The organism is Lactobacillus sp. YT155 (assembly GCF_030504545.1).
Lineage (GTDB): Bacteria > Bacillota > Bacilli > Lactobacillales > Lactobacillaceae > BQUT01.
On sequence record NZ_JAUKWP010000005.1, the window covers coordinates 115,344 to 168,452 of the forward strand.

Here is a 53,109-nt window from a genome sequence, read left to right on the forward strand (position 1 = left end):
ATTTTTTAGTAAACTTTCTGATTGTGGTAAAATCAATATATTGACAATTGGAGGTCTATATATAATGGTAAAACAATTAAGTGCCTGTACCACAATGTTGGTCGGCAAAAAAGCTTCGATGGATGGCTCAACAATGATTGCCAGAAATGATGACACATTTTTCGCAGTTGCACCACATAATTTCGACTTTCATCCAGCTGAAACAGGAAAAAAGGGACGTGTAGTAAAATCTTGGCTTAACGGCTTTGAAGAAGAAATTCCTGAAGATAATTATAGTTGGCAAGGTGTTCCTAATGTTGACTACAAAAATAAAGGTTATTATGACGAAAGTGGTATCAATGGTAAGAACGTTGCCATGAGTGGTACCGAAAGTACTTATGGTAACGAACGGGCTCTAGCTTACGACCCTTTGGTAAAAGATGGACTAGATGAAGACTGTATCGTTCGTATGGTATTGCCTTTCATCGATTCAGCTCAAGCTGGTGTTCAACGCTTAGGTGAACTCATCAAAAAACATGGTTCACCTGCTGGAAACTCAGTATTGTTCTCTGACAAAGATGATATCTGGTATATGGAAATCGTTACTGGACATCACTGGGTTGCTCAAAGAATTCCGGACGATAGCTACGCTATAACTGGAAACCGTGTTGCTATTACACAAGTTGACTTCAATGATCCTAAGAATTTCATGTGGTCTGAAGGCATTCAAGAATTTGTTGAACAATATCACTTGAACACCGATCAAACCGGTTTTAACTTCCGTCACATCTTTGGAACAAGCAACTTAAAAGATCGTCATTACAACACACCTAGACAATGGTATGGTCAAAAACTATTTAATCCAGAATTAGATCAAGATCCCGAAGATACTGAATTACCTTTCGTTATGAAAACTGACCACAAGTTCAGCGTTGATGATATCGAAGAATTCTTAGGTTCACATTATAATGAAACGGAATTTGACCCATTGGGACATGGCTCAGAAGCTGACAAGAAGAGATATCGTCCAATTGGTTTGAATAGAACTCAAAATGCTCACGTACTACAAATCAGAAACGATGTTCCCGAAGAATATGCTGCCATTATGTGGTTGTGTATCGGTTATCCAACTTTCACACCGTTCATTCCTTTCTATACTAATATGAATGATACCGAAGAAAGCTTTAAGAACTTAACTACTGAATTTGATATGAATAAAGCCTACTGGATGTACAAAGCATTAAGTGTACAAGTAGAATCAAACTACTCAGCTTACATTCAAGACAACATTGACTACTTAATTTCATGTCGTCAAGAACTTCGTGCTAGCGTTGCCAAAACAGATTCTGAAGCTAAGAATTATTCAGGTGACGAGCTAACTGAATTCTTAACCAAACAAAACCAAGCACTAGTTGCTTCAATGAGAACTAAGGCTATGAAATTCATGGATTCACTTTACGTTAAAGGTATCGGACTTTCTAAGTTAACCTTTAATATGGATGAAAACTTGTAATACAAATGAAGACCTGCATTCTGCAGGTCTTTTTTTATACTCAAATTTTGAGTACAAAAAAACAACTCCGATGGAGTTGTTTTTAATTTCATATTTATTATCTTTATGGACGTACAGCGAATTGTGGCATGTAGTATTGCATACTTCCAACTTTAACGTTTTGTCCTGGTTGTGGAGCATGGATGTATTGTCCACCACCGATGTAGATAGCTACGTGATATGAAGCACCACGTGAACCCCAGAATAGAAGGTCACCAGGTTGTAATGCGTTCAATGAAACTGATCTACCAGCACTTTCTTGTGCTACTGTGTATCCACCAACACTTGAACCGTATGCGTAGTATACAAGACCTGAACAGTCGAATGCGTTAGGACCTTTAGCACCCCATACATATGGTTTACCAATTTGAGCTCTAGCAATGCTGATAGCTTGTGCAGCACTACGACGGCCAGGTACTGATGAACCATTTGAAGCACCTTGTGATGCGTTATTGTTTGATTGTGCAGGTGCTTGTGCTGCTGGACGTTGAGCAGCTGGTTGTTGTGTTTGAGTTTGTGCTGCTGGTTGTTGAGCAGCTGGTTGTTGTGTTTGAGTTTGTGTAGCAGCTTGTGCTGATGTTCCGTTTGTTGAAACAAACTCTGCAGAAACCCATCCACCGTCAACTTGGTACCATGTTGAACCGTTTACTGATTTTGTTGATTTAACAGCTTTTGATTGGCCGTTAAACATATATTTACCAGTAGCAACACCTGAGTTAGCGTCTGTCCAAATAGTGATAGCACCATTTGCATATTTACCAGTAACTGTTTGTGATGTTGCAGCTGTTGAAGCAGCAGGTGCTGCAGCTGAATTTGTTGAAACATATTTAGCAGCAACCCAGCTATCGTTACCTAAGTTGTACCATTTTTCACCAAATACTTGTTTTTCAGCAGTAATGTTAACTTTTTGGTTTTGAGCTAAGTATGACTTAACTTTTTGACCTTTGTCAGTGCTATTCCAAACTGTTGTAGCACCTTCTTTATAGCTAACAGTTCCTTGTGTTGCAGCTGATACTTCGTTAGCAGCAACTGATAACAAAGCTAAACCTGAAACACCAATGATACTTTTCTTTAAGATATTCTTTTTCAATATTCAATCCCCTTACAAAGAGTTTTTTATTTAAATTATTTTATTAACCTACGCTGAATAGCATACCAATCACACTGCTCGAAAACCATTAATAAACAATTAATATAACTTTACAATCATGTTACAGAGGCAAACCTTGATATATCAACGTTCAACGAGTTTCTTCAGTGATTATTTCTTCAACTTTGCTTAACATTTTATTAAAATTATTATTTTTCACTTCATATACTCGACCTTGCAAGTAATTTGGCACTTCTAAATCACGCTTTAATTCATCACTTTTTAGACGTTGTTCAATTTTCTGAGGGTCATCACCACGCTTAATTAACCGCTTTTTTAGTTCTTCAATTGAGTCGACCGCTAAATAAATGGCAATTACTTGATCTTTAAAGGTATCGAGATAAGTTTTTGCACCCTGAGTTTCCACAACAATTGATACTATATCGTTATGTTCCCAAGCTTTTTCCAATCCTTCTTTTGAAGATCCGTAGCGATAGTTTCCATACTTAACGTTTTCAACTAAATGGTTCTTAAAAAAAGTCTCTTCGGTTTCAAAATAATAATCTTTTCCATCTTGCTCATAGCTTCGAGGCGGTCTAGTGGTATGAGTGATAATTGGTTTTATTCCTAAATCTTCAGCAAGTTTTTGAGCCAATGTTGATTTTCCAGAACCTGATGCTCCGGTAATAACAACAACTTTTTTCTTCGTCGACATACTTCATTCCTCGTTTGTAATATCTATTCATACTATCATTTTGAAGACAAATAAAGAAGCTGATTTCTCAGCTTCTTTTTACTTTTGATGAATAAACTGTCATTACAAATGTTGAAAGAATTATTACAAAAAACATAATTCCTGGGGTCAATCCCAAACTAAAACCAAGTTGCCTTAATCTAGAAGTTTCATAATAAATAAAAATTAGTGAAGACGTGTAGATAGCAAATAGTAAAAAGCTAAGTAACGTTCTCATAAAGCGTCCACCTAAGAAGGTTAGGGCAATTACTAAGATTGGTATTAAGATTAGAATGTAAAATCCAATTAGTAACAGTCCTTGTAAGTCAAATTGTAACCCCAAGGCATTAGTTAATTTCGCAGCTACTCCACCAAGATTTAAAGCATCGTACATTGTCATCGGTGTTGCCGTGTCAAAGTTGGTTGTTGATGCATCAATTCGGATAAAGTTTCCCACAAAACTTGCACCTAAAGTCACTAACGAACTAATCATTAAAACTACCACATTGGATAATCTTAAAAATCTTGGTTTTCTAGCTACTTGTTGAACTTCGCCATTCTCATCAACGACAGTACTTTTTTTACCTGCACTGCTAATTCTAGTCTCTAGACTTTCTTTGCCACCATTAGTTGCACCCGCACGAAGATAGTACATCAATACAAATAACGCAAAAGCAATTCCGCCAACGACTAGTTTCCACCAACTCAATAGTCCTACGATAATAATTCCTAAGAGTAATAACAGTGGATTATTCTTTGCATAGTTTGAATACACATTAATTGTTTGTTTTTGTGGTGAGGATTCTTCTTGTCTTCTTCTAGTTCTAGATTGTTGTTGATCAGCGGGTTCGTTATATATTTTGAACCCACAGTTTGGACAAAATTTTTGTCCCGGTTCAATCGGTTGTTGACAATTTGGGCAAACCATTTACATACTCCTTTTGCTTCCATTGTTTCTATATATTATAGTTAATTTTTGTTAAATTGGTGAGAAACTTAATAAATTGTAAATATCTTAAATATATAGTAGTATTATCGTTATTATTTCACTCAAGAAATAGGAGTTGTTGAAGATGAAAATTGAAGATTTAAAAGTTGGCGATTTCGTTGAAGGAAAAGTCGAAGAAGATATGGAAAAATCTTTCATGGGCAAAATCGAAAAGGTTTATGAAAATTCTGCTTTACTAGAAATTGTCAGTAACGATCCCGATGATGATCCTAACGTGGCTGAATTAAACCACAAAATCATCGTCAATATTAACAATATGAAAATTGCCAAATAAAAAAGACTCGTTTGAGTCTTTTTTATTTTTCTTTCACGAAATTACTTGCTGGAATTTTAATCACCCAATATTCATTGGCTTTTTTTCCAGCATGCATTCCTAACCCGTTCAAGAAATTATTCTTATATGTACCCTTCATCTTTGCCACAAAAGCACCTTGGTTATCTTTGTTGGCTTTTAGCAAGGCTTTTTTATCCCAAGGGTAATTATTAATAGTAGTTTTTAAATCTTTTTCATCATCAATAACTACAGCATTTTTACTACTTACTTTATATTTAGCATTTGTCTGCCAGAAAGTATATTCATCAAATGATGCTTTATCAAAAGCTTTCTTTTGAACAAAATAACCGGTGTATCCATTAGTTTGAACAACTAACGGTTTGTAACTATATGAAATCTCTACTCGTTGACTATCATTTACATCAACTCGATTAAAGAATGTCACTGTTACCATAAAGATAAAACCAGCTAGCAAAACCGCAATTTCGGCAATATCAATTATTGCACCACTCCAAGAAAACTTCTTCTTGTCGACGACAATCATTTTCAAGTGACGTTTTCTAACGTTTTGTACAATAAAGACAAACCAGCCGATTAAAATAATCCATGCAATTATTCCGATAACGTTCCAAATTGATCCCATAATTAACTCCTTGTAAAACTTATTTTAAATTTTAACATATCTCTTCCTAAATTCATCCGATATGTCTCTTCTTTTTGACTATTTTTATGAAAGTTTTTTTAACAATTTAAACAAATTCTCTAGTATCAATCGTTTTTTACAACCACTATATCTTGTGTTTCAACACCTTCCTAACAGTTAAAGAATTCTTAATATTTTGATTAAACCTTACAGCCACTAAGTCCGAACAATCCCTTATGATGTATTTACAAAAAAAAGTAACACAATATATTGTGTTTTTTTGCTAAAGCCGTATACTAGTCATATAAATTAATTAAAAAAATTACAAACGAATTTGGGAAGAAAAGATTATGGATAATATAGTTGTATATAGTAAAAATAATTGCATGCAATGCAAAATGACAAAAAGATATTTATCAGAACACAATGTGAACTTTCAAGAAATCAATGTCAGCAACGAACCTGAATATATTGATTATCTAAAAGGACTAGGTTATCAAAGCGTACCCGTCGTTATGCAAAATGATAACAATCCAATTGTTGGATTCCGTCCAGATGCTTTGAAGGGTCTCGTTGATTAAGTATGCCTAATATTGCTTACTACACAGTAACCGGACAAACCAGAAGGTTTATTAAAAAAACCGGTTTAGAAGCATATGAAATAAATGACGCCGATCCTTTCTACGAAATGGGTCGGCCTTTTATTTTGGTTGTTCCATCATATGACGACGATATGATGGACCCTGTAATTGATTTTCTTGGATACAAATCTAATCGTAAAAACATTGTGGGAGTTGTCGGTAGCGGAAATCGTAACTTTAATGAACTATTCAATCACACAGGTAAAGACATTGCCAAAGGTCTAAACATCCCTGTTCTATATGAATATGAATTTAATGGTACTGACCGAGATGTTGAAGAATTTAAGAAGGTAGTGAATACAATTGGGATTAAATAGTTTAGACGTAAAAGACGTTACATATTTTGAGTTAAATAATGAAATCAACCGTCCTGTTGACGGAAAAATTCCTTTGAATAAGGATAAAGAAGCTATTGATGCTTTCTTTAAAGAAAACGTTGAGCCAAATACCAAAAAATTTGACTCATTTTCTGATCACATCAAGTACTTGATTGATAATGATTATATTGAAGAAGAAGTTGTGAATGAATATCAACTTTCTTTCATTGAGGATTTGTACAATCACCTCAAAGATCAACACTTCCAATTTCAATCATTTATGGCCGCATACAAACTTTATAATCAATATATTCTCAAGACTAACGACCGTGAATATTATCTAGAAGATTATGAAATGCGTATTCTATTTAATGCGCTTATGTACGCTAAAGGTGATGAAACTCAAGCTAAAATCATCGCCGAAGAAATGATTTCTCAACGCTATCAACCAGCAACTCCAACATTTTTGAATGCTGGTCGTAAACGTCGTGGAGAGTTTGTTTCTTGTTTCTTAATTCAAATCACCGATGATATGAACAGTATTGGTCGTGCAATCAACTCTGCACTTCAACTATCACGTATCGGTGGTGGTGTCGGTATTACCCTATCTAACTTGCGTGAAGCTGGTTCTCCTATTAAAGGAATTAAAGGTGCTTCTAGTGGTGTAATCCCAGTTATGAAGTTACTTGAAGACAGTTTTAGTTACAGTAACCAACTTGGTCAAAGACAAGGTGCTGGTGCCGTTTATTTGAACGTTTTCCATCCGGATATTATTCAATTCTTGTCAGCCAAGAAAGAAAATGCCGACGAAAAAATCCGTGTTAAGACACTTTCATTAGGTGTTATCGTACCTGATAAGTACTATGAATTAATCCGTGAAGATAAAGACATGTACTTATTCAGTCCATACGATGTTGAGAGAATCTACGGAACTCCTTTCTCATACGTTGATATTACTGAAGAATATGACAAAATGGTTGCTAACAACGATATCAAGAAATATAAGATTCGTGCTCGCGATCTTGAAAACGAAATCAGTAAGCTCCAACAAGAATCAGGTTATCCATATATTCTGAATATTGATACCGTTAACCGTGCTAACCCAGTTGATGGAAAAATCATCATGAGTAACTTGTGTTCTGAAATTCAACAAGTTCAAATTCCATCATTCCTAAATGATGCTCAAGAATATGAACAACTAGGAACTGACGTTAGTTGTAACCTAGGGTCAACCAATATCTTGAATATGATGGAAAGTCCTGATTTTGGTAAATCAGTAGCTGCAATGACTCGTGCTTTAACTTATGTTTCTGATGCTTCAAACATCGAAGCTGTACCTTCAATTAGATACGGTAACGAATTAAGTCATTCAATTGGTCTTGGTGCTATGGGTCTTCATACTTACCTTGCTAAACACCATATCGAATACGGTTCAGAAGAAGCAATTGAGTTTATCGGAACTTACTTCCTACTACTTAACTACTGGACATTAGTTGAAAGTAACAACATTGCTCGCACACGTGGCGAATCATTCCATAATTTTGAGAAATCAAAATACGCTGATGGAACTTACTTTGACACTTATACTTCAAATGACTTTGCTCCAAAGACAAAACGTGTACAAGAATTGTTTGATGGAATCTTCATCCCTACTCCTAGTGATTGGGAAGAATTGAAGCAAAAAGTTCAAAAAGATGGACTATATAACCAAAACCGTTTAGCTGTAGCTCCTACTGGTTCAATTTCTTACATCAATAATACCAGTGCTAGTCTACAACCTATCACTCGTTTAGTTGAAGAAAGACAAGAAAAGAAAAACGGTAAATTATATTTCCCAGCTCCATTCTTAGATAACGAAACCATCAAGTACTACAAATCTGCTTATGATACTGACATGCGTAAAGTTATTGATATTTACGCCGCAGCACAACAACATATTGATCAAGGAATGAGTTTGACACTCTTCATCAGATCAACAATTCCAGAAGGAATTTACGACTGGAAGACTGACGAAAAACAATCAACTCGTGACCTAAATATTCTTAGAAACTATGCCTTCTACAAAGGTATCAAATCACTATATTACGTCCGTACATTTACAGATGATGATAATGAAGTTGGAAGTAACGACTGCGAAAGCTGTATTATATAAAAAAGAGCGTGACAAGAAGTGTTTAAAGATTGAGCATTAACGAAATTTAATTAAATTACTTCGTAAGAAGTGGTTTGATTAAATAAATTAGGTGAAATCTTTGCTTCTTGGAACGCGTTTAAAAATGAGAGCGTGACAAGTAACGGGAGGAATCGAGTACTAAGATGATTTTGAATAATTTCGCAAGAAGTTACTTTAAAATTAACTTAGGCAGAGATTTCTGTTACTTAAAACGCGTTTAAAAGGAGATTTTTCATGGCAGAAATGTATTATGAAGCGATTAACTGGAACCAAATCGAAGATGCAATCGATAAAGCAACCTGGGAAAAACTAACTGAGCAATTCTGGTTAGATACCCGTATTCCGCTATCAAATGACTTGGATGATTGGCGTGAATTAAGCAAAGAAGAACAAGATCTTGTAGGTCACGTTTTCGGTGGACTTACTTTACTTGATACTTTGCAATCACAAGATGGTATTGACCAACTAAGACATGACATCAGAACTCAAGAAGAAACTGCTGTTTTAAACAACATTCAATTCATGGAATCTGTTCATGCCAAAAGTTATTCTTCAATCTTTAGTACTTTAAACACTGCTGAAGAAATTGATGAAATCTTTGACTGGACTAACCACAATGAATACCTACAAAAGAAAGCTGAAATTATTAACGGTATTTATCAAACAGGTACTCCATTAGAAAAGAAAGTTGCTAGTGTTTTCCTAGAAACATTCCTATTCTACTCAGGATTCTATACTCCACTTTATTACCTGGGTAATAATAAATTAGCTAACGTTGCTGAAATCATTAAATTAATCATTCGTGATGAATCAGTTCACGGAACTTACATTGGCTACAAATTCCAATTAGGTTTCAACGAATTATCTGAAGAAGAACAAGAAAAATTCCAAGAATGGATGTATGACCTTCTTTACAAACTTTACGATAACGAAGAAAAATACACTGAAACCTTGTACGACGGTATCGGCTGGACAGAGCAAGTTAAGACATTCTTGAGATATAACGCTAATAAAGCCTTGATGAACCTTGGACAAAACCCATTATTCCCAGATACTGCTGAAGACGTTAACCCAATTGTTATGAACGGTATTTCAACCGGAACTAACAACCACGACTTCTTCTCACAAGTTGGTAATGGTTACCTTCTAGGAAACGTTGAAGCTATGAAAAACGATGACTACGATATTGGTAGATAATAAAAAAAGAAGATGAGATTCATCTTCTTTTTTTATTGCTTAAATTATTTAACTATAGATGATTTCAAGACCACTTAATGACATGTTTCCTTTGATTGTCAGTTGATGATTGAATTCACCATCGAAGAAAATATCTTCGCGCGAAATTCCACTCATAAACCGATCCACGTCCACAATTACGTTCCAATCACGAGGAACATAAACTTTTACACTACTCATTGACGCATCAACATTTAATACTGGATTTGAAGTAATCCTTTGATTAAAGTATAAGGAAACTCCTGACATTGAAGTACTTAAATTAACATTCTGTAGGTTTTCAGAATCTAGATAACGAATGTCATTGGCATATCTTGAACCAATATTAACTACTGTGGCGTCGTCATTTTGAATGCCTCTATTATTTGTGCCTGTCTTTCTATACCCATGAGGAAAAATGAAAGATACTCCGATAGAAAGAAGTACTGCAGCACCTAAAACTGACCAAGAACTAATTCTTTCCAATCCAAAATACTTAGCATATATAATAAACAGAAAAGCTACCATGAAAATAAATCCTGTGTAAGACCGATACATCAAACTTTTAATTCCAAAGGCCACAATTATTACTGTTAATAAAATTGTCCAAAATCCAATTTGAGGTAATACGATTCCTATTCCTAATTGATTGAGAATCAAGAATATTGCGCTAAATATAAAAAATATTCCCCAAAACCATCTGTGTTTCATATTAATTCTCCTTTTTTTCTAACTTATTTTTTAATTGCCGATAATATTTTCTAGAGACATACTGTTGTTTAACCGAATTTTGAAACCCGATTACTGTCCCCGTTATTGATTTGCTAATAGAGTATATTTTTCGAGTATTAACAATCGAAGATTTTGATGACCTTACAAAATAGTTCGGAAGAATTTCTTCTAATTCCATCAATTTCTTTCTAGTAATAAAGGATTCAGCTTCAGTATGAACATAATTTTTACGGTCGGAAATTTCAAAAAATAAAATTTCATCAATCGATAACTGATATTCTTTATCATTTCCAATTACTAAAAGTTGTTGGTCAGTCTTTATGAGTTCTTTAATTTGTTTCTTTAATTCTGTTACTTTTTCAGTATTCTCAGCTGATTTGATAATAATTTCTGTATCATTTATATTTTGATCAATTTCAACTTTAATTTTCAAAATTTCCTCCTTTCAGCACCCTTATATAATCATATTTACAATGTAAAATAAATTCAATTTGTCTAAGTGGTTATTTTTATGTACTAAGTAGTTATTATTACTCTAAATATACCATTTTCCGTTGCATCTACTTCTTCCCTCAGGTAAACTTAGTCTAATAATTCTTTTAACTCCAGTCCTGTGAGGCTGGCAAGGGAGCGACTTAACTCAAATTTGCCTTTAGCAAATCGCTCTTTTTAGAGCGATTTTTTATTTTGGTTAATTCCTTCTCTAGAAATGGAGAGCATATGAATTTCAAAAAACGTAACGTTATCACTAGTGAACAAAGATCAATGAGTAATTGGGACATGTTAGCTACTTGGATTGGTGCCAACGCCAATAACGGAACTTGGTACATTGGTGGTGTCATTGCCGCTTGTGGCTTTGTTACTTCATCAACTTTATTAATTGTGGTCGGTTGTTTAGCCTATGTCTTGTTGGCGTTGACTTCACTCATGGGCTACGAAACGGGCTTAAATACCATGTCATTAACTCGTGGATCTTTTGGTGTGAAAGGTTCGATTCTGCCTTCAGCTATCAATATCGTCCAATTTATTGGTTGGGCTGCAGTTAATACTTACATTGCTGCAATCTCAGTTGAGTTCATCCTCCGTGATATTTTTCGGTGGTCAATTAATAATCAAGCAATGAACCGCGTTGGCCTTTTTGCCGGCATTATTATCATGTCGTGTCTACACTTATTAAGTATTTCTCTAGGCGAAAAATCAGTTCGTTTGATTGAAAGATTCGGAATTATTTTAGTAACTATTTTTGTTATTTGGGAATCAATTGTTGTCTTAAAAACTGTCCCTCTATCAGAAATCATTCATTGGCAACCTCACACTAAATCCTTCTTACCAGCAGGTTCAGCCATTGATATTTTAGCCGCCTTTAACTTAGCCTGGGTAACAGCAGCTGCCGACTTTAGTCGCTTCTCCAAGACCAAAAAGGCCGCCACAGTCTCATCATTTATTGGCGCTAACCTAGGATTAATCTGGTTTGCTTTGATGGGCTTAATAGCCACCATCGCCACTGCAATTACGCTCCATACTTATGATCCTAACAATTCCGATCCTAGTACCATCGCCACAAAACTTGGATTGGGCGCATTAGCTTTAGTAGTAATTATGTTAACTAGTACCACCGCCAATGCGGTCAATCTGATGGCAGCTGGCTCTGCCGTAACTAATATTTTCTCCAAAGTGAAATTAAAAACCGCTCTCTGGATTGTTACGATTGTCGCAACCTTTGTCACCTTTATTCCAGCTTATGTAGCAACTTTCTTAGAAACCTTCCAGTTATTCTTAGACGGAATCGGCATGTTCCTCGGTCCTGAAATTGCGGTCTTCTTAACTGATTATTTTATTGTTCGCAAAAGAAGTTATCAAATAGATGAATTTGATTCAAAAACTGGTCAATATTGGTACTTTAAGGGTATTAACTTGATTGCCTTTGCTTCCTGGATAATTGGCGTTATTTCCTACTTTGCCTTAAAGAAGCTCGACTTCTTAACACAAACTATCGGCGCAACTTTTGTATCGATTATCATCACCGCAATTGTTTATTACATTTTGACCAAAATAAAAGAAGCTCAACATTAAGTTGAGCTTCTTTTTTTTAATTTCTTTTTAAAGTGTTTACGATTAAACTGGCAACAATTACCAAGACTACTGCTCCAATAATTGATGGAAAAATTGCCATTCCTGCAAGATGTGGTTCCCAACTTCCGAGGAACATTTCACCGAAGTAGGAACCGGCAAGTCCGGCCACAATGTTCAAAATCCATCCTAATGATGTCTTTGTAACGGCACCGGCTAGTGCCCCGATAATTGCCCCAATGATTAAAACCCAAATTAAATGCATAATAAACTCCTTTTCTAAGCTTTGATTCGTCGATTAATTCCTTTTGAAAGTAGCGATAATCCATAACATACCACAAAGTACATTACTGACATTGCCACAAACATTGGAATGATAAAGTTAGCATTTTGTCCATAAATAATTTGCGCATGTTGCATCAATTCTGGCACCACGATAATGGTTGCTAACGACGTGTCTTTGATTAAAGAAATGAATTGACTAACAATCGCTGGAATCATTTTTTTATAAGCTTGTGGCAAGATAATATACCACATTGCCTGTAAATAAGTCATTCCTGTCGATCGCGATCCTTCCATCTGTCCCTTAGGAACTGCCAGAATACCGGAACGAACAATTTCTGCAATCATAGCCGATTCAAATACCGTCATAGCTAAAATCGCTGCTGGAATTGTGTCCGGTTTGAATCCTAAATTTGGCAATCCAAAATATGTAAAGAAGATGATTAAAAGTAACGGCAAGTTTCTCATGATATCAATGATGAAACCAACAATTTTTGAAAGATATTTGATTTCGGTGTAACGAATTATTCCTAATATTGAACCTAAAATAAAACTCAATATTACGGATACCACCGAGATAAATACCGTTACTCCTAGACCCATCAGAAGGAAGCGCAAATTGATAAATGAGTAAGCATCAATAAAGTTTTGCATAATATCTTCCTCCTAAGCCATTTTCTTTTCTAGATGTTGCATGTAATAACTCATTGGTAGAGTGATTACTAAGTACAACAAACCAACGATTAAATAACTGTTGATTGTATCAAAGGTCGTTGATGCCAACATATTCCCCTGATACATTAGGTCAAATCCAGCAACAAAAGCTAACACGGATGAATTCTTCACCAGGTTAACAAATTGATTTCCCAATGGTGGAATAACAATCTTGAAAGCTTGTGGCAAGATAATATAACGCATACTTTGCCAATAAGTCATTCCCGTTGATCGCGCACCTTCCATTTGGCCAATATCAATTGACTGAATTCCTGAACGAACAGTCTCCGCAATAAACGCCGAAGTATAGATGGTCAAACCAATTGTTCCAGCGGTGAAGCCATTGATTTTGACCACATACATTGGGATTACCAAGTAGAAGAACATGGTAATAACAAGTAACGGAATGTTACGGAATATTTCCACATAGATTTGCCCGATAACTCGAGCTGTTTTGCTAGGGAGAACTTCCATGATAGCGAAGAATGATCCAATAATTAGACTAAAGAATAGCGCCAGAATACTGGATAATAGTGTCCATCCTAATCCATTTAGAAGCTCTTCCCAATGATTCGATATAATATTTATCATTAGCGATACAACTCCTTATAGTTAAATTTTGGAACATCCCCGAACCACTTCTTAATTAGTTCATTGTATTCACCACTAGCTTCAATTTCTTTGATTGCCTTATTAGCAGCTTTGACAAAATCTCTTTGATCTTTATTTACTGCGATACTATAAGGCTCTTTGGTAAATGTTCCACCGACAACTTTGAATCCTTTATTTTGCACAGCCATACCATACAAAATACCATTATCAGTCGTTAAAGCATCACCTTGTCCCGACTTCAAAGCTGACATTGCTTGCGCATAATCTTGTAATTGTAAGACTTTAGCATCAGGGGCAACTTTTTTAATATTTTCAACCGAGTTAGAACCAACTACTCCAAGAACAGTTTTGTTCTTCAAGTCAGCTGTTGTCTTGATTGGCGAATTATCTGGTACCAGTAGTGATTGCCCAGCATCAAAATATGAATTAGAAAAATCAACAATCTTTGAACGTTCTGGTGTATTTGTCATTGTGGCAATGATGGCATCAATATTTCCATTTTTTAAAAGGGGAATTCTTGATTGCGAAGTAACTGTGACAAACTTAGCCTTGCCATCTTTTCCGAGGATTTTCTTGGTGATTAGTTTGGCCATATCAACGTCAAATCCTTTTTGTTGACCATCTCTTACATCAGTTAGCCCAAATAATTTGGTGTCGGCTTTGACACCCCAAGTAATAGTTTTTGATTCTTTCGCATTTTCTAAAACCGATTGCTCGGCCACACTACCGTTAGAACAGCCAGCAATTAAGAGGATAATCAATAAGAAAGGCATCAAAAAAAGCTTCTTGTTTTTCATTTTTGACCTCCTACTAGTGAGAAATAATCTTGCTCAAGAATTTTTTAGCTCGTTCATTTTGTGGGTTAGCAAAGAATGACTTCGTATCTGAGTCTTCAAGAATTTGACCGTCATCCATAAAAATAACTCGATCAGCGACTTCTTTAGCGAAGCCCATCTCGTGAGTTACGATTAGAGAAGTCATGTCACCACGTGAGGCAACTTCTTTGATAACTTGTAACACATCATCAATCATTTCTGGATCTAAAGCACTGGTTGGTTCATCAAATAACATACACTTAGGTTTCATTGCTAATGATCTAGCAATAGCTACACGTTGTGCTTGTCCACCTGAGATTTGTGAAGGCATGTTCTCTGCCTTGTCTTCTAATCCAACCATTTTTAACATTTCAATAGCACGTTGTTTATTTTCTTCTTCACTTAACTTCAAGACAATTCTTGGAGCTAACATGACATTTTCTAATACATTTTTATTCTGATAGAGATTAAAATGTTGGAATACCATTCCAACATCTTTTCTTAAAAGATTAATATTTGTCTTGGGATTAGAGAGGTCGCGACCATTCACGATTAGCTTACCATCTTGAATATCTTCCAAACCATTAACTGTTCTAGCTAGTGTACTCTTACCAGAACCTGATGGCCCGATTAACACTACAGTTTCCCCTTTATCAATTGTTAAATTAATGTCTTTTAACGCATGAAACTTTCCATAATACTTCTGAACATCGTGAAATTCGATCATTGACATTCGTAGCACCTCCGTATTTTGCGTGTGTACATTAGAAATATTTTAATTCAAAAACATACTTCAACGCAAGAAAAAAACCTCATTATCTGAGATTTTTTTATTTTATTATTTGATTTTTTTTAATACTATTTGTTTATAAAGAGTAACTGTAACAAAATAATAGACAATGTACAAGCAGAAAAAGATGCTAAATGGTAAGAGAATATTTGCGTAAGGATGAATAACGAAGACTCTAAACATTTGGAGTCCGAATAGCACGTGGACAATTCCCATTACCCCAGGAATCAAGAATAAAGTTGCAATTTCTTTGTTGACTGAAGTTCTCAATAAGTTATTTCTAGTTCCCATTTTATGAAGCATTTCGTAGCGTTTAATATCACTGGCAGCTCCAGATAAAATCTTGAACATTAAACAACTTGCTAGCATTGCTAGAAAAGCAATTCCAAGGAAAATTCCCATAAATTCTAATCCTGAGAAGAACGAATTAATCATCATATAGTTTTGATATTTTTGATCAATCAGAGTTGGATATTTTTCTTTATCCTTAACAGCTACTTTCTTTATGGCTGCCAAGTTTTGATGAAAGCCACTCGATTTAATGAAAGTCATACTTCGTTCTTTACCGCCAGCTTTTTGATATTCAGAAGTATTCACAAAATTAGGAACATAGCTAGCATCAGATGGACTTACTTGGGTGAACAAATCAGTCATTGGCGCTTTTGATTGTTGTTTTTTATTACTGAAACCATAATATTCAACTGGTGGTGTCTTCATCTCATCTTGTTTCGTATAATCAACCATCTTGTAGTTAGCAAATTTATGATTCTTGAACTGTTCGAGATTGAAATAAAGCTGATTACCTTTGATTTTGTAATTATAAGTTACTTGATCTTTGACATCGATTTTTTTAATGTTGGCACGTTGCTGATCATCAATATTATGAACCACTGCATCGTAGTAGTTGTTAGAACCAACCACGAAATCTGAGACAGATTTTAGTTGTCCACCAACTGTAATAGCACCTAATGCTAAAGCAAATAACATGGCTACCATTGATAAAATTCTAGTGTAATCAGAAATTCTAAAACCAAGTTGTGAAAGTGTGAAGTTATTCAGCTTCTTCAAGGAGAAACGACGATTACTTTTTAATAGTCTGATAATCCACGAGAATAACGAATTAATAACCAGATAGGTTCCTAACACAATGGTGATTAAAGCTACTGGCAATAAAATCATTGCTCCCTTACCCAACAAAATCATTGAGTAATAACCAGCTGCCAGTAAGCCAACACCGATAATTGCCAAAATAAGTTTTCCAAAACCAGCTTTTTTAATTCTTACTGGTTGTTGGTCCATATGAAGCAGTTTCAATACGTTGGTTTTTCTTAGACGTAAACTATTTCTTATTGCTGCCAAGGCAAAAATAACGATAAAGAAAATAAAGGTGAAGCCAATTGCTGGAAGATAGATAGGATTAAAGGATTTTATCGTTAAATCCATACTGTCAATCAACCATTGACTTAAAGCTCCAGTTAATCCAATTCCTAGAACAATCCCAACCACTGTCGAAATCATTCCGATTATTACTGTTTCCAGAAAAATCATGCGACCGATTTTGCTTCCGCGAGCACCAAGCATCATGAACATTCCATATTCTTTTTGCCGCATACTCATTAAAAACCCGTTCGCATAAACCAAATATACTAAAGTGATGATAGCTAACAAAATAATTCCAAAACCAAAAATTATTGGAGTTGCGTCAACCGGTGTACTGGTTTTAAGAAATGACTGGTTAGTTGCTAAAGTCATGAACATATAAAACACCGCACTAGAAATTACCAGTCCAGAGAAAAGAACAGCATAGTCACGAATTCGGTGTTTAATTCCACTAATAGCTAATTTGTTTAACATGTTTTTTCTCCTTTCTATTCCGCAAATGTACCTAATGAATCTAAAATTTCTTGATAAAATTCTCTTCTAGTTGAGTTGTTTCGTTTCAATTCTTGACCGATTTCACCGTCTTTAATAAAGAGAATTCTCTTACAATAACTTGCTGAGAAAGGATCGTGAGTCACTAGTAAAATCGAAGTGTTGTCATCACGATTAATCTTGGTCATGGTCTCCATCAAAGCACGAGCACTCTTTGAATCCAATGCTCCTGTTGGTTCGTCACCAAACAAAATCGATGGATCATGAACGATGGCACGAGCGGCAGCCACACGTTGCTTCTGTCCACCCGATAACTCAGTCGGATAGTGATCGAGAATATCATCTAATCCGAGTTTCTGGGCAATTTTACCAACCGAATTATTAATAACTTCCGCATTTTTATTTTGAAGTGATAAAGGTAAGGCAATATTTTCATAAGCTGTTAGATTTTCCAAAAGATTGAAGTCTTGGAAAATAAATCCAATTTGTTCAGCACGAAAATCTGCCATTTGATTACCTTTTAATTTAGTAACGTCATTTCCGTTAATTAATATTTCTCCACTTGTCGGTTTGTCTAGAGTTGATAAAATATTCAACAAAGTGGTTTTACCAGAACCTGAAGCTCCCATGATTCCTACAAATTCTCCTGGTTCAACTTTGAAACTAACGTTAGATAAAGCTTTATACTTCTTTTCATTTTTAGAACCATAAATCTTTTCTACGTCTTTTACGTTTACTACGTCTGTCATCTTCATATCCTCCTGTTGATGATTCCATCTTAGTGGATATGAGATGACAACCAAATTGATTTTCCTTACAGATTTACAACTTGGTCTTACAGTTCTGTAAGAAATAAAAAACACCTCCTAAGAGGTGTTTTTTTCTATCCTATTGTTTCGATAGCTTGTTCTAAAACTTTTTCGCCATTCATCATTCCGTAATCTTGCATATTAATTGAGACAACTGGAACATCTACTCGTTCTTGGAAGTCTTGTTCTAAGTACTTCACTTGAGGTCCCAGCATCAAAATATCTGGATGTCTTTCTTCAATTGGTCCATTTGCATCTGAAGCCGCAGTTGCAAAAATATCAAAATCTAATCCTTTTTCTTCAGCTGCTTTTTGCATTTTCGTAACCAATAGACTAGTTGACATACCAGCTGAGCAAACTAACATAATAGTTTTTTCTGCCATTTTATATTCCTTCTTTTCTAAAAAATAGTTCCACCATATACCAAGCAACCTTTGATTCCTGCATCATTTCCTAATTGTGCCGGAACTATATATTCATCAATATTGTCTACCTGAATATAGTCATTCATATATGTTTCAAAGTATTGTCTGATTAATGGAAATAGTTGTTTCTGTTGCGAAACACTTCCACCAAATATCAATTTATCTGGAGATAGGGTCAACGTATAGTTCACGCAGGCCTTGGCAATATATCGAGCTAAAAGGTCCCAAATTGGATCATCTTCTTCTAGTTCAAAACCTTCTTTTCCTAAACGTTTTAGAATCGAAGGTCCAGCAGCTAACCCTTCAAAGCAGCCATCGTGATAAGGACATACACCTTTGAAGTCTGCATCTTCTGGTTCTTTAGCTAATAAGATATGTCCTGATTCAAGATGAGAGTTACCAATAAATAATTCTCCATCTTTGACATATCCACCACCGATACCAGTACCGATAGTTGAATAGAAAACATTCTTATAGCCAATGCCACTGCCTAGTTTGTATTCACCAAAAGCAGCGACATTAACATCAGTAGTGATTTCGATTGGACATTTAATTGCTTTTTTTAGATATGAAATTACATCAAAATTCTTCCAAGCAAGTTTTGGTGTATCTTTGATAAAACCATAATCAGCTTTATCTTTGTTGATACCAACAGGTCCAAAAGAACCAATGACTAATCCTTTGATATCTTTATCTTTAAAGAACTCAATTACTTGATCAAGTGTTTGTTCTGGAGTCGTGGTGGGAAACTTGGTTGTTTCTTTAATTTCCCCATCTACTTCTCCTACTGAACAAACAAACTTGGTTCCTCCTGCTTCGATTGCTCCTATCATAAAACAATAACCTTCTTATTTTTCTTCTTTTCCAAAGTTAGCAGTAACTTTTTCGTCAATCTTCAAGAATGGTAGGTAAATAAATACGGTTGCGGCAATAATTAAAACTTGTAATACTGCAGCACGCCAATCACCACCGGTTGCTAAAAATCCAGAAATTACTGGCGGTGTTGTCCATGGAATTTGAACAACAACATGATTAATTAGTCCGACTGCAGTTGCAAAATAAGCAACTGTTAGAGAGAAGATTGGTGCTAGCACAAATGGAATAATCAAACTAATGTTAAAGACAATTGGCAATCCGAAAATAATTGGTTCACTAATATTGAAAATCGCTGGTGTTACTGATAATTTAGCAAAATCCTTATAATCCTTACGTCTACTGAAGATAAAAATTGCAATTAACAAGGCAATTGTATTTCCTGATCCACCCATAACAGCAAATGTATCTTTGAATGACATGTTAATGATATGAGGAATCGCAGTTCCGTTTGCATAAGCTGTCATATTTTCTTGCATATTTTGAAGCAAGAATGGATCTAATAATGACCCTGAAATAACAGCTTGATGAATACCAAAGCCAAAGAATAAGTTGGCTATTGAAGTAATTAATAAGAAACCAGGAAGTCCTGTAGTTACTTTACTCAATGGACCAGTAATCATTGTGGTAATCAAACCATTCACATCCATGTGGAATAATTGGTTAACTGCAAATGAAAGAATTGCAAATACTGTAACAGTGATCATAACTGGAATCAAAACATTGAAAGATTTGAAAACTGCAGGTGGAATATTACCTGAAATTTCAATTTGTAGTTTCTTATTATTCGACAACTTAATAAATAATTCAGTTGCTAACAAACCAACAAATATTCCAACGAACATTCCTGAAGCTCCTGTATGTGTTACCGGGATAATGCCAGTGACTTCAATAGCTTTTTTTGCACCTTCAGGTGTAAACATAGTAGTCATTGGTGTCAAAACCACAAAAGTTGAAATAGAAACTAGAATTGCAGCAATTGGATTTGAATAATTTCTATTAACACACATGTGGTAAGAGACCGCTGCCACCACTAATAAGGTAGTAATGTTTAAAGTACCATTAGCGATTGAAATACCAATCTCTTGAATGGTAGTTAATGTTTTGGGATTAATAATTTTTCCCATGAATCCTGTTGGTTCTAAAATAACGTAATTAATTAATGTAACAAAACCTGCTAGCATCATAAATGGCATGAATGTAGCAAACGCATCACGTAAAGTTCTTAAATGGATTTGGTTTCCTAATTTAGTAGCAACCATTCCGAACTTTTCCATAATGATATCTTTTTTATTCTTCTTTGATGAATCCATTGATTTCCTCCTCGTTTTGAAATCGTTTTCTACCATGGCTCGATTCATATAATATATTATCTTATCTAAAAAGTAAATAACTTTATTCAAATATATATACTTTTTATAAAAAGACTAAAAAAATAAAGCATTTCTGCTTTAATTTTCAACAAAGACTGCTTCAAAAGCAAAATCCTTATACATATGTCGAGTTTTAGAATATTCAAACGGTTCTCCAGAAGCTAATGAAACAACTTTATCTACTTCTATTAAAAACTCTCCAGTATCAACGCCTAAAATGTTAGCATCAAACTCACCAGCTACTACACCTTTTATCCAGATATGTGATGATTGAATTTCCAACTTTAATTCATCAGTAATATATTCATAAACCGATTTCTTCAGGTGTTTAGGCTCTAGTCCTGGGATTATCGATAAGGGCATGTATGTCTGTTCTAAAGAATATGGTTGATGATCAACAAACCTACTTCTAACAATTTTATAGACATAGTCTTTCATATCTATATTTAATTTTTCTGCAACAGTCTTACTAGGTAGCTCAATTGAAAAGGTATGTATTTTTGAATCAACATGTTCTTCACCAATTACCTTTAAAAGTCCGTCACTTGGGCCAAAGACCTTAGAATTATTGATTGGCTTTCTCAGAACTTCAGTTCCAAAACCACTGCGACTTCTTAATACACCTTCAGAAACCAACATGTCAGTTCCTTTTTTAACTGTCAATTTGCTTGTGTTAAATTCTTCAGCTAATTCTTCTCCTGTAGGGAGTTTAGAACCAATTTTATATTGATCGTCTGTAATTCTGGATTTGATAGTGGCGTAGACTTCCATATACTTAGGCATCTTCTTCATTATCCGCAAGTCTCCTTAAAGTTATATACTAATGTATACTTTATCATAAATTAATATAAAAAAATACCGCTTCCTACAAAAGTATATATTTTAAATAAAACATATTTACTTTTTAAGAAGAAAGATGTTACACTCTATCCAGAAAGAGAATTATTTAATTAGGAGATAAGTTATGAGTAAAACAAAAATCACTTTCCCAAAAGACTTCTGGTGGGGTTCTGCTTGGTCTGCTGAACAAGCTGAAGGACGTGGTGAAACTGGTAAAGCTGAAACAATATGGGAACGTTGGTACAAAGAAGAACCTTACAGATTCTATAAAGGCATTAGTTCCGAAGTAGCCACTGATCATATTCACCGATATAAAGATGATGTTCAATTAATGAAACAAACTGGCCACAACTCTTTTAGAGTATCTATTTCTTGGGCTAGAATGTTTCCTAATGATGGTGTCGGCCAAGTGAATCCTAAGGCCATCGAGTTTTATAGAGATTTATTCACTGAAATGAATAATAACGGCATCAAAGTATTCGCTAATCTATATCACTTTGATATGCCTGCTGCCTTGCAAGATCTTGGTGGCTGGGAGTCTCGTGAAGTAGTAGATGCCTACGTTAACTATGCAGATACTTGTTTCAAAGAATTTGGAGATTTAGTCTACAATTGGTTTACTTTTAATGAACCTCTTGGTCCAATTCTAGGAACATATCTGGAAGGATTCCATTATCCAAATTTAATTGACTTTAAACGTGGAGCCCAAGCAACATTTTTCACAGTTTTGGCACACGCAAGAGCTATTCAAGCTTTCAAAAAATATAACTATGACAGTAAAATTGGTACTATCTTAAACCTAAGTCCAACATTCCCAAGAAGTCAAAATCCCGCAGACGTTAAAGCAGCGGAAATTGCTGATCTTTTCTATACTCGTAGTTTTCTTGATCCGATGGTTAAAGGAGTCTTTCCAGCTAAGTTAGTTGCCTTGTTAAAAGAATATGACCAAATGCCAGTAGATTTTAATCAAGATGATTTAGCAATTATTAAAGACAATACTTGCCAAATTCTTGGACTTAACTACTATGAGCCAAGACGTGTAAAAGCTAGATTAACAGCCATCAATCCTGATGGTCCATTCTTACCTGAATGGTTCTTCGAAAACTACACAATGCCAGGTAGAAGAATGAATGAATATCGTGGTTGGGAAATTTATGAAAAAGGTATTCATGATCTCTGCATGGATATCAAAGACAACTACGGAAATATCGAAGCCTTTATCTCCGAAAACGGGATGGGTGTTGCTGACGAAGAAAGATTCATGGACGAGAATGGTCAAGTAATTGATGACTATCGAATTGAATTTATTCAAGACCACTTGGCATATCTCTGGAAGGCAATTCAAGATGGCTGCAATATTAAAGGATATCATCTCTGGACTTTCATTGATTGTTGGTCATGGATTAACTCTTATAAAAATAGATATGGATTAGTTTCACTAGATCTCAAGACACAAAAACGTACAATTAAAAAAAGCGGTGAGTTCTATAAAAAACTAAGTGAAGACAATGGTTTTTCATACGATGTTGATAAACTTATCTAAATAAAAAAACACCTCCTAAGAGGTGTTTTTTATTTAACCTATTTTTCTTAATGCATCGTAAACTAAATCCCAGAATTTTTGTTTATCTAGGCTAACTCCGACATAAGTTACACAGTCACTAGCCACGATGTGATTAAAGTCAACAACTGTCATTCCACGTGTTAATTCCCCGTGTAATTCAATGTCAATTGGTGCCTTAACTACTTCCATTACAGAAGGATCAATCAAGTAAGCTACTGTAACTGGATCATGTACTGGTGGGTAATCGAAGTCTTGGCTTTCTTTGTACATTTTTTGGAAGAAAGTCATCAATTCTTTAACCTTAATTGATGGTACAGTATTGATTTTTTCCATCTCTTCCAAAACGTCAGGTGTTGCCAAAGCCTTGTGAGTAACATCTAATCCAACCATTGTTAGCTTCCAACCAGCGTTGAAAACAACACGTGCAGCTTCAGGATCAACAAAGATATTGAATTCAGCAGCTGCAGAATAGTTAGATTCTAAGTATCCGCCACCCATTAAAACAACTTCTTTTACACGATCAACAATCTTAGGTTCTCTTCTAGCAGCCATGGCAATGTTTGTCAAAGCTCCTGTAGGTACCAAAGTAATTGTCTTTTCGGGACTATTCATGATTGTCTCAATAATTAAGTCAACCGCATGAATGTCTTGCAAAGGAACTTCTGGTTTTGGTAATTCAGTTCCATCAATTCCAGAGTCACCGTGAATTTCATCGGCAACATTAATTTCATTAACTAACGGACGATCACATCCCGCAGCAATCGGAACATCTTTCATACCAATTAATGTAGCAATCGAACGAGCATTATTAGTTACCTTTGTTAAAGTTTGATTTCCTGCCACTGTTGTTACTGCAACTAAATCAATTTCTGGATTGGCGTATGCTAACATCAATGCAATTGCGTCGTCATGTCCAGGATCACAATCTAAAATAATTTTTTTAGCCATAATAATTCTCCCTTTCTTAATGCAAATTAATTAATTAAAAGAATAAACCTACCATTGTTGCTGTTAATAGTGATGCCATTGTTGCACCTAATAGTAACTTAAGTGAGTACTTAGCAACTAACTTACCTTGTTTTGCATCAATAGCTTTGATTGATCCAGAAACAATTCCTAGAGTTCCAAAGTTAGCAAAACTGATTAAGTATGTTGAAATCATAGCCACACCTTTTGGCGTTAATGATTTAACAACGTTGGCAAGCTCACCCATAGCAACGAACTCGTTAGTAATTAACTTGGTTGCCATTAAACTTCCGACTTTAACAATATCTTCTTGAGGAACACCAATCATGAAGGCGATTGGAGCGAAAACATATCCAAGAAGGTGTGTGAAACTGAAATCGAAGAAGTAAACGAAAACGTTGTTTAAGAATGTTACCAAGGCAACAAATCCGATTAACATAGCAGCAACAGTAATTGCTAAGTGGAATCCGTCTAAAATATATTCTCCAAGAACTTGGAAGAATGGTTCTTTTTCTTTATCCTTTTCTTCCTTCTTCACATCATCCATTGTAATACCGTCTTTAACTGGATCATATGGATTAACCACACATGAAATAATTAAAGCTGAGAAGATGTTCAAGAATACTGCTACCACAACAAACTTACCATCAACCATTGACATGTATGAAGCTAACATTGCAGCACTAACAGCTGACATTGATGAAGCACAGATTGTATATAGTTGCTTAGCAGACAACTTAGGAATTTCTTCTTTAATAGTTAAGAATACTTCTGGTTGTCCTAGAACTGCTGTTGAAATAGAGAAGTAACTTTCTAATTCACCCATTCCTGTAATCTTGTTAATTCCTTTTCCTAGCCATTTGATAACAAATGGTAGAACTTTAATGTAGTTCAAAATTCCTACTAATGCAGAAATGAACACGATTGGCATTAACACGTTGAAGAAGAAGACTGATGAACCTTTGGTGATAGCAATTCCACCAAAGACGAAGTTCACTCCGCCTTCAGCTTGTGACATTAACCAACTAAAGAAGTTAGAAATCCCACCTAAAACTTGTTCTCCACCGGACGTATGTAAACATAAGAACGAAATAATTAATTGTAGAACCAACATAATGCTTAATTGCTTATATCTGATTTTCTTTCTGTTAGAACTTACTAAAAATCCAAGTGCAAAAATGAATAGTAATCCAACAATTCCTCTAACTACGCTCATAATTTTTCTCCTAACCGAACATCTCTAATAAAATACCCGCTAATTTATCATCAATTTCCATTGGTGCATTGCCAGCAAATCTTTCATTGACAACTTTTGAAACATTGGTCATTAAATCATCATGATCTACTTCTAGATCAGCAAAAGGTCTTAATCCTAATACATTATCTCGAAAATCTTTGAATTTTTCAGCTGTTACTTGACCAATTTCTAAGTCTGTAGCATCTTCTGGAAAACTTGCTCCCAAGATATATCCGATTTCACGGATTTTCTTAGGTTTAACTGGTGCTGTGTATTCCAAAGTTCCTGGCATTGCATATGCACAAGCCATTCCATGAGGAATCTTGTAGATAGGACCAAGTACATGGGCCTGTGAGTGACCTACGTGAGTACCTGAGTTATTCAATACCCAACCACCAAGAGCTGCAGCAACCATCATTTCTTGACGTGCTTCTAAGTCTTCACCATTAGCAACTGCCTTTGGTAAATACTTAACTACTAAGTACATAATCTTTTCACAAATTGCATCAAGTACTGGTGTTGAAAGATTAGATGTATATCCTTCAGCCGCATGAGCAAAAGTATCTAATCCAGTAGCAATTGTCATTGATTGAGGTAATGTTGCTACCAAAACTGGATCTAAAATTGCAAATTCACTAACCGCATTATTTGATAAAATTGCTAGTTTTTCATGTGTTGTTTCATCACTAACAATCAAGGCGTTTGATAATTCACTACCAGTACCTGAAGTTGTTGGTACGGCAATCAAACCAGGACATCTCTCAGTAATTTCTTTTCCATTAGCATAATCACTGATCTTGCCACCGAAAGTTCTAACAATATTGATTCCTCTAGCTGAATCGATTGAACTTCCTCCACCGATACCAATCACACAATCACAATTATTGTCGTTAAAGATTTGCGCACCGTGATCAACCACACTGGTTGGAGGATCAGGAACAACTTCATCATGAATGACGAAATCAATTTTTTGTGCTTCTAAACTTGCTAATAATTTCTTGATTTCTGGTGTTTCTAAGAGAAACTTATCAATAACAATCAAAGGTTTGGCATATTTTCTATCAGCCAAGATTTCTAAAATTGACTTTGATAATTCCCTTGAAACTACTACCTTAACTTTTTGTTCTAATCTATATTCCAACTTAATATCTCCCTGTTATTTTTCTGAATAAAAAATCTTTTTAAATTTTCCACTTAAGAATTGAATAGCTGGTCCAGTGGTTAACGCCGTCACAATGGTAATTAATCCGAAGGCTCCCCCCAAGGCAAACCCCGCAGCGGTTAATACTACGTCCATCGTGATTTTTGAACGGCGAATACTCCAGCCAGTGAAGTCGCGAATTGTTAACATGAAGCCATTGAATGGATCAACCCCAATTTCGCTAGCTACAAAAATACTTATTCCTAAATAATAAAATGAAGTTCCAACTAGTCCTGCGATTAATCTAGTTACCAACTGATCGTTGGTAAAAATTATTGGGTACAAGTAACTTCCAATTGAAATGAAAGTTCCGTAAGGAATTAAATAGAGGAAAGTTCCAATATTTAAATACTTGCGACCAAAGAAGTACAAGAAAGCAATTAAAACAACATTTATGAAGTTGGAAACAAAACCTAACTGCATTCGACTTAAGTGAAAGAATGCTCTCACACCATCGTAGACAATTCCCACCGGGTCATTACCTAGCAAGGTGTTGTTGTTAAACGCTAAGCCAATACAGACTACAAAGATCCCTACTAGCGAGAGCGTAACTTTTTTTACTGTAATAGTACTTTTCTTTTCCATCATTAATAGTTCAATTCACTATAGGCTTCATCAGCATTCTTACAGAATTCGATAACCTTAGGAATGTCTTTTTCCATAACTCCATCTTCATATTTGAAACTAGTCTTAGTTAATGAGTCAACTCCGAAAGGTTTAACTTCTCTAACACAGGCAGCCACGTTTTCAGCTCCTAATCCCCCAGCGACAATAACGGGAATATCAACAGAAGAAACAATTTCAGCATCGATTGCCCAGTCATGAGTTTGTCCACTTGCACCAATTCCTGTATCAGCAGCTAGTCCTGAATCAGTTAAGATATAGTCAACATACTCGGCATATTTCTTAGCGCGATCAACAGCTGAACGATCATCAACTAGAACAGCTTGCATCAATTCAACACCAGGACATTCTTTATGTAGTCTGTCAGCAAAGGCTTTGTCAGCTGTATATTCCATACCTGCAATGTGTAAGATATCTGGTTTTACACGTTTAGCAATAAAGATCATTTCGTCTACATCTTTATTCAACATGATTGCGACACATTTAACACCACGTCTTTTGGCTTCATCAAAGATTCGATCAACTACATCTAAAGGTACTCGATGAGCTGGAACTCCTCCACTTTGCATTGGAACTAATCCAATATGATCAGCTCCGGCGTCCATTGTTTGAACACTTTCGTTGTAATTAACTAATGAATATATTTGTTTTTTAATCATTCTTATACCACTTCCATAAATTTTTTAGCTCTATTAATAACATTTTTGATACTTAACTCAGGTGAAACAGCTTTTTCAGATTCTAAAGTAAGACTTGCAGCTGCTTGTGTAAGTTGTCCAACATCTTTAAGTGGCAATGCATTTTTGTAATAAAATGCTGCCCAAGTAATAGTAGCCATACTACAATCGCCGGCACCATTAGCACTGATAATCTTTTCAGCAATAGTTGGCACAATATCCACTTCACCGTTTCGAGAACAAAGAATTCCTTGCGCTCCCATTGAAATAAAGACGTTCTTAACACCTTTTTCATTTAATTTTTGAGCTGCTAAAATTGCGCTATCTTTATCAACTATTTCCACACCAGTAAGTAACTGGGCTTCTAATTCGTTAGGTTTGAAAGTATCTAACTTATCTAACACATTCTCGAAACGATCAGCTTTAGCAATTGAAACAGGATCAACAAAGATTGGCACGGTACAGTTATTAGCTAACCATTCGATTGATTCGCGTGAGATGTTTCCATCAATCACACAGATTGAAGCATTATTAATGAAATCTATTCTCTTAGCCAAGAATTCGGGTGTAATATTGTTTACTATCTTCATATCATTGATAGCGGTAACCATATCACCCTTTTCATTGGTAACGTACAAGTAAGTTGAGCTTGCATGTCCTGGTAATTCTTCAGCATATTCAAGATTGATGTTTTCTTTCTTACACTCTTCGGCCAAGATTTTTCCAAAATGATCATCACCATAGACTGTAATAAGATAAGTTGGAACATCTAGTCTAGTAAGATTTTGAGCAATGTTTTGACCGACACCTCCAACATTAATTTTGATATCACCAATGTTGGAATCTTTTTCACGGTAGACACTGCCACATAATCCAGCTAAATCAAGATTTAATCCACCTACAACAGCAACATAATCTGTTTGCATTACATTTCCTCCTTTGTTATTTGTCCAAATTATAAAACGCTTACATTAACCGTTGCAAACAATTATTTATATTCTAAACATACGTTTACTAAACTAGGTGAATAGTTATATAATAATGACAATTAATCAAAAAACCTAAACATTTATATAGGAGAAATGTATGACCACTCGTGAAGATGAAATTCTCAAATTAATTAAAGAAAATCCTTTAATTACCCAAAACGAATTAGCCGATAAGCTCCATATAACTCGACCAGGTGTAGCAACTCATATTCATAACCTGACTAAAAAAGGTCTTATCAAAGGCCGTGGTTATTTATTAGATGAAGAACAATTCGTTGCTGTCATCGGTGGAATTAACATGGATATTCTGGGAATCCCCAATGATGAATTGATTTCTCAAAACTCCAATCCCGGAAGAATCATTCAGAACCTCGGTGGTGCGGGTAGAAATATTGCTCTAGCTCTAACCAAGATGAACATCCCTAATGATTTCATTTCAGTTTACGGCGACGATTTGAATGGGGATAAATTCGTCAACAACGCCCGCGAAGCCAATATGAACTTAAAATATTGCCAGCGAATTGCCGGAAGTCACACTTCTTCTTTCCTATATATATTGGATGCTAGTGGAAAAAAGAATATTGGAATTGATGATATGCAGATTTATCAAGAAATCACACCGCAATTCTTGGAAAAGCATATTGATCATATTAACCAAGCTCGACTTTGTATTATTGATACCAATATCAAAAAACCAGCCATTGAGTATATTTATAAGAATTGTAAAGTTCCCATCATCGCCAAGACTGTTTCGCAAAATAAGAATCGTCGACTCCTTGATGGAATCGAAAATCTCGATACATTAGTAACTACTGAAGTTGAATTATTCCAAATGCTAGCCAGTTATCAACCTCGAGAATTCAAAGATGTTAAACACGCTGCCAAAATCTTAATTAAGAAAGGCGTTAAACGAGTTATTGTTTTTGACATCAAGAGCGGACTTTATTCTTTCAGTAAAGAAAAAGACTACTATATTAAAAGAATTGAAGCTTCTACTATTAACAACAACGGAAGTAACGCTTCACTAACTGCCGCCTTAACTTACGGAATTATGCAAGGATTCACTTGGAAGAACACTCTCAAATATTCCTATGCTGCTTCACTGATTAATTCCCAATCGAATGAAGCCATTAATCCTGATTTATCAGTTGAAACCATTGATGAAGAAACCGCAAAATTATTTAAATAATTTTGCGGTTTTTATTGTATAATTTTAACGTTGTATTTTTAATTATTGTTATATAGATAAAAGGGGCTTTTTTATGTCAAAAAAGGAAGAAGTTTTCGAACTTGGTTCACAAAAGAAATATATTAGCTGGCCAGTAATAGCTTTAATGGACTTCGTTACAGTTATCGGCTTTGATGATATTATTTATAATTTCCAAAACCAAGGTTTAGGTACCATTACTACTTGGATTTTAATGCTATTTTTATTTGTTATCCCTTACGAAATGATGGTTGGTCATTTAGGATCTGTCTTCAATAAAGAAGGTGGCGGGCTTTCTTCTTGGGTTCGTGGAACTTGGGGCGACACCTGGGGTTATATTGCCGCTTGGACGTATTGGGTTGTCGGTTTGCCTTATGTTGTCGACGTTGCCAATTCAATGGTTGTCTCCTTTGGCTGGTTAGTCAACGGTAATGCCTCCATGCAAGATCGAATGAGTAACAGTTTATTTGCTTTACTTACAGCACTTATTTTTACATTATTTATTTTCATTCAACATCGCTTGCGTAATTCTCTACAATGGCTAGGAATTCTTGGTGGTGGAGCAATGTTCATCATGACTGTTCTCTATGTCATCATGACTTTTGCTTATCTTGGAAAAGGCGGTGCTCCACATTCACAACCATTCACTCTTAAATCAATCATTCCTAATTTTGATTTCAAATATTTCACCACGTTAGGACTTTTCATCTTCGCTATGAATGGTTCGGAGTACATTGCGCCTTACGTTAACGAAATGAAAAATGGTGGGCGTGATTTTTCTAAAGCTATGTGGATGCTCGCTATCATGACCGGATTCTTGACAGTTCTCGGTTCATTCTCATTAGGAATTTTCTTCAACGCTCATGACTTACCTCATGACTTGAAAATGAATGGTTCTTATTATGCCTTCCAATATATGGGTAATGAATTCGGTGTCGGTCAGCTCTTCATGTACATCTTCTCAGTAACTCAAGCTATTTATATGATGGCTCAATTAGCAGTCTTAATTGATGCCGGAACTAGAATGTTCCTATCAGATACCGCTAAGAAGTATCTTCCTGAAGGCTTAACCAAAACCGATAAAAGAAACCTTCCTATTAATGGTTACTGGATGACTACCGGAATTTGTACTTTGATTTTAGTTCTAAGTGCCACCTTACCAAATATGAATTCTATTTTTAATCAACTATTGAACTTGAATGGAATTGTTTCACCATTTGCAACTTGTTTCCTATTTACTTCATTTATCACTGTTAGAATGAGACAAAAAGAATTCCCATCAGAATTCGTCTTCATTAAGAATAGAAAATTCTCATTGGTTGTCGGTTGGTGGTGTTTGCTATTCACCTTCTCATTTGCTTGTTTGTCAGTTTTCCAAATTGATGAACCATTTGGTTCACCAGCATATTGGCACGTTATCATGTTAAACATCATCGAACCATTAATCATGTTGGCAATCGGAATATTGCTTCCATATATTGCCCACTATGAACGCAATCATAGTAAAGCAACCAACAGACGTAACCTAGGTATCTCATATTTAGTTGGAGCCGCATTAATTTTAGGAACAGTCTTTCCTATCTTAAGTGTTTCTCACAACAACAAATTGAACTCACCACTTGTTAACACGATTGAATTAATTGTTGAACTTGTAATTATCATCTCGATTGCAATCGTTGGTTTCGTTCTTGGTTACCGAGCTTTAAAACAAAGTAAAAAATTAGCTTAAATAAAAAAGAACTGCTTTTCAGCAGTTCTTTTTTACTATTCCATATGACCTGAAATTGAACGATCTTTTACAGGGCTGATTGAAGTATCAATTCCAACTGCTTCAGATAATTTAGCAGATAATATTTGGAAAGGAACAACGCATGGAATTACAGAGAGAATTCCAGATGTTTTTACACTAAATTTAAGATCTCTACTTGTTACATCGATGTCTTGGTTAGTTACGACAAATACATGCTCGGTGTAAGCTCGACGATAATAAGCAGCTATATCCTTCATTCTTTCAAATTCAGGACCGTCGTTTCCACCAATTAGAAAAATGAAGTTTTTATCATTATATGCACGAATTGGTCCATGTAATTGTTCCTCTTGCTCGTATGCAGTACTTGGTCTTCCAAACGTTTCGAAAAACTTCAAACGCCCTTCTTGTGCAGTTGGAAAATTATAACTATAACCAGCTATTGATGATTTAGTCATCTGAATGAGCTCATCAGCGTTCTTTTCATACCAATCATTACTCTCCGCAATAATCTTATCAAAATTCTCAATCAATTTTTTTGCGTCGGAGTCTAATTTTTCATACTCTACTTGATTAATTATTCCCTTCTTTTTTGCCACTTCAATTGCAAGAATATAGAATTGCATTAAAGTTTCGGTATATCCACGAGTCTCAGGACCAATTTGTTCCTTCTCACAAACTAAATGTAAGTATTGATCAGCCAATTTTTCAATAGGTGAGCCTAATTGTTCCGAAACACCAACAGTAGCACATCCCTCTTCGGCAGCTTTTTTAATTGCTTCGCATGTTGAAAGACTATCTCCATGTTGTGATAAGCCGATAACCAAAATCTGACTAGATTGATAAATTCCTGTAGGGTTTACATCTTCTAAATTTGTGAAAATTGTAGGTTCAATCGCAATAGCCTCGACTTTTAATATTTCGGCAAACATATTTCGAACTACGCGCATTGCATTATAAGATGTTCCAGATCCAGTGAAGTATATTTTTTTAAAGTCTCCTTTACTTAGAAACTCGATAAAATCTTTTCCATACTCCATTCTTTCATCATATGCTCTAGAAAGAACACGACCCGTGTCTAATATATGATCTAACATGTTCATTTTTCCCATTTAAAATTCCTCCGCTTTATTTATTTGCTTGATTTGATTTTTTGAAATAATTTTAAGTTGATTTAAATATGTATTCGCTTGATGTTTTTCACCCATCAATTCACAAATCTTAGTTAATCGATATAGAATTATCATTTTTTCTTCTGGATTAATTACATTTTCAAGTTCTATCTTCAATTCACTCTTAAGATTTGGATCTTTATTAATATACAGTCTGTGCAGTAATTTTATTTCTTTATTAACAGAATCGTACTTCTCATTTTTACAAGCTGGTATAAGCACTTTTTCAATTTTTAACGCTTCGTCAAATTGATTATTTTCTAAATAAAAATTAAAAATCTTCATCATAGTAATTATGAAATTACGATTCCTTTTTCCATATTTAATTAGCTCTTGTGATTCCTCATCGATTTTTTCAGTTTTGCCAAATGCTAAAAAGAAATTAAGTCTCATAATTATTCGAGTAGTTCTGTCAAAGAAGAATTTTGCCATTGGGGACTCCACTGTTTTAAGATATTCAGCTTCTTCTCCAAATTGTTGGAGCTTTAACAGTTTCTGCATCATTTTTTTTTTGCCAAATTTTCAGACAAAAAACTGATTACTATTCCGACAAATATCAAGATAAATACAGTGATTTTCATACATCCTCCGATTATTTATATGGTTTATAACAATCCTAATGCAACAGCAATAATTCCTAAGACAATAAGACCTAACAGAATGACTGTTCCATTGACATGCTTCTTCAACAATCCATAGCACCCAAATGTAAGTAACAGCGGCAATAAATTAGGCATAAGAGAGTCTAAAGTTTTTTGAATACTTACCTTAGTTCCTCCTAACTTAAGTACCGTTGGAACATCTATAATTACTAAAGAAGCAATCATCGCTCCAATAACTACTAAACCTAAAATTTTGGCAGCTTCAGTTAGTTTTTGTAAAGTACCATCTTCCTGAATTTTCGTTAAAAATTTACTTCCGCCTTCATAAGTTAACTTAAATCCGTACCAACGTAATAATTCACTCGGAATAACATTTATCAAGAAATAAAGAATAGGTCCAAGAATACTACCTTTAATTGCCAAAGGTGCTCCTACCCCGACTCCAATAACTCTTAATGTACCCCAGAATAATGAATCACCAATTCCAGCGAGCGGTCCCATCAAAGCTGTTTTAACTGCGTTGATAGAAGCATCATCAAAATTATCAGTGTTAGCGTTCTGTTCTTCCATTGCGCAACTGATTCCTAAAATTAAAGGTGATGTTGACGTAGAACAGTTAAAGAATTCAAGATGTCTCTTATATCCTTCTTTTAAATCAGATTCATTGTCTCCATATAATCTTTGCAAAACCGGAGTCATCGACCATGCATACCCTATCGACATCTGTCGTTCATAATTAAATGATCCTAGTAATTGATAGTGGCGCCACATCACTCGCCGAAGATCCTTTTTGGTTAGTTTTTTTTCAACTGGTTTATCCATTATAAGACCTCCTCACTTTGTTCTGGTTTAAATTGGAAATAAATATAAGCAATAATTCCACCAATCATGGCAGCTCCAATCATTGGAACTTTTAAGAAAGTAACTAGTGCAAATCCAAGAAATAGGAATGGCGCATATTTTTTGTCATAAGTTAATAACATTAACATAGCAATACCAAGTGCCGGCAACAGATTGCCAGATTGTGCTAAACCATCTTGAATAACTTTTGGAATTACTTTAACAATTGCCTTAACTGTTGGTGCACCAACTGCGTATCCAACAATTATTGGGACAAATTTGGACAAAAACATGATGGCTGCTCCTGACCAGTGTGCAATTGGTATTCCTTTCCAATTATTTTTTTCAATTTGTGCATCAGCATAATGTGCAAAAAATGCGTTAAAACTTCCCGCAGCAATAGCAATCATCTGTGCAATTAGCGCAATTGGAACTGCTAGTGTAAGTGTTGTTTGCCAATCAGCACCGGTTTTAATTGCTAAAGCCGTAGCTAAAGCTGATCCGACAACAACATCTGGTGGAGTCGTTGTTCCAATTCCAACCAATCCCATCCAAACAAGCTCTAACTCTCCACCTAATATAAGGCCAGTTTGAAAGTCACCCATTACTAACCCAACTAATGGAGCTATGATAATAGGACGATCTAGCATATGCTGACCACCAAGGCGGCTTTCCATATAAATTAACGATCCAATAAGTGCTACTAAAAATCCTTGAAGCATCTTACTCACCTTCCTCTCTAATTATTTTCAAACGCTTTTTTTATTCCTGAAAAATTAACTTTTTCTTGTGAAGGGGCTGTCTCAGCAAAAACCTCTGCTCCCATCTCATTAAGTTTCTTAGCAAAATCAAACTCTTCTCGAGTCATTTTTACACCTGCGACTATATTCACCACTCCATCACCTTGATAGTGAATTCCAGCGGTTCCAACATTAACTCTATTAATATCTGGTACTTCTTGCGTTATTGCATAAACATCTTTTAAGTTTTCAGTTACCACAAATATTTTTCTTTGAGAATATTTGGGATTATTTAGAATTTTTATGGCATCTGAAATAGATTTAATAGCCATAGTAACCCCTGCTGGTTTTGCCATTTTCATTGTTGTTTGTGTCATTGGATCTCCAGCAGCGGCATCATTTGCAACAAGCAAAATACTAGGTTGAATTTCGTTGGTCCACGAAACAGCGACTAAACCATGGACTAATCTATCATCTGCTCTAATTAACTCAATCATTTAATTCCTCCTCTTCATTGTCATTCTCAAATGCGGAGTTCATATATATAAGTTGTTGTTGCCCAGTCAATATTGCATTCTCAATATCGTTATCAGCAATTTCCTTAGTTTTCAAAACTAACTCCAACATTAATGGTAAGTTAACCCCTGAAATTACTTTTAGCTTCTTTTGTTCCATATACTGACAAACAATCCTATTAACACTTCCTCCAGGAAGATCAGTAAAGACAATAATATTTTCTTGGTCTATTTCTTCTAATAAGTTCACAAATTTTTCTTCAAAATCAGTTGCCCCATCTACATAGGCATTTAAATAGTGTAAATTACTAGAGTTATCAAAAAATTCCACAGCTAGTGCCAGGCCTTCGGCAAGCTTGCTATGTGTCGCGACAATAAAATGATTCATTACTACGCTCCTTCCTATTAGTCTTTCCTATGAAAACGCATTCATATTACCGTAATAATATCACAGTATATACATTTGTCAATAAGGTTGTAATATTCCTCCAATATGGTATATTTTAGGATGTACTTATTAACCGTTTTATCAAAGATTTTACTAAATAAAAATAAAATACAGTATATATAATTGTGGTGAAAAATAATGAATTCTAAATATAAACAAATTGAAGATCACTTTATAAGCCTCATAAAAAGTGGGGATTTGGAAATCGGCGATCAGTTGCCACCCGAAACCGAAATTACCAAAAAAAGTGGATTCAGTCGCATGACCATCAACAAAGCCCTTAATCATATGGAGCAACAGGGTTATATAACAAGGGTTGCTGGAAGAGGTTCCTTCGTACGCTCAAAAAGCATGACTCGTATGTTAACTGAGAGAATGGGTATCTCAGAATATATTCATAGTATGGGTATGGTCCCAGCTTCACGTTTACTATCTTATGAACTAATGAATCTTGAGCATGATGCGCACCACCAACAAAAATTGGATCTTGATGATATAAAGGAAGTACATCACTTCATTCGTCTTCGTTCTGGGGATGAGACTCCAATTGCTATTACTGAAGACTACCTTTCCGCTGAAGATGTTCCCAATATCGATACCGATATTCTTAATAGTTCACTTTATGAATATCTTGATCGTCTAAAAGTTGGTGTAATTGCTAATTACGTAGAAATAAAAGCCGTAAAAGCTACCGAAGAACAACAACGGCTTTTAAAGCTAGAAGATGACTTTGTTCTTCAAACTATCGAAAATGTTGATACCGTTTCAAAAGAAAAGGGACGACATAGACTAGGAAGATTCTCTTCATATTACAATCCAAAAATGTTTACTTATCGCTTTAAATATCCAAATCAAGAATAGCTTAAATAAAAAGAATGCTTCCTTAATAGAAGCATTCTTTTTTCGCTTTCAGAGCCATTTTCATTCATTAGATTAGAATTATTATTTTATAAAAACCTTGATTTGACAATGTCTTTTGTTACATTTTGATTAAAGATTAGAATTTCTTTAATTTTTTAATTTACATTTAATCTTATTTGCTTTATCATATTAAACATATCACTTGGAGGTAAATGATATGAAAAAACTGACGAAAGTACTATCAAGTATTACAGCACTTATTGTGTTTGTTCTTGTACTTGCAGCCTGTGGTAATGGCTCAAAAGAGAACAAAGATACCATTTCGTTCCAATCAAAAGACGTGATTGCAACAATGGACTCTTCATTAAATACCGATATTATTGGTGCGCAACATCTTACCAATACCATGGATGGTCTTTACCGTTTTGAAGGTAAAAAACTTGTCCCAGGTGTTGCTAAGAAAATTGTTAAACCAACTGATGATGGTTTGAAATATACTATTCCATTGAAGAAAACAAAATGGAGTAACGGCGACCCTGTTACTGCTAACGATTTCGTTTTCGCATGGCGTAGAACTGTTGATCCAAAGACTGGATCACAATATGCTTACATTTTTGAAGGAATCAAGAATGCCAAAGAAATCAGTGAAGGTAAAAAACCTGTTGATTCATTAGGTATCAAGGCAGTTGACAAGTATACTCTTGAAGTTACTTTAGACACACCAATTCCTTACTTCGATAAGTTAGTATCTAGCTCAACTTTCTTCCCACAAAATGAAAAAGTGGTTAAAAAAGCTGGTAGCAAATACGGAACTAACTCAAAAACTCTTGTTTTCAATGGACCATTCAAGTTAGTTGACTGGAAAGGTACTGATGACAAGTGGAAAGAAGTTAAGAACTCAAGTTACTGGAATGCCAAAGAAGTTAAACTTAAAACAGTTAAGTACCAAGTTGTTAAAGACTCAAACACTGTTTTGAACTTGTTCCAAAGTAAGAAAATTGATAATGGTGAAATTACAGGTGATACATCAAAAGAAATGCAAAAAGATTCATCATTTGTTAAATGGCCACAAAACTCAACTTTCTATCTTGAATTAAACAGAACTAAGAATGCTTTCTTCAAGAATCCTAAGTTTGCACAAGCAATTTCTCTAGCAATTAACCAAAAAGAATTTGCTAAAGTTCTTGGACCTGGTAGTGCAGAAAACAATTCATTTGTTCCATCTAAGATGGCTAAAGGTCCAGATGGAGAAGACTTCACTCAAGGTGAAATTTCTAAGAAAGCTTCTGATGATGCAACAGAATACAACCCAACAAAAGCTAAGAAATTATGGAAAGAAGCCCTTGCTGAAGAAGGTGTAAAGACACCTCTACAACTTGAATTACTTAGTGACGATACAGAAGGTGCTAAGAAGTCTGTTGAATATCTACAAGGAACTCTAGAAAAGAATCTTCCTGGTGTGAAAATTAATCCTTCAAACGTTCCATTTAAGACACGTCTTTCAAGATCTGTTGATGGTAAGTTTGACTTAGTTATTACTGCTTGGAACGCTGACTTCCCAGATCCAATTAACTTCTTAGAATTAATTGGAACTGACAATTCATACAACAACGGACGTTGGAGCAATGCTGAATTTGATAACTATATCAAGAAGAGCAAAACAACTGACGCTACCGATGAAAAAGCACGTTGGAACGACTTACAAGAAGCACAAAAAATTATTAGTGAAGAACAAGGGGTTATCCCTCTATACCAAAACCAAATTACTACATTAACTAACAAATCAATTAAGGATCTTAAATTTACACCAACCGCCCTATTTGATTTAGTTGGTACTCATAAGTAATTTAACTAATTTAATTGTGTTTTGAATAATTGAATTAAGTCGGGTGTTTGATTAATCAAACACCCGATTTGCATTAGAAGACAAAAAAGGAGTGACTTTTATGGTCAAATATCTAGCAAAAAGAATATCCTTTTTAGTTCTGACGTTGTTTCTTGTCGCATCAATCACCTTCTTCTTAATGAAACTGATGCCAGGTACACCCTTTAGTAATCAAGCAAAACTCAGCCCAGAACAATTGGATATTTTAAACAAACAATACGGTCTTGATAAGCCGGTATTCATTCAGTATCTAAGTTACTTATGGAATATGGTTCAAGGAAATCTTGGAACATCCTTCCAATTCAATAATCAAGCAGTTACTAGCATTATTCTCGAACGTATGGGTCCTTCATTACAACTTGGATCTCAAGCAATGCTCTTTGGTTCATTCTTCGGAATTATCCTTGGTGCCATTGCCGCTATTAAAAAGAACACATGGGTTGATAGTGTAGCTACTTTCTTCTCAATTCTAGGAATTTCCATTCCCAGTTTCGTGTTGGCGGTACTCTTACAGTACTTCCTAGCCTTTAAGTTAAATCTTTTCCCAGTTGCTTTGTGGGATGGTTGGAATTCTTCAATCTTGCCATCACTAGCTTTAGCCGTAGCACCACTAGCTAACGTTGCTCGTTTCATGAGAACTGAGATGGTTGACGTCTTGAGTAGCGATTACATTACCCTTTCTAAATCAAAAGGTAATTCTAAGTGGCAAACAGTTGCCAAACACGCACTTAGAAACTCATTAATTCCAGCTGTTACCATCATCGGACCAATGACAGTTAACTTAATGACTGGATCACTTGTTGTAGAAAACATCTTCACCGTTCCTGGAATTGGTGAACAATTCGTTAAGTCAATTATGACTAACGACTACCCAACTATCATGGGTCTAACAATTTTCTACTCATTCTTATTAACAGTAGTTATTTTAATCGTCGACATTCTCTATGGAATTATCGACCCAAGAATCAGATTAAACGAAGGAGGAAAGTAAAGTGGAGATTAGTAAAGATAAATTCAAATTAGCTAAAAAAGATACTCATCTAGAACAAGAAAAAATTAGCACTCCATCTTTGACCTTCTTCCAAGATGCTGTCAGACGTCTCAAGAAAAATAAAGTGGCAATGTTTGCTTTGGGATTATTAGTTTTAATTATTGCGCTAGCAGTTACTGCCCCAATAATTTCACCTCAAGATCCAAATGCACAAAACATTAAATATGCTAACTTACCTCCAAAAATCGGTTCAGGGAACATCCCTGGTTTTTCAGGTGAATTAACTTCTCAAAGCGGTGCTAAATATGATGCATACGCAGGTTTACCTAGCGATAAAACTTTCATCTTAGGAACTGATTACCTAGGACGTGATCTCTTATCACGTGTGCTTCATGGAACTAGACTTTCTCTATTAATTGCTTTATTAGCGACTCTGGTCGATCTGCTGATTGGTGTTCCATACGGAATAGTCTCCGGATGGAAAGGCGGCGTCCTCGATACCGTCATGCAGCGTATTATTGAAGTTATTTCTTCAGTACCTACTCTAGTTGTTGTTGTTTTAATGTTACTGGTTCTAAAACCAGGACTACTATCCATTGTTCTGGCCATCTCGTTTACGGGATGGGTCACGATGGCCCGGCTGGTCAGGGCGCAAACACTGCAGCTAAAGGAATTAGAATTTGTCATGGCCGCGCAAACCTTAGGTGAGTCATCATTTAAGATAGCTATGAAACATTTAATTCCTAACCTATCGTCAGTTATTATCATTCAAACAATGTTCACCATTCCAACTGCTATTTTCTTCGAAGCTTTCTTAAGTTTCATCGGAATTGGAATGCCTGCACCAAACGCATCATTAGGAACACTCTTATCAGATGGACAAAAAGCCTTTAGATTCTTCCCATATCAAATGTGGATTCCGGCTATTGTCTTGAGTGTGATTATGATCGCAGCTAATTTACTAGGTGACGGATTAAGAGATGCTTTTGATCCGAAATCAGAATAGGGGGTTTTGACAATGGAAAGTATATTAAAAGTTAAAGACTTATGTGTTAATTTTGCGACTTATGCTGGAACTGTCAACGCCATCCGTGATGTCTCCTTTGAATTACATAAAGGTGAAACACTTGCTATCGTTGGTGAGTCAGGTTCTGGTAAATCCGTAACCGTAAGAAGTATCATGCAACTCTTAGATAGAAATGCTGATATTGCTTCTGGTGAAATTATCTATAATGGACAAGACTTGTTGAAATATTCCGAAAAGAAAATGAATGATGTCAGAGGACATGATATCTCAATGATTTTCCAAGATCCAATGACTTCATTAGACCCAACTATGTCGATTGGGAAACAAGTAGCCGAACCACTATTGATTCATACTAAGATTTCTAAAAAAGAAGCGATTGAAAAAGCAATCGAAACTTTACAACTAGTTGGTATCGACAATGCACGTGAACGTATCAATGACTACCCTCATCAATTCTCTGGTGGGCAACGTCAAAGAATTGTTATCGCCATTGCGATTATCGGAAGTCCTGATATTCTAATTGCCGACGAACCAACAACGGCTCTAGATGTTACTGTTCAATCACAAATTATTGATTTGTTAAAAGACATTCAAAAGAAATTGAAAATGTCGATTATCTTTATCACCCATGACTTGGGAGTTGTGGCTGGAATTGCCGATCGAGTTGAAGTTATGTATGCCGGAAAGATTATCGAGTATGGGGAAGTTAACGAGATATTCTTCAATCCTAAACATCCCTACACATGGGGCTTACTTGACTCAATGCCTACCTTGAATGTCAAAGAACGTTTGAACTACATTCCAGGTACTCCTCCTGACTTGATTGATCCAGCACCAGGAGATGCATTTGCACCAAGAAACGAATTTGCTCTAGACATTGACTTTGAACAAATGCCACCGTTCTTTGAAGTATCAAAGACTCACTTTGCTGCTACTTGGTTGCTAGATCCAAATGCACCAAAGGTCACTCCACCGGCATCAATTGTTGCACGTCAAAAAGAATTTAAAAAATTAACAAAGGCTGGTGAATAACATGACTAAGAAAAAAGCAATCATTGAAATCAGCCATTTAAATCAATTCTTTAACGTTGGTAAAGCCAATGAAGTTAAAGCTGTAAATGATGTTTCTTTAGAAATTTATGAGGGGGAAACATTAGGTCTTGTTGGGGAATCCGGTTCCGGTAAAAGTACTACCGGAAGAAGTATTCTACGTCTATACACACCAACCTCTGGCGATATTACCTTCGATGGTACAAACATTGCCAAGTTAAAAAACGGTAGTAAAGACATGTTAAAATTCCGTCGTAATATCCAAATGATTTTCCAGGATCCATATGCATCATTGAATCCTAGAATGAAAGTTAAAGATATTATTGCCGAAGGTTTAGACATTCATGGTCTAGTTAGTTCTAAACAAGAACGTGATACCAAAGTTAATGAGCTTCTTCAAGAAGTTGGTTTAAACCCTGATCACGCAACTAGATATCCTCATGAGTTCTCTGGTGGACAACGTCAAAGAATCGGGATTGCTAGAGCACTAGCAGTTGACCCTAAAGTCATTGTTGCTGACGAAGCTATCTCAGCGCTTGACGTTTCTATTCAAGCTCAAGTCGTTAACTTGATGCAAGATATCCAAGAGAAAAAAGGTATCACTTACCTCTTTATCGCACATGACCTTTCAATGGTTAAATACATCAGTGATCGAATTGCTGTTATGCAACGTGGACGAATCGTCGAATTATCGACAGCGGAAGAGATTTACGAAAATCCGCTTCATCCATATACCAAGAGTTTGTTATCAGCAATTCCTCAACCAGATCCAATTGTGGAATCTAAACGAGTACATACGAAGTTTGATGCTCCAGAAGTTGAACCAACTGATAATACCTTGAGAGAACTCCTTCCCGGACATTTCGTATATTGTTCAGAAGAAGAAGCAAAACAATTAGTATAAACAAAAAAACAGCCATTGATTGGCTGTTTTTTTATTGCTTATATTTAATTATCTTCTACTGTTACCAAGTAATCTCAAGATTGCCATGAACAAGTTAATGAAGTCTAAGTATAAGTCCATTGCACTACTTAGAGCTAATAACCACCATGAAACATTGCTATCAGGTTCACTATCACGATACTTAGCTAAGAAAGTAACCTTAATCATTTGATTATCATAAATTGTGTAAAGTGTGAAAATCAAAATTGTAGCAAGTAAAATCCCGATTGTAAGCCAGCTATTTTGCACAAAGTAACTGATAACTATCATGACGATTAAAGCTAACAAGGCTCCTAATAATGGACCACCCCAAGTCGAATAGTTCTTCTTAGTTACTAATCCATAAACAGCAGTAGTGAAGTAAATTATTGAAGTAACACCTAAGGCTTCATAAACTACAAATGGTTCATAAAGATATGGAACTGCCCCAAGTGGAACCGCAATAATAGCAATTATCACTAACGTGAACAACAAGCTCAATGGAACTGACTCTGTCTTCATTGCTCGATTGATTAAAGCAAAGACTGCAAAAATTAAAATAATTGCTGGAATTCCAGCAGCAGCAAAGAGTGTTGATGTTATTGTGTAAAGCAACTCTGGTTGTGTTGATAAGAACCAAGCAATCGCCCCAGTGATAGCTAATTCAATAATGAAAATTAAGTAAGTTCTTGCCACATGTTTTTTCAAAGGAGCAAGTTCACTTTGTTCGGCTTGAATACCTTTAGCATCGGTTACATAGCCGAATTTATCCATAATTCCGGATTCTTCTTTTTTATTTAAATCGTTTAAATCTTTTGCCATTTAAATTACCCCATTCTTAAATATAAGTAAATAATACTATATTTATATAAATAAGGATAGTATACCAACAATGACTTAGCTTTTCGTTAAGAACTTTTCATGGTAATATCAACTAGTTAAGAAAGGAAGGTGTTCATCATGCGCACTTTAAGATTAGTAGATAAATATACAGTTTCATTAACCACTGGAAATATTAAAAGACATTAAGCCTTCTAACCGTCGACTTAATGCAGACGGAGAATTATATGACTGAAGAATATACAAAAGTAATAACGGGTGGTGTTAGTCACCTACAAGAAGATTTCGACTATACAATGAGTGAATTAACTTCACTTTGTGAAGCCAACAATATGCAAGTTGTCGATAGTCTGACACAAAATCTAGATAAGATTGTCACTGCAACCTATTTTGGTAAGGGAAAAGTCGAAGAACTAGAACATCTAGCTACCGAAAATGATGTCAAAATTGTCGTCATTAATGATGAATTGTCACCTTCTCAAATTAGAAATCTAGAAGAAAAAACTAAACTAACAGTTATCGATCGTACCGAATTAATTTTACAAGTTTTTGCTAGTCGTGCTCAAAGCAAGCAAGCTAAACTACAAGTTGAAATTGCTCAACTGCAATATGCCTTACCTAGAATTCACCCTTCTGGTAATCCACTTGATCAGCAACGTGGTGGTGGTACAACAACTCGTGGAGCTGGTGAAACCAAACTTGAACTTGATCGCCGTGTAATTAGAAACCGGATCACTGCTTTGAAGAAGCAACTTGAAGACGTTGATAAGAATATTGAAACCCAAAGCAAAAAACGTAAAACCAACACTTTACCTAATGTAGCTTTAGTCGGTTACACCAATGCCGGTAAATCAACTACCATGAATGCTTTACTTGAAAAAAGCGTTAATGATAATGAGGATAGCAAAGTCTTTGAAAAAGATATGTTATTTGCCACTTTGGACACTTCTGTTAGAAACGTAACTTTGAGTGATAACACTAAATTCTTGTTATCTGATACAGTTGGATTCGTCAGCAAGTTGCCACATAACTTGGTTGATTCCTTCAAGACTACTTTGGCCGAAGCTAAAGACGCTGACTTGATTATTCAAGTAGTTGATTACAGTGATCCTAACTTCCAAAAGACCATCGATGTTACTGAATCCACCTTAAAAGAAGTTGGAATTGTTAACAAGCCAACAATTTTAGCATTTAATAAGACAGATTTGACCGCAGCCGAGTACCCTACAATCGAAGGAAATAACATCTATTATTCAGCTTTAGATGGTCAATCAATCGACATGTTAATTGGTTTAATCAAAGAAAATATTTACAAAAACTTTCATCAAGAAACCTTCTTAATCCCTTACAATAAAGGTGATATCACTTCTTACATCCTCGATAACCTCGAAGTTGTTTCAAAAGAATATGTAGATGAAGGTACTAAGTTGGAGCTAATCGTTAATTCAACTGAGTATGATAAATTATCAGACTATCTCATTTAACTAATAATTTATTCTAGAATAAAATCCAATTTAAGTGCGCCACTATCGGCTTTTTTTGATAAAATAAGTCTTGGGGGAAATAAATTCAAGGAGTCCATTATGGAAAACCCACAGTTGCTACAAGATTATATTGAGATATATGTATCGGCAATTAAGTATCTTGAAGAATTAGTATCAAAGCCCACCCAAGAGTATGGTTTATCGTTCGAACAGTTTCTCATTTTGAAAGAAATATATGATGATAATTCCATAAGCTTAAAGGATATTGCGGCGAAAAGGGAAGTGACTAGAGGCGCAATTTCTAGGCAAGCCGGAGTTCTAATTAGAAATAATTACATCCAACAAGAAATCGATCCCAGTGATCGTCGTCGCATGATTCTACATGTTACCGATGATGGCCAAAAAGTTGTTGAAAACTTAATGCCAAAAATCAGCAAACGCTTCTACTCCTGGATCGATCGCTTCGGCGAAGATAAGGCAAAAGAATTACTTTCTTTAATGACTGAATTTAAAGAAAAAATCATGGATTAAGGGACACCTTCAGGTGTCTTTTTTTTGAGCCAAATATAAGAATTTTGTGGCAACAACCTTTATAATTAAAGAATACTTATAAAGAGGTGATTCGATGTCTAAAAAAATAAATTTAAAAGCTGCTATTATCGCTGGAACTGCTGCAGGAGTGGTCTCTGGTCTAGTTAAATTAGGATGGGAAAATATTTTACCTCCTCGAACTCCTGAAAGAAACAAAACTAATCCGCCGCAAAAAATGCTGGAACAATTTGGTGTCCCTGAAAAAGTCACTCATGCTACTTACACCTATTCTGGTGAAAAGTTGCCTTATGTGAGTTACATTATTCACTTTGGATTCTCTATTTCTTTTGGAATAATTTACGAAGTTCTAGCTGAATACAAATCATTTATTAAAGTTGGACAAGGAACAATTTTTGGCTTGGCTGTCTGGATAACCTATCATCTATTCGTCATGCCCGCTATGAAAACTGTCCCATCTGCTAAAGATCAACCAATGGAGGAACACATCTCCGAAGCCTTAGGACATATGGCTTGGATGTGGACGAACGATATTGTCGGCCAAGAATTATATCGTCGCTTAACTACTAAGAAATAAATGAATAATCAACCTTGGCAAACTCGTTGGCCTGAAAGAATCAGTTATGGACTAAGTGATGCTGCCGACAACTTAGTCTTTCAAATGATGACGATGTATCTGTTGTTTTTCTATACAGATATCTTCAAACTTCAGCCCGAAGATGTTGCCATTTTATTTGTTGTTGCTCGCTTTGCAGACGTTATCGAGAGTTTATTAATCGGAATTATGATTGATAAAACCAAAACCCGTTGGGGTAAAAGTCGTCCGTTCTTTCTATGGTTCGCCTTCCCATATGTTATCTTTGCTGTCTTAACCTTTTTGACACCTAATTTCACCTACGATTGGAAATTAGTTTGGGCCTACGTAACTTATCTAGGTTTAGGATTCTTTTATACCGCAGTTAATCTACCAATCACGTCAATTCTGCCAACTATGACACAAAACGACCGTGAAATCACCTTATTAGGCGTTATCAGACAATTCTTTGGAAGTTCTGTCCAAATCATCGTTTCGGTTTTTGCACCCTTATTAGTGCTATTTTTTGGACATGGTAATCAACAACATGGTTATTTCTTAACCGTTGTTACTTTCGGAATTATTTCGTTAGTTTTAATTCTAAATACTTTTTTTCAAGTTAAAGAAAGATTTCATGACCAAAACGCTTCATATAAATCGCTTAAAGAAACTTTTTCTATGCTTAAGAAAAATCATCCCTGGATTATTATCTCCATCGTTATTTTTCTTTACTGGCTAACTACGGCTATCAAAAATCAAACGACCATTTATTATTTCAAATACGTAATTGATCGTGCCGACTTAGTTCCGCTAGCTAACAGTTTCACTTTAGCCGCCTTAGTCGGTGTGGTTCTTATCTACCCGCTCTCAAAGAAACTCGGTAATAAGAAGACTATGCAATTTGGAATTATCTTCGCATTGATTGGCCAATTAATTTTGGCATTAGCTGTTTACATGAATAACTTGCCAATTCTTTTCACCGGTACTTTTATCAATTCAATCGGCCATGGCTTCATTGTTGGCTTAGTTTCAGTGATGATTGCCGATACTATTAAGTTAGGAACCGCCATGGGAATTCAAGCAGAAGGTGTCTTGGCATCAACTGACAACTTAGGTGTTAACCTAGGTTTAGGAATTGGTGGATTCATTACCGCTCAATCCTTTAGTTTTTCTGGATTTGTTGCCGGGCAAACTCAAAACCAAGCCACTATTGAAATGATTAATCTCAATTATGTAGCAATTCCAATTATTTTGTATTTGATTATGTTCGCTGTTTTATTCTTCTACAATGAAAAAATCATCAACAAAAAAGCCTTCAACTAGTGAAGGCTTTTTTTGATTAAAGATTGATAAATTCATTTTTCTTATTTGTAAGTAGAACTACTTCACCTTGTTCATTTAGATAAACATCATCTTCAATTCTAACGCCACCTTTTTCAGGTAAATAGATTCCCGGCTCAATGGTGAAGACCATATTAGGTTTTAAAATTTCTGTACTAATTGTATTCACAGTTGGATATTCATGAACTTCTAGACCAAGTCCATGTCCAGTACTGTGGTTAAAGTATTGCCCATAACCATGTTCAGTTATATGATCACGAGCAGCTTTATCAACGTCTTTAAATTTCATTTCCAATTCGAGACTCTTAATAGCAGCTTCTTCGGCATTTTTAGTAACTTCATACACTTGGCGAAGTTCATCACTAATCTCACCAACAGCCACTGTTCTAGTAACATCTGAATAGTATTGATCAACCACAAACCCAAAATCCAAAACAATCAATTCATGATTGCCAATTAATTTATGTGAAGCGGTCCCATGTGGAAACGATGATCTAACTCCAGAAGCAACAATCGTCTCAAAAGCCGGTGCTTCTGCACCCATCTTTTTGCCCAAGTATTCAATTTCGGTGGCAATATCTAATTCTTTAACTCCTGGTTTGATGTAGTTAAGAATTTCATCATAGACTTTGTCAGTTATTTGAGCAGCCCTGGAGATACATTCAATCTCTTCATCAGTCTTATACATCCGAAGTTTTTGAATGAGATTATCGGTGTAAATTAGTTCAACATTAGCGTCTAATAATTGTTTGGCGTCGCCAGCGGTGAAATCTTCAGCTTCAATAATAACTCGCTGAATTTCCTTACTTTTTAGAAATTCACTCAAGGCAGTTTTCTTACTATCAACAATTGTGAATGTTGGCGACTCTACCTTTATTTGTTCAAAAAATCTGCCATCAGTATAAATAAATTGTTCCTGTTCACTAATGATTACAAAACCCGTATCACCTGTATAGTTAGCAATATAAAAGCGATTAGCTTGGTTATTAATAATCATCGCATCTGCTCGATTTTTGGTAATTTCTGCTCGTAGTTCATTTACTTTATCCATCATAGCCTCCTAATTGAATTATTTAAAAACTATCTTAACAATAAAAAAATAACTAAGAAAGTCTAAATACTCTCTTAGCTATTTATTTGTAAAATCCAATTAGAATTGCGATTACTAGAATAATCAAAACAATTGTCGTAATCACGGTATACATCGTATCTTTTTCTTTAGCGAAAGCATAAATTGATACAATCACACGTAAGACTGGGGTAAATATTAATAATAGCAGTCCCAACATCATAATTGCATAAGACTTACCACTACCAATCCCAGAAAAAATTGTGGTTAATCGAGTAGGAAAAGCATTATCAGCATAGCCACTATTCCCACTGAATAGGTAAACAACAATGCCAATTAATATAACACCAACAGAAATTGCGACCCCAATTCGAAGAATTTGGCCGATAATAACTTCAACTTTTTGCATTTCGTTTTGCTTTTGTTTATTATCCATCAGATGTTAATACCAAATCCTTTCAGAATCATTTGCACACCCATATATAAAATTATTGGCACGAAAATAATTCGAATTGTCTTGGCACTTAGATGTTGCATAATTCTCGAACCTAAAGTTGCTCCAATCAAAACGCCAACTGCTAAAGGCGCAGCAATTTCTGGACGAATGGCACCACTGAAGAAATAAACTGTAGCACTGGCTGCTGCCGTTACACCCATCATCAGATTACTAGTAGCACTTGATGGTTTTAATGGCATCTTCATAATGGTATCCATTGCAATCACTTTGAAGGCTCCACTACCAATTCCTAGTAAGCCACTGGCTAATCCAGCAGCCAACATCATAATGAACCCACCTGGAACGTGGGTCACTGAATAGTCAATTTGTTTTTGTTGAACCTTATCATAATAAGATCCGTTGAGTTTCAACTTTGTCGCCATCTCATCATTTTGAGTGACTATTGCATCTGCTTGATGTCTAACTAATTTCATTACCATATTAAAAGCTGAATATGCCAACAATACACCAAAGAGAACGAACAAGATCTCTGAAGAAAAAACTCCTGCCAATAATGCTCCAGAGATTGCCCCAATTGTAGTAGCAATTTCCAAAAACATTGCCACACGAAGATTCAACATATCATCTTTCAAATAAGCAATGGAAGCTCCTGAACTAGTGGCAATAACCGAAATCACGCTGGCACCAATGGCATACTTGATATCCAAGCCCATCATCATAGTCAAAATCGGTGTCACCACCATACCACCACCTAAGCCAAGTAAAGATCCAATGACTCCGGCAATAATTCCTACAGCAGCTAACAAAAGTAAACTCTGCATTATTTTTCCTTCGATTCTTTTTCGTTATCACTAATTTCTTTTAATTGAACATCCATAAAATCAACAATTGTCTTCTTTACTGAATCATCAATTTCAGAATCATCGGCAACTTTTTCAATTCGTAATTTTGATTTGTTAATAAATTCCGATTTAGTAGTCAAATATAGTTTTGTTTCCACTTCTTGACCATCTTCGAAAAAGTGAGTAACTTTCTTTGCATCTTGGAAAGGTAAATTGATAATTCCTGATTGAATTAGAAAAGTAGTATTAGCTACGTTAATTTGAAATTCAAATAACTTACCTGAATCCAAACTATCTTCACCAAAGACAGCCGCTTCTTCAAGTGCACCATCAATTTTTTGGCCGAATTCACTTTCTTTGATTGCTACTGCCTTGGTAGCATATTTTTCCTCTTCAATTAATTCGATAAAATCTGTAACTGAAATTTTCATTAAATTACCTACTCTTTAAAATAGTCCTTCAAAAAACTATTGATTTTTTGTTCATATTCTTCAGGGTTTTGATTATAAGATCTAATATGAATCCCCTGAGGATTTTCATACAATTCTTTTGAACCCGTGTAACTATCATACAACTTTTGACCCATATACGGTGGAACAACTTTATCTTCTCCACCCACAACAAACATAATAGGTAACTCTGTTTGCTTTATGGCTTCAAGTCCACTGACTTCCTTATAATCAAACCCAGATCTTTGCTTCGCGTAAAATGACAATATTGGAACAACAAAGTTAGCTAACTGCCCAACTTTTTTAGCGGCATGAATTTTGATAATTTCTAGTGCCGAAGTATAAGATGAATCTTCAATGATTGCCACGACATTATCTGGCAATTCTGTTGTCACCGCTTGTAACTCAGTCGCCGCACCCATTGAGGCTCCAAATAAAAGTACTTCTTGATCAGGAATAGTTTTGTTAAGCTTTTTAATCCATTTGTTCAAATCATTCTTCTCAAAAAAGCCAAAAGTCATGTACTTACCATCACTTTGACCGGAAGCTCGATTGTCTGGCATCAAAACATTAAAGCCTAATTTATAGAATAATTGGCCAAAAATATTTAGAGAGTTATGATCAACACCAAAACCATGAGTCAAAACTACGGTCTTGTTGCATACCTTCTCTTGGGGATAAAAGTATGCTACTAACTTCAGCCGATCATTTTCAATTTCCCAAACTTCGTGATCTTGTTTTCGAAAGTTTTCGGTCGCATCATACAAAGAATGACTTCGAGGAAGTAGAATTTCTTCTCCACCCAAGGCCTTAGATCCACGCATATGAATATAATCGAATAATTTTCTAACTGCTACATATCCATTGGTAACAATTAAAATCAAGATCACAATAATATAAATCATCAGTCTAACTCCCTAATACCTACCATTGAAATTCCAATTATCAGCATCATCACGGTAATTGCCACAAACAAACTTGTGTATGACAAACTTGTAATTATGATACTTCCAACATAAGGCCCTACTGCACGGCCCAATGAACCGAAGATACTATAGATACTCTGCATTGTACCACGATTTTTACTGGTTGATAACTTGCTCAACAAGGCAGGAATCGTTGGGAATACCATTGATTCACCGACTGTTAAAATTAACATACTAATAATGAATTCTGGGAATGTGTGAGCATTAGGTAATAATAAGAACGACAACGCCATAATTACAATACCTAAAGTTAATTGATGTTTTAAAAGCTTGAATATTCTAGATATGAAACGATTAACAACTGGTTGAATCACTAATAGTGATCCGGCATTAACCGTAAATACCAATCCATAATCTTTTGTAGTCAAACCTTGATCCAACATATAGACCGACATATTGCTATCCCACTGTGAGTATCCAACCCAAACTAAAAAGACAGCTGCTGAGATAACCACCAAATTTAACATAAATCTGGTATTACCAATAATTTTCTTAGGATCTGATTCCACAATATCAACTTTTTCACGTTTTTCTTCATGTTTAACTTGATAAGAATCGAGAACATTTCCACGAAGTAGAACAATCACAACACTGATTGCAAAAATAATGGCCGGAAGTAAAAAGGTTAAACGAATACTGTGAGTAAAAATAAAACCAACAGCAGTGGAACCGACCGCAATTCCCATATTCGCTGCTAAATACATATTATTAAAAATAATTCGTGAGTCTCCACGAGCTTGTTCAGCAACATAGGCTGTATAGCCGTTAATCGCCGTATAAGAAAGCCCCATACCAAACCCTAGAACAGCTAGGATAAAGGCAAAAGAAGGCCAGGTGTGGTGAAAGGCCATGATACTCAAACAAATAACAGCAATCACGTAACCTGATATTAAGGTGATACGTTTAGAAAATCTATCAAACATGATTCCGCCGATGGTATTACCAATCATCATCATCGCTGAATAAACCATCAAGGTAAATCCAGCAACGGTTAACGGCTCATTAAGAGTCTTGTTTATAAAGATCGTATTTACAGGCAGGATAAAGCCTAATACCATATTAAAAATTACATTTAACAACAATAACCAACGGCGTTGTTCTTTCATAGACTTTCTCCTTTTTCATTTAATTATAAAAAAACACCATGAGAAAATTCTCATGGCATGCAAGACGGTACATGTTGTAATTACAAAAGGTTCACACATTTGTAAAAGTACATCTACATCCGGTAGAAGTGCAGTACTCCGTCATATCTCCTGTCACTTTAACGTGACTCTCGACTCATCGCACTATCTATACTACATGAGAATAATTGCTTTTTCAATAATCTAAACCTAAATAAAAAAGGTTTTAGCATTTAGCTAAAACCCTTTTATCATAAGCGTGGCGACTTCCTATCCTCGCAGGCAGTTTCCCACCA

56 protein-coding genes are annotated in these 53,109 nt (G+C 35.3%); 20 read left to right on the forward strand and 36 right to left on the reverse strand.

Features of this window, described 5'->3' with window-relative positions:
• Positions 1–64 precede the first annotated feature (64 nt).
• Positions 65–1,492, forward strand: coding sequence for a C69 family dipeptidase (locus Q2T76_RS06910; protein WP_302084802.1), 1,428 nt, complete (start codon positions 65–67; stop codon positions 1,490–1,492).
• Positions 1,493–1,595: 103 nt separating this feature from the next.
• Here the strand turns inward: Q2T76_RS06910 and Q2T76_RS06915 are convergent, their stop codons facing one another.
• The 3 genes from Q2T76_RS06915 to Q2T76_RS06925 form a co-directional block, all read right to left on the reverse strand.
• The gene (locus tag Q2T76_RS06915; RefSeq protein ID WP_302084803.1) at positions 1,596–2,621 is read right to left on the reverse strand and encodes a C40 family peptidase; all 1,026 of its coding nucleotides are present in this window, start codon (positions 2,619–2,621) and stop codon (positions 1,596–1,598) included.
• A 151-nt stretch (positions 2,622–2,772) separates the two neighbouring features.
• Positions 2,773–3,336 carry a guanylate kinase gene (locus Q2T76_RS06920; protein ID WP_302084804.1) on the reverse strand — a complete coding sequence of 188 codons (564 nt, stop codon included), beginning with the start codon at positions 3,334–3,336 and terminating at the stop codon, positions 2,773–2,775.
• Positions 3,337–3,403: 67 nt separating this feature from the next.
• Positions 3,404–4,282 carry a zinc ribbon domain-containing protein gene (locus Q2T76_RS06925; RefSeq protein WP_302084805.1) on the reverse strand — a complete coding sequence of 293 codons (879 nt, stop codon included), beginning with the start codon at positions 4,280–4,282 and terminating at the stop codon, positions 3,404–3,406.
• A gap of 145 nt (positions 4,283–4,427) precedes the next feature.
• Here Q2T76_RS06925 and Q2T76_RS06930 point away from each other — a divergent pair, with 145 nt between their 5' ends.
• On the forward strand, positions 4,428–4,637 hold the full coding sequence (locus tag Q2T76_RS06930) for a DUF2187 domain-containing protein (protein ID WP_302084806.1): 210 nt from the start codon (positions 4,428–4,430) through the stop codon (positions 4,635–4,637).
• A gap of 22 nt (positions 4,638–4,659) precedes the next feature.
• On the opposite strand, the gene Q2T76_RS06935 is transcribed toward Q2T76_RS06930, so the two are convergent.
• Positions 4,660–5,280, reverse strand: coding sequence for an LVIS_2131 family protein (locus Q2T76_RS06935; RefSeq protein ID WP_302084807.1), 621 nt, complete (start codon positions 5,278–5,280; stop codon positions 4,660–4,662).
• A 350-nt stretch (positions 5,281–5,630) separates the two neighbouring features.
• Here Q2T76_RS06935 and nrdH point away from each other — a divergent pair, with 350 nt between their 5' ends.
• The 4 genes from nrdH (at position 5,631) to nrdF (ending at position 9,608) form a co-directional block, all read left to right on the forward strand.
• On the forward strand, positions 5,631–5,861 hold the full coding sequence (gene nrdH, locus Q2T76_RS06940) for a glutaredoxin-like protein NrdH (RefSeq protein ID WP_302084808.1): 231 nt from the start codon (positions 5,631–5,633) through the stop codon (positions 5,859–5,861).
• Between the two features lie 2 nt (positions 5,862–5,863).
• Complete coding sequence (nrdI, locus tag Q2T76_RS06945) at positions 5,864–6,238, forward strand: class Ib ribonucleoside-diphosphate reductase assembly flavoprotein NrdI (RefSeq protein WP_302084809.1); 375 nt, start codon at positions 5,864–5,866, stop codon at positions 6,236–6,238.
• Positions 6,225–8,390, forward strand: a complete 2,166-nt coding sequence (nrdE, locus tag Q2T76_RS06950) for a class 1b ribonucleoside-diphosphate reductase subunit alpha (protein WP_302084810.1) — start codon at positions 6,225–6,227, stop codon at positions 8,388–8,390. The genes nrdI and nrdE overlap by 14 nt, the downstream gene beginning before the upstream one ends.
• A gap of 255 nt (positions 8,391–8,645) precedes the next feature.
• On the forward strand, positions 8,646–9,608 hold the full coding sequence (nrdF, locus tag Q2T76_RS06955) for a class 1b ribonucleoside-diphosphate reductase subunit beta (RefSeq protein WP_302084811.1): 963 nt from the start codon (positions 8,646–8,648) through the stop codon (positions 9,606–9,608).
• 48 nt (positions 9,609–9,656) lie between these two features.
• On the opposite strand, the gene Q2T76_RS06960 is transcribed toward nrdF, so the two are convergent.
• The gene (locus Q2T76_RS06960) at positions 9,657–10,337 is read right to left on the reverse strand and encodes a hypothetical protein (protein ID WP_302084812.1); all 681 of its coding nucleotides are present in this window, start codon (positions 10,335–10,337) and stop codon (positions 9,657–9,659) included.
• Between the two features lies 1 nt (position 10,338).
• A complete protein-coding gene (locus Q2T76_RS06965) occupies positions 10,339–10,791 on the reverse strand; it encodes a LytTR family DNA-binding domain-containing protein (protein ID WP_302084813.1) in 453 nt (150 codons plus the stop codon).
• A 287-nt stretch (positions 10,792–11,078) separates the two neighbouring features.
• Between Q2T76_RS06965 and Q2T76_RS06970 the strand changes: the two genes are divergently transcribed.
• Entirely contained in the window at positions 11,079–12,431 is a 1,353-nt protein-coding gene (locus Q2T76_RS06970; RefSeq protein WP_302084814.1) for a cytosine permease, read from the forward strand.
• A 16-nt stretch (positions 12,432–12,447) separates the two neighbouring features.
• On the opposite strand, the gene Q2T76_RS06975 is transcribed toward Q2T76_RS06970, so the two are convergent.
• The 11 genes from Q2T76_RS06975 to Q2T76_RS07025 all read right to left on the reverse strand — a co-directional run bounded on the left by Q2T76_RS06975 (position 12,448) and on the right by Q2T76_RS07025 (position 21,785).
• Complete coding sequence (locus tag Q2T76_RS06975; RefSeq protein ID WP_302084815.1) at positions 12,448–12,693, reverse strand: GlsB/YeaQ/YmgE family stress response membrane protein; 246 nt, start codon at positions 12,691–12,693, stop codon at positions 12,448–12,450.
• Between the two features lie 14 nt (positions 12,694–12,707).
• Positions 12,708–13,364, reverse strand: coding sequence for an amino acid ABC transporter permease (locus Q2T76_RS06980; protein WP_302084816.1), 657 nt, complete (start codon positions 13,362–13,364; stop codon positions 12,708–12,710).
• Positions 13,365–13,376: 12 nt separating this feature from the next.
• Entirely contained in the window at positions 13,377–14,015 is a 639-nt protein-coding gene (locus Q2T76_RS06985) for an amino acid ABC transporter permease (protein WP_302084817.1), read from the reverse strand.
• Entirely contained in the window at positions 14,015–14,833 is an 819-nt protein-coding gene (locus tag Q2T76_RS06990; RefSeq protein WP_302084818.1) for a glutamate ABC transporter substrate-binding protein, read from the reverse strand. Before Q2T76_RS06990 ends, Q2T76_RS06985 begins: the two co-directional genes overlap by 1 nt.
• Before the next feature lie 13 nt (positions 14,834–14,846).
• Entirely contained in the window at positions 14,847–15,584 is a 738-nt protein-coding gene (locus Q2T76_RS06995) for an amino acid ABC transporter ATP-binding protein (RefSeq protein WP_302084819.1), read from the reverse strand.
• Positions 15,585–15,689: 105 nt separating this feature from the next.
• Complete coding sequence (locus Q2T76_RS07000; RefSeq protein WP_302084820.1) at positions 15,690–17,495, reverse strand: FtsX-like permease family protein; 1,806 nt, start codon at positions 17,493–17,495, stop codon at positions 15,690–15,692.
• 14 nt (positions 17,496–17,509) lie between these two features.
• The gene (locus tag Q2T76_RS07005; protein WP_367881615.1) at positions 17,510–18,262 is read right to left on the reverse strand and encodes an ABC transporter ATP-binding protein; all 753 of its coding nucleotides are present in this window, start codon (positions 18,260–18,262) and stop codon (positions 17,510–17,512) included.
• Between the two features lie 134 nt (positions 18,263–18,396).
• Complete coding sequence (locus Q2T76_RS07010; protein ID WP_302084822.1) at positions 18,397–18,705, reverse strand: PTS sugar transporter subunit IIB; 309 nt, start codon at positions 18,703–18,705, stop codon at positions 18,397–18,399.
• A 17-nt stretch (positions 18,706–18,722) separates the two neighbouring features.
• Positions 18,723–19,580: an ROK family protein gene (locus Q2T76_RS07015; RefSeq protein WP_302084823.1), complete on the reverse strand. Its 858-nt coding sequence runs from the start codon at positions 19,578–19,580 to the stop codon at positions 18,723–18,725.
• 15 nt (positions 19,581–19,595) lie between these two features.
• Positions 19,596–20,933: a PTS sugar transporter subunit IIC gene (locus Q2T76_RS07020; protein ID WP_302084824.1), complete on the reverse strand. Its 1,338-nt coding sequence runs from the start codon at positions 20,931–20,933 to the stop codon at positions 19,596–19,598.
• Between the two features lie 138 nt (positions 20,934–21,071).
• Positions 21,072–21,785, reverse strand: coding sequence for a GntR family transcriptional regulator (locus Q2T76_RS07025; RefSeq protein ID WP_302084825.1), 714 nt, complete (start codon positions 21,783–21,785; stop codon positions 21,072–21,074).
• Positions 21,786–21,957: 172 nt separating this feature from the next.
• Between Q2T76_RS07025 and Q2T76_RS07030 the strand changes: the two genes are divergently transcribed.
• On the forward strand, positions 21,958–23,376 hold the full coding sequence (locus Q2T76_RS07030; RefSeq protein ID WP_302084826.1) for a glycoside hydrolase family 1 protein: 1,419 nt from the start codon (positions 21,958–21,960) through the stop codon (positions 23,374–23,376).
• A gap of 33 nt (positions 23,377–23,409) precedes the next feature.
• Here Q2T76_RS07030 and Q2T76_RS07035 read toward each other — a convergent pair whose 3' ends face one another.
• From Q2T76_RS07035 to Q2T76_RS07060, 6 genes are read right to left on the reverse strand one after another with little or no spacing between them, the layout of a single operon-like run.
• Positions 23,410–24,345: a nucleoside hydrolase gene (locus Q2T76_RS07035; RefSeq protein ID WP_302084827.1), complete on the reverse strand. Its 936-nt coding sequence runs from the start codon at positions 24,343–24,345 to the stop codon at positions 23,410–23,412.
• Positions 24,346–24,379: 34 nt separating this feature from the next.
• Entirely contained in the window at positions 24,380–25,579 is a 1,200-nt protein-coding gene (locus Q2T76_RS07040) for a NupC/NupG family nucleoside CNT transporter (RefSeq protein WP_302084828.1), read from the reverse strand.
• A gap of 10 nt (positions 25,580–25,589) precedes the next feature.
• Positions 25,590–26,741, reverse strand: coding sequence for an iron-containing alcohol dehydrogenase (locus Q2T76_RS07045; protein WP_302084829.1), 1,152 nt, complete (start codon positions 26,739–26,741; stop codon positions 25,590–25,592).
• Between the two features lie 15 nt (positions 26,742–26,756).
• A complete protein-coding gene (locus tag Q2T76_RS07050; RefSeq protein ID WP_302084830.1) occupies positions 26,757–27,389 on the reverse strand; it encodes a YitT family protein in 633 nt (210 codons plus the stop codon).
• Positions 27,389–28,084, reverse strand: a complete 696-nt coding sequence (locus Q2T76_RS07055; RefSeq protein WP_302084831.1) for a phosphoribosylanthranilate isomerase — start codon at positions 28,082–28,084, stop codon at positions 27,389–27,391. The genes Q2T76_RS07050 and Q2T76_RS07055 overlap by 1 nt, the downstream gene beginning before the upstream one ends.
• A 2-nt stretch (positions 28,085–28,086) precedes the next feature.
• Entirely contained in the window at positions 28,087–29,028 is a 942-nt protein-coding gene (locus Q2T76_RS07060) for a PfkB family carbohydrate kinase (protein ID WP_302084832.1), read from the reverse strand.
• A gap of 160 nt (positions 29,029–29,188) precedes the next feature.
• On the opposite strand from Q2T76_RS07060, the gene Q2T76_RS07065 reads away from it, so the two are divergent.
• Together Q2T76_RS07065 and Q2T76_RS07070 are read left to right on the forward strand one after the other, a co-directional pair.
• The gene (locus Q2T76_RS07065; RefSeq protein WP_302084833.1) at positions 29,189–30,280 is read left to right on the forward strand and encodes a PfkB family carbohydrate kinase; all 1,092 of its coding nucleotides are present in this window, start codon (positions 29,189–29,191) and stop codon (positions 30,278–30,280) included.
• A 73-nt stretch (positions 30,281–30,353) separates the two neighbouring features.
• Positions 30,354–32,027 (forward strand): APC family permease, encoded by a 1,674-nt coding sequence (locus Q2T76_RS07070; protein WP_302084834.1) that lies wholly within the window; start codon positions 30,354–30,356, stop codon positions 32,025–32,027.
• 35 nt (positions 32,028–32,062) lie between these two features.
• On the opposite strand, the gene Q2T76_RS07075 is transcribed toward Q2T76_RS07070, so the two are convergent.
• From Q2T76_RS07075 to Q2T76_RS07100, 6 genes are all read right to left on the reverse strand, one after another.
• Positions 32,063–33,157, reverse strand: a complete 1,095-nt coding sequence (locus tag Q2T76_RS07075; protein ID WP_302084835.1) for an SIS domain-containing protein — start codon at positions 33,155–33,157, stop codon at positions 32,063–32,065.
• The gene (locus tag Q2T76_RS07080; protein ID WP_302084836.1) at positions 33,158–33,649 is read right to left on the reverse strand and encodes a hypothetical protein; all 492 of its coding nucleotides are present in this window, start codon (positions 33,647–33,649) and stop codon (positions 33,158–33,160) included.
• Positions 33,650–33,822: 173 nt separating this feature from the next.
• Positions 33,823–34,641 (reverse strand): PTS system mannose/fructose/sorbose family transporter subunit IID, encoded by an 819-nt coding sequence (locus tag Q2T76_RS07085; protein WP_302084837.1) that lies wholly within the window; start codon positions 34,639–34,641, stop codon positions 33,823–33,825.
• Complete coding sequence (locus Q2T76_RS07090; RefSeq protein WP_302084838.1) at positions 34,641–35,381, reverse strand: PTS sugar transporter subunit IIC; 741 nt, start codon at positions 35,379–35,381, stop codon at positions 34,641–34,643. The genes Q2T76_RS07085 and Q2T76_RS07090 overlap by 1 nt, the downstream gene beginning before the upstream one ends.
• 17 nt (positions 35,382–35,398) lie before the next feature.
• Entirely contained in the window at positions 35,399–35,896 is a 498-nt protein-coding gene (locus tag Q2T76_RS07095; RefSeq protein ID WP_302084839.1) for a PTS sugar transporter subunit IIB, read from the reverse strand.
• Positions 35,889–36,302, reverse strand: a complete 414-nt coding sequence (locus Q2T76_RS07100; RefSeq protein ID WP_302084840.1) for a PTS sugar transporter subunit IIA — start codon at positions 36,300–36,302, stop codon at positions 35,889–35,891. Before Q2T76_RS07100 ends, Q2T76_RS07095 begins: the two co-directional genes overlap by 8 nt.
• A gap of 198 nt (positions 36,303–36,500) precedes the next feature.
• On the opposite strand from Q2T76_RS07100, the gene Q2T76_RS07105 reads away from it, so the two are divergent.
• The 6 genes from Q2T76_RS07105 (at position 36,501) to Q2T76_RS07130 (ending at position 43,080) form a co-directional block, all read left to right on the forward strand.
• A complete protein-coding gene (locus tag Q2T76_RS07105; RefSeq protein ID WP_302084841.1) occupies positions 36,501–37,223 on the forward strand; it encodes a GntR family transcriptional regulator in 723 nt (240 codons plus the stop codon).
• A gap of 217 nt (positions 37,224–37,440) precedes the next feature.
• On the forward strand, positions 37,441–39,069 hold the full coding sequence (locus tag Q2T76_RS07110) for a peptide ABC transporter substrate-binding protein (RefSeq protein ID WP_302084842.1): 1,629 nt from the start codon (positions 37,441–37,443) through the stop codon (positions 39,067–39,069).
• 100 nt (positions 39,070–39,169) lie between these two features.
• Positions 39,170–40,099 carry an oligopeptide ABC transporter permease gene (gene opp3b, locus Q2T76_RS07115; protein WP_302084843.1) on the forward strand — a complete coding sequence of 310 codons (930 nt, stop codon included), beginning with the start codon at positions 39,170–39,172 and terminating at the stop codon, positions 40,097–40,099.
• A gap of 1 nt (position 40,100) precedes the next feature.
• A complete protein-coding gene (locus Q2T76_RS07120; RefSeq protein ID WP_302084844.1) occupies positions 40,101–41,105 on the forward strand; it encodes an ABC transporter permease in 1,005 nt (334 codons plus the stop codon).
• 12 nt (positions 41,106–41,117) lie between these two features.
• Positions 41,118–42,158: an ABC transporter ATP-binding protein gene (locus Q2T76_RS07125; protein ID WP_302084845.1), complete on the forward strand. Its 1,041-nt coding sequence runs from the start codon at positions 41,118–41,120 to the stop codon at positions 42,156–42,158.
• A 1-nt stretch (position 42,159) separates the two neighbouring features.
• Positions 42,160–43,080, forward strand: a complete 921-nt coding sequence (locus tag Q2T76_RS07130) for an ABC transporter ATP-binding protein (protein ID WP_302084846.1) — start codon at positions 42,160–42,162, stop codon at positions 43,078–43,080.
• A gap of 48 nt (positions 43,081–43,128) precedes the next feature.
• Here the strand turns inward: Q2T76_RS07130 and Q2T76_RS07135 are convergent, their stop codons facing one another.
• Positions 43,129–43,920, reverse strand: coding sequence for a Bax inhibitor-1 family protein (locus tag Q2T76_RS07135; RefSeq protein ID WP_302084847.1), 792 nt, complete (start codon positions 43,918–43,920; stop codon positions 43,129–43,131).
• A 245-nt stretch (positions 43,921–44,165) separates the two neighbouring features.
• On the opposite strand from Q2T76_RS07135, the gene hflX reads away from it, so the two are divergent.
• The 4 genes from hflX (at position 44,166) to Q2T76_RS07155 (ending at position 47,868) form a co-directional block, all read left to right on the forward strand.
• Positions 44,166–45,422, forward strand: coding sequence for a GTPase HflX (gene hflX, locus Q2T76_RS07140; RefSeq protein WP_302084848.1), 1,257 nt, complete (start codon positions 44,166–44,168; stop codon positions 45,420–45,422).
• A gap of 99 nt (positions 45,423–45,521) precedes the next feature.
• A complete protein-coding gene (locus Q2T76_RS07145; RefSeq protein WP_302084849.1) occupies positions 45,522–45,953 on the forward strand; it encodes a MarR family winged helix-turn-helix transcriptional regulator in 432 nt (143 codons plus the stop codon).
• 94 nt (positions 45,954–46,047) lie between these two features.
• Positions 46,048–46,548 carry a DUF1440 domain-containing protein gene (locus Q2T76_RS07150; protein WP_302084850.1) on the forward strand — a complete coding sequence of 167 codons (501 nt, stop codon included), beginning with the start codon at positions 46,048–46,050 and terminating at the stop codon, positions 46,546–46,548.
• Positions 46,549–47,868 carry an MFS transporter gene (locus Q2T76_RS07155; RefSeq protein ID WP_302084851.1) on the forward strand — a complete coding sequence of 440 codons (1,320 nt, stop codon included), beginning with the start codon at positions 46,549–46,551 and terminating at the stop codon, positions 47,866–47,868.
• Between the two features lie 16 nt (positions 47,869–47,884).
• Here Q2T76_RS07155 and Q2T76_RS07160 read toward each other — a convergent pair whose 3' ends face one another.
• The 6 genes from Q2T76_RS07160 to Q2T76_RS07185 all read right to left on the reverse strand — a co-directional run bounded on the left by Q2T76_RS07160 (position 47,885) and on the right by Q2T76_RS07185 (position 52,795).
• Entirely contained in the window at positions 47,885–48,937 is a 1,053-nt protein-coding gene (locus Q2T76_RS07160; protein ID WP_302084852.1) for a Xaa-Pro peptidase family protein, read from the reverse strand.
• Between the two features lie 82 nt (positions 48,938–49,019).
• Positions 49,020–49,391 carry a DUF1634 domain-containing protein gene (locus tag Q2T76_RS07165; protein WP_302084853.1) on the reverse strand — a complete coding sequence of 124 codons (372 nt, stop codon included), beginning with the start codon at positions 49,389–49,391 and terminating at the stop codon, positions 49,020–49,022.
• On the reverse strand, positions 49,391–50,233 hold the full coding sequence (locus Q2T76_RS07170; protein WP_302084854.1) for a sulfite exporter TauE/SafE family protein: 843 nt from the start codon (positions 50,231–50,233) through the stop codon (positions 49,391–49,393). The genes Q2T76_RS07165 and Q2T76_RS07170 overlap by 1 nt, the downstream gene beginning before the upstream one ends.
• Positions 50,233–50,685 carry a hypothetical protein gene (locus tag Q2T76_RS07175; RefSeq protein ID WP_302084855.1) on the reverse strand — a complete coding sequence of 151 codons (453 nt, stop codon included), beginning with the start codon at positions 50,683–50,685 and terminating at the stop codon, positions 50,233–50,235. Before Q2T76_RS07175 ends, Q2T76_RS07170 begins: the two co-directional genes overlap by 1 nt.
• Positions 50,686–50,693: 8 nt before the next feature.
• Positions 50,694–51,608, reverse strand: coding sequence for an alpha/beta hydrolase (locus Q2T76_RS07180; RefSeq protein ID WP_302084856.1), 915 nt, complete (start codon positions 51,606–51,608; stop codon positions 50,694–50,696).
• On the reverse strand, positions 51,608–52,795 hold the full coding sequence (locus Q2T76_RS07185) for an MFS transporter (protein WP_302084857.1): 1,188 nt from the start codon (positions 52,793–52,795) through the stop codon (positions 51,608–51,610). Before Q2T76_RS07185 ends, Q2T76_RS07180 begins: the two co-directional genes overlap by 1 nt.
• Positions 52,796–53,109 lie beyond the last annotated feature (314 nt).

Coding starts and splice junctions, on each gene's coding strand:
- Q2T76_RS07165 (WP_302084853.1), bottom strand. CDS start 49,391: ATGGATAATAAACAAAAGCAAAACGAAATGCAAAAAGTTGAAGTTATT.
- Q2T76_RS07185 (WP_302084857.1), bottom strand. CDS start 52,795: ATGAAAGAACAACGCCGTTGGTTATTGTTGTTAAATGTAATTTTTAAT.
- Q2T76_RS07065 (WP_302084833.1), top strand. CDS start 29,189: ATGACCACTCGTGAAGATGAAATTCTCAAATTAATTAAAGAAAATCCT.
- Q2T76_RS06990 (WP_302084818.1), bottom strand. CDS start 14,833: ATGAAAAACAAGAAGCTTTTTTTGATGCCTTTCTTATTGATTATCCTC.
- Q2T76_RS07005 (WP_367881615.1), bottom strand. CDS start 18,262: ATGACAGACGTAGTAAACGTAAAAGACGTAGAAAAGATTTATGGTTCT.
- Q2T76_RS07090 (WP_302084838.1), bottom strand. CDS start 35,381: ATGCTTCAAGGATTTTTAGTAGCACTTATTGGATCGTTAATTTATATG.
- Q2T76_RS06985 (WP_302084817.1), bottom strand. CDS start 14,015: ATGATAAATATTATATCGAATCATTGGGAAGAGCTTCTAAATGGATTA.
- Q2T76_RS06935 (WP_302084807.1), bottom strand. CDS start 5,280: ATGGGATCAATTTGGAACGTTATCGGAATAATTGCATGGATTATTTTA.
- Q2T76_RS07010 (WP_302084822.1), bottom strand. CDS start 18,705: ATGGCAGAAAAAACTATTATGTTAGTTTGCTCAGCTGGTATGTCAACT.
- Q2T76_RS07060 (WP_302084832.1), bottom strand. CDS start 29,028: ATGCAAACAGATTATGTTGCTGTTGTAGGTGGATTAAATCTTGATTTA.
- Q2T76_RS06980 (WP_302084816.1), bottom strand. CDS start 13,364: ATGCAAAACTTTATTGATGCTTACTCATTTATCAATTTGCGCTTCCTT.
- Q2T76_RS07180 (WP_302084856.1), bottom strand. CDS start 51,608: ATGATTTATATTATTGTGATCTTGATTTTAATTGTTACCAATGGATAT.
- Q2T76_RS07040 (WP_302084828.1), bottom strand. CDS start 25,579: ATGAGCGTAGTTAGAGGAATTGTTGGATTACTATTCATTTTTGCACTT.
- Q2T76_RS07175 (WP_302084855.1), bottom strand. CDS start 50,685: ATGAAAATTTCAGTTACAGATTTTATCGAATTAATTGAAGAGGAAAAA.
- hflX (WP_302084848.1), top strand. CDS start 44,166: ATGACTGAAGAATATACAAAAGTAATAACGGGTGGTGTTAGTCACCTA.
- Q2T76_RS07015 (WP_302084823.1), bottom strand. CDS start 19,580: ATGATAGGAGCAATCGAAGCAGGAGGAACCAAGTTTGTTTGTTCAGTA.
- nrdI (WP_302084809.1), top strand. CDS start 5,864: ATGCCTAATATTGCTTACTACACAGTAACCGGACAAACCAGAAGGTTT.
- Q2T76_RS07000 (WP_302084820.1), bottom strand. CDS start 17,495: ATGTTAAACAAATTAGCTATTAGTGGAATTAAACACCGAATTCGTGAC.
- Q2T76_RS07085 (WP_302084837.1), bottom strand. CDS start 34,641: ATGGATAAACCAGTTGAAAAAAAACTAACCAAAAAGGATCTTCGGCGA.
- Q2T76_RS07070 (WP_302084834.1), top strand. CDS start 30,354: ATGTCAAAAAAGGAAGAAGTTTTCGAACTTGGTTCACAAAAGAAATAT.
- Q2T76_RS07080 (WP_302084836.1), bottom strand. CDS start 33,649: ATGGCAAAATTCTTCTTTGACAGAACTACTCGAATAATTATGAGACTT.
- Q2T76_RS07100 (WP_302084840.1), bottom strand. CDS start 36,302: ATGAATCATTTTATTGTCGCGACACATAGCAAGCTTGCCGAAGGCCTG.
- Q2T76_RS07170 (WP_302084854.1), bottom strand. CDS start 50,233: ATGCAGAGTTTACTTTTGTTAGCTGCTGTAGGAATTATTGCCGGAGTC.
- Q2T76_RS06910 (WP_302084802.1), top strand. CDS start 65: ATGGTAAAACAATTAAGTGCCTGTACCACAATGTTGGTCGGCAAAAAA.
- Q2T76_RS07055 (WP_302084831.1), bottom strand. CDS start 28,084: ATGATTAAAAAACAAATATATTCATTAGTTAATTACAACGAAAGTGTT.
- Q2T76_RS06930 (WP_302084806.1), top strand. CDS start 4,428: ATGAAAATTGAAGATTTAAAAGTTGGCGATTTCGTTGAAGGAAAAGTC.
- nrdF (WP_302084811.1), top strand. CDS start 8,646: ATGGCAGAAATGTATTATGAAGCGATTAACTGGAACCAAATCGAAGAT.
- Q2T76_RS06960 (WP_302084812.1), bottom strand. CDS start 10,337: ATGAAACACAGATGGTTTTGGGGAATATTTTTTATATTTAGCGCAATA.
- Q2T76_RS07135 (WP_302084847.1), bottom strand. CDS start 43,920: ATGGCAAAAGATTTAAACGATTTAAATAAAAAAGAAGAATCCGGAATT.
- Q2T76_RS07150 (WP_302084850.1), top strand. CDS start 46,048: ATGTCTAAAAAAATAAATTTAAAAGCTGCTATTATCGCTGGAACTGCT.
- Q2T76_RS07035 (WP_302084827.1), bottom strand. CDS start 24,345: ATGGCTAAAAAAATTATTTTAGATTGTGATCCTGGACATGACGACGCA.
- Q2T76_RS06920 (WP_302084804.1), bottom strand. CDS start 3,336: ATGTCGACGAAGAAAAAAGTTGTTGTTATTACCGGAGCATCAGGTTCT.
- Q2T76_RS06925 (WP_302084805.1), bottom strand. CDS start 4,282: ATGGTTTGCCCAAATTGTCAACAACCGATTGAACCGGGACAAAAATTT.
- Q2T76_RS07020 (WP_302084824.1), bottom strand. CDS start 20,933: ATGGATTCATCAAAGAAGAATAAAAAAGATATCATTATGGAAAAGTTC.
- Q2T76_RS06995 (WP_302084819.1), bottom strand. CDS start 15,584: ATGTCAATGATCGAATTTCACGATGTTCAGAAGTATTATGGAAAGTTT.
- Q2T76_RS07145 (WP_302084849.1), top strand. CDS start 45,522: ATGGAAAACCCACAGTTGCTACAAGATTATATTGAGATATATGTATCG.
- Q2T76_RS07125 (WP_302084845.1), top strand. CDS start 41,118: ATGGAAAGTATATTAAAAGTTAAAGACTTATGTGTTAATTTTGCGACT.
- Q2T76_RS07030 (WP_302084826.1), top strand. CDS start 21,958: ATGAGTAAAACAAAAATCACTTTCCCAAAAGACTTCTGGTGGGGTTCT.
- Q2T76_RS07110 (WP_302084842.1), top strand. CDS start 37,441: ATGAAAAAACTGACGAAAGTACTATCAAGTATTACAGCACTTATTGTG.
- Q2T76_RS07025 (WP_302084825.1), bottom strand. CDS start 21,785: ATGAAGAAGATGCCTAAGTATATGGAAGTCTACGCCACTATCAAATCC.
- opp3b (WP_302084843.1), top strand. CDS start 39,170: ATGGTCAAATATCTAGCAAAAAGAATATCCTTTTTAGTTCTGACGTTG.
- Q2T76_RS07075 (WP_302084835.1), bottom strand. CDS start 33,157: ATGGGAAAAATGAACATGTTAGATCATATATTAGACACGGGTCGTGTT.
- Q2T76_RS07130 (WP_302084846.1), top strand. CDS start 42,160: ATGACTAAGAAAAAAGCAATCATTGAAATCAGCCATTTAAATCAATTC.
- Q2T76_RS07155 (WP_302084851.1), top strand. CDS start 46,549: ATGAATAATCAACCTTGGCAAACTCGTTGGCCTGAAAGAATCAGTTAT.
- Q2T76_RS07160 (WP_302084852.1), bottom strand. CDS start 48,937: ATGGATAAAGTAAATGAACTACGAGCAGAAATTACCAAAAATCGAGCA.
- Q2T76_RS06970 (WP_302084814.1), top strand. CDS start 11,079: ATGAATTTCAAAAAACGTAACGTTATCACTAGTGAACAAAGATCAATG.
- Q2T76_RS07050 (WP_302084830.1), bottom strand. CDS start 27,389: ATGATGGAAAAGAAAAGTACTATTACAGTAAAAAAAGTTACGCTCTCG.
- nrdH (WP_302084808.1), top strand. CDS start 5,631: ATGGATAATATAGTTGTATATAGTAAAAATAATTGCATGCAATGCAAA.
- Q2T76_RS06975 (WP_302084815.1), bottom strand. CDS start 12,693: ATGCATTTAATTTGGGTTTTAATCATTGGGGCAATTATCGGGGCACTA.
- Q2T76_RS07095 (WP_302084839.1), bottom strand. CDS start 35,896: ATGATTGAGTTAATTAGAGCAGATGATAGATTAGTCCATGGTTTAGTC.
- Q2T76_RS07105 (WP_302084841.1), top strand. CDS start 36,501: ATGAATTCTAAATATAAACAAATTGAAGATCACTTTATAAGCCTCATA.